We start from the raw sequence: 56,176 nt of genomic DNA, 5'->3' as shown, positions 1-56,176 counted from the left end.
GCGGCGTCGGAACTGGCGCCGGGTAATGGCCATAGCATTCATCTGGGCCACTTCAATGGTGCGGTGTACTACACGGTCGAGAACGATGGATACCGGGTGGTCACGACCTTGGCTTCCGGAGCAGAAGCGCAGCCGATCCGCTTCGTGTCCACACTAGGGCCGGGCGAGCGGGTGATGATCTCCGTACCTCGCGCCCTCAGTCAGCCGTCTGTCGATTTCGAAATCATACGCGATGGCGAAGTCCTGCTCGTGCAGGGGCCTCTCGCCACTCTGATCGACAGCATGGCGACCAGTGCCATATACAAGGAATGACGGATCCTCCTGGCCGGCCCTGGATCGTCGGGGCGGCAGACATGCTTGCAGCAGCGGGCGCGCGGGTTCTGCGCGCGCTGGTGGAAGCATGGCGCTGCAAGCGGTGTTGAGGCAAGGCAATGCGTTCATTGCAGCATCTGGTCCTGCTTGCTCTCGTCGCCCATGGCCTCGCGGTCGCTTCCGGGGGATATTCGCGGAAGTCCGCGGCCGCCGACAAGTTTTACCGGATCGTCGACGGCAAGGTCGATGCGCGGACCTATAACGGCTATCGGCGTGATCAGGCCGGCTGCATTCATTGCCACGGCCCCGACGGAGTCGGCTCGACCTTCGCGTCCTCTCTCGTTGCCCGGCCTTGTGATAAAGAGACGTTCAGCGGGTCGTTCGCAACGGCCAGAGCAGTAGCGGGACCTCGGTCATCAAAGGCTTTGCTAGCGATCCCAATTTTGCGCCCTATATCGACGACATTTACGCCTATCTGCAAGCTCGTGCCGATGGCGCTCTCGGCCGCGGACGGCCGGAAAGGGCGGCGCCGTAGAGCTTTCCCGGCAATCGCAACGGATACGGCGGACCGCTCGATTGAGCCGATTACGCCAATCGGTTCGCATTGCACAAGTTCACCTTTGTCGATACGTCTTGGGTAACAAGGACAGAGGGATATCTGGATGAAGTCGATCAATATTTCTGAAAAGCTGGCGCTCTTCTCAAGTCATTGGGACCCGCACGTCGTGTCCGACTACAACGATAACGATGTCATGGTCGTGAAGTTCAAAGGCGAGTACCCATTTCACAAGCATGACACTACGGACGACTTCTTCTACGTCCTCGAAGGCGAAATGATCATGGATATCGAAGGGCGGCCTTCTCAGGTGGTCAGAGCTGGTGAGCTTTTTGTGGTTCCGAAAGGCATTGTACATCGTCCCCGAGCAGAGGAAGAGGTCAAGGTTCTGCTGATAGAACCAAAGGGTGAGCCCAATTCGGGTGACTCCGACCGAGAACCCGCGCCAAAACCACGCATCTAAGGCAAAATGAACGGCAGAGTAATCCGCAAAACCGACTTGCCGAGCCTCCCTTGCCGCCATGCAGAGTATGCAGCCTTCGTCATTGGTCCGGACGGGCACAACATCGAAGTGGTTTGCCACGAACCCGAGGCCTAACCCTTCCATCGAGGGGAACCGGAAAGCTCGACCCAAATCGCGACGTCATCGATTACCTGAAGTCGATCTGTTCCGTGCTATCAGTAGTGTGACGGTCATCGCAGTGATTGTCCTGTCGATTGAATATTTGCCGGCGTCGCGATTGTCCTTCCTGCCCGCTTTCAGCGGGTCGCCGCCCATTGCTATGCCAGCGCAATCACCGCTTCAATTTCCACCAGCGCCCCCTTCGGCAGTGCGCTGACCTGGTAGCAGGCGCGAGCGGGAAAGGGCGTCTGGAAAAATGTCGCATACTCATTGTTGATGTCAGCGAATTTGGAAAGGTCCGTCAGCAGCACGGTCGTCTTGACGGTCCTCTCGATTCCCGATCCCGCCGCTTTGGCGATGGCGGCGATGTTCTTGAGGCATTGCCTTGCCTGCTCCACAGGATCATTGGAAACGAACTCTCCGGTTGCCGGATCGATCGGGAGCTGACCCGAGACGAAGAGCAGATCACCTACCTTTATTGCCTGGGAAAAGGGGCCAATGGCGCCCGGTGCTTCAGCGGTTGCAATCGCTTCGATCATAAATACCTCCAAATTTGGTTTTCTGGGGATCAGCTGTAGCGGGCGATTGCGAGATCGGCCGCATCGATTTCCGGCTTCCGGCCGCTGACCAGGTCACTGATGAGCCGCGCCGACCCGCAGCTCATCGTCCAGCCCAGCGTGCCATGGCCGGTATTGAGGAAGAGACCGGCGATCCTTGTGGGCCCGATGACCGGCGTCCCGTCCGGCGTCATCGGCCTCAGGCCAGACCAGAACGATGCCTTCCGCACATCACCCCCTGGGAACAGATCGGTTACCGAATGTTCGAGTGTCTGTCGCCGGGCGCCGCAAAGGTCATTTGTGTAGCCCGAAATCTCCGCCATGCCGCCGACCCGGATGCGGTCGCCGAGCCTGGTGATGGCGATCTTGTAGGTCTCGTCCATGACGGTCGATTCCGGTGCACGCGATGGATCGGTGATCGGAATCGTCAGCGAATAGCCCTTCACGGGATAAACCGGCAGTTTGATGCCGAGCGGCTTCAGGAGAAGCGGCGAATAGCTGCCGAGAGCGACGACGACCGCATCGGCGTTCAGCCACCCACCATCGGTGGCAACCCCGCGCACCCGGCTGCCCTCCACGCGCAGGCCCTTGATCTGCGTGCCATAGGCAAAGCGGACGCCAAGCTCTGCGGCCTTCGCGGCGAGCGTGTTGGTGAACTTGAAGCAGTCGCCGGTCTCGTCCTTCGGTGTCAGCAGTCCGCCGACGATCTTTTCGCGGACATGCTTCAGTGCGGGCTCGACCAGAATGCAGCCATTCCGGTCGAGCACCTCGTAAGGAATGCCGTCGGCCGCCAGCGCCTTGACGTCCTTTGCCGAGGCGTCGAGCTGCTGCTGCGTCCGGAAAAGCTGGAGGGTGCCCTGCATGCGCTCGTCATAGGCGATGCCGGTTTCAGCCCGCACTTCCGCGAGAGATGTCCGGCTGTAATCGGCCAGACGCAGCATCCGGCTCTTGTTGACCGCGTAGCGCTCCGCCGTACAATTTCTCAGCATCTGGAACATCCAGGCAAGCATTGCGCGATCGAGTTTGGGGCGCAAGATCAACGGCGCGTGGTCCATGAACAGCCATTTGAGCGCCTTTGCCGGTATCCCGGGCGCTGCCCAGGGCGAGCAATAGCCGAAGGAGACTTCGCCGGCATTGGCGAAGCTGGTTTCGAGAGCGGGACCCTCTTGGCGGTCGACGACGGTGACCTCGTGTCCGGCCTTGGCAAGCTGGTAGGCGCTGGTCACGCCGACCACGCCGGCGCCGAGTACGATGACTTTCATGGTTTCCCTCGATAGGAGCTTTGCTCAGCGATATCGGCGTTCGTAGCGACGGCCGAGGCTGGTCAGGATTTCGTAGGAAATCGTGCCGGCGGCTTCCGCCACGTCTTCCAGTGTCTGATGCGGGCCGAGAACCTCGACGAGGCTGCCAAGCGAAAGCGCGCCTTCGGGCAGCGCCGTGACATCCACCGTGATACTGTCCATCGAAACCCGGCCGACGATCGGCAGGCGAACGCCGTCGTAAAAGACGGCGCCGCGATCGCTCATACTGCGCGGAAGGCCGTCGGCGTAACCGGCTGCGATCGTGGCGAGCCTGGCCTCGGTAGTCGTCACGTACGCGCCGCCGTAGCCAACAGGCGTTCCGGCGGGAACCGCCCTTGTCTGGATAACGGCCACATCGAGCCGCACGACCGCTTCCATGGGATTGGATCTGCCCGCCGTGGGTGCGCCACCGAAAAGGGCTATGCCCGGTCGGGCCAGGACGCCGTGATAGTCGCCGCCGAGGAAAACGCCCCCCGAATTGGCGAGGCAGACATCCAGGTCTGGAAACGCGGCGGCGATACGGCGCATCTCCGCGAGCTGATCGGTATTCTGCCTGTTGTCCGCCTCGTCGGCGCAGGCGAGATGGCTCATGATGAAGAGGATTTCGATGTTCCCGCAGCCCTTGAGTTCGGCTGCGAGCGCAGTTCGTTCCTGCGGCGGGAGGCCCAGACGCGACATGCCGGTGTCGAACTGCAAGACAGCGCGAAGGACGCGCCCGAGCTTTTGCGCCGTCGACGACCATCGCCGGAATTGATCGATGGAGTTGAGCACCGGAATGGCGCCGGCGTCGGCGCATCTCACCTCTGTCCCGGGCTGCAATCCGTTAAGCACGAAGAGTTGCGTGTCGTCCGGCAGGCGCGGTTTGAGCTCGATCGCCTCCGTTAGGTGCGCAACGAAGAAATGCCGGCAACCTTGTGCATACAGGGCTTTGGACACGTACTCGGCACCGAGGCCGTAGGCGTTCGCCTTGACAACGGCCGCGGCCGTTGCGGGTGCGACGGCCGTGGAAAGCTTCTGATAGTTCCGACGCAAGGCGGCAAGATCAATGCTCAGATAGCCGGAAGCCCCCGTGTCAGCGTCAGCTAGTCGATCCTGAGCATGAAAAGTGAACTGGCCCATGTGCAACCTCTCGTCTGCACGGGAACATATTGAAATTTTCGTTGAATTTCCTCACTAGCGTTGATCATGTATTTCAATTTATGATGATTGTTCGAACAAACTTCGAAGAATTGGAAGTTCCTGCATGTCCGCAATCGATGCGATCGACCGTAACATCCTGCGCCTGCTGCGGATCGACGCCCGCATGAGCAATGCTCGCCTGGCCGCGGAAATCGGCCTGTCGCCTTCTGCTTGTTTGCGGCGGATAAAACTGCTCGAGGAAGCCGGCGTCATCCGCGGCTATACGGCATTGGTGGACAGCGGGAGCTCCGAAGACACGATCGCGGTGATCATCAACATCACGCTCGAACGGCAGACGGAGGAACATCTCGACCGTTTCGAAGCCGCCGTGCGAAAGCATCCGGAAATCCGCGAGTGCTTTCTGATGACCGGCGGATCAGACTATCTCTTAAGGGTGGAAGTGGCAGGCGCGGGTGAGTTCGAGCGAATCCACAAGGAAATACTCTCGACGCTGCCAGGTGTGCTGAGAATTCATTCGAGCTTCTCAATCCGCAACGTTCTGGCCACGCGGAGCAAGAAGCGGCGTTGAAGTCGATTTGTCGCGACGCCTTGGAGCGCCGCGCGTCTTTTCAGACGCGCAAAGGTCGCTGCAACTTTTTGAATCTGCGCATCGAGCTTTCGAAAATCGGTTCCGATTCTCGGGCCGATGCGCTAGGTCAGCCGCGCAGTCCGGTCGTGCGCTCGATGAAATCGGCAATTGCCACCGTGTCGTCGAGGTCGAAAACGGGCAGGGGGCTGTCGGCGACGGGGTGATCGGCGGCGATGGCGATGATGTGCGGATCCGTTGGCGCCAGCGGCTCGTGATTGGTCGAACTCAGCCGGCGGGCCTCGATCTTCGGAATCGGTTCGCGCTTGTAGCCCTCGATCAGGACGAGATCGCAGGGGGCAAGCCGCGACAGGATTTCTTCAAAGCCCGGCTCCGGCGCGCCGCGCAATTCATGCATGATGGCAAAGCGGGTCGAGGAGACGATCGTCACCTCATGCGCCCCCGCCTCCCGATGCCGGTAGCTGTCGGTGCCGACCTTGTCGATGTCGAAGTCGTGGTGTGCGTGCTTGACGGTCGACACCCGATAGCCGCGTCGGGTCATTTCGCCGACGAGACGGACCATCAGGCCGGTTTTGCCCGAATTCTTCCAGCCGGCGATGCCGAATATTATGGGTGCATTCATTGCGCGGGATCCTTGATGTGCGCCAGCCATGCTTCCGCTTCCTCGAGTTGCTGCGGCGTGTTGATGTTGAAGAACGGGTCAAGCGGTCCTGCCTGGGTAGCGACCGGTGCGAAATCCACCGCTACCGAAGGATGGCGCGCTATGAAGGCGCGAACGCGCCCCTTCTCGTCGATGCGGATCCAGGCGTCGAGGTCGTCGGCAAGCCCGATGGGCCAGAGGGCGAAGAGCGGATGCATCTCGTCGTACGACCAGGCAACGGCAATCTCGCCGTCAGACGTGACCGCATCCTGGAGTTTCGCCGCCAGCGTGCCCGGAAAGAAGGGCGTGTCGATCGGCACGGTCAGTACGTGACTCGCGTCCGGCGCGGCCTTTGCGGCGTGGCGCATTGCCGTGAGTACCCCGGCAAGCGGGCCGACGAAGCCCGGGATCGTGTCGGCGAGAACGGCCGTATCGCTTGGCAGCAGGATACCCGGTCCGGTGTTGAGGTTGACGGCGATGCTGGCGACCTGCGGCCTCAGCCGGTCGATGACATGGGCGAGCATGGTGCGGCCGCCGAGGGTAACGGTCGCCTTCGGCGTTCCCATACGCGTGGAGCGGCCGCCGGCCAAGACGACGGCGGGCGGGCGAGCAATGGAAGCATCTTCGGCCATCGAAGCGTTCCCTATTCCAGCGGGCTCGTGACGGCGCGCTGAGCGACGGCGGGGCGTCCGCGCAGGCTTTCGCGATAGAAGGTATAGAGACCCGAGCCGACGATAACGGCAACGCCCGCCAGCATCCAGCGGTCCGGCGTCTCGGCAAAGAAAGCGATGCCGATCGTGATCGACCAGAGAAGCCCCGTGTAGCGGAACGGCGCGATAACGGAGATATCGCCCTCGCGCATGGCAAGCACAATCGTCTGGTAGCCGAGCATCAACAGCACGCTGGCCCCGACGATATGAGTGAAGGAGGTCGCCGACACCGGCTGCCAGCCGCCGAGCGGAACGATGAGCGCCGCCCCGACCAGCGTCGTGACGAAGGCGGTGGTGACGGTGATGAAGAGCGAGGGTACTTCGGTTCCGATCCGGCGCGTGCAGAGATCGCGCGTCGCCGTTACGAAGACGCAGGCGACGACCGTCAGCGCCGCAGGGGTAAAACCTTCCGGCCCCGGTCGCAACACGATCAGGACGCCAATAAAACCGGTCGCGATCGCCAGCCAGCGGCGCCATCCGACCGGCTGGCCGAGGAAAAGGGCGGCGCCGAGCGTCACCGCCAGTGGCAGCGCCTGCATGATCGCCGATGCATTGGCCAGCGGTATGAGGCCGAGCGCCGAGATATAGGTCACCGATGCCAACGCTTCCATGGCGATGCGCAGCAGGATCACCGGCCGGAGAATCGTGCGGATCGGGCGCAGCGCGCCGAAGTGGTAGGCGATCGCCAGGGCCATCAGGGTGGTCAGCAGGCCGCGCACGAACATGATCTGGCCGGTATTCATCGCGCCGGTCACCGACTTGATCAATGCGTCGTTACAGGAGAAAGCGGCCATGGCCAGGCACATGAAGATGATGCCGCGGAAATTGGCTGAGGGGTGCATTGCGTAAGACCTTCGGCTGGGGTGCGGGTGCCCGGCGGGACTGGGCGAATCCATCGGCTGCGGCTGCCCGACTGCCTAGCTTTGAATGCCATTTCTTACAAACTCAAGCCTGCCTTTGCGCGGGATCACCCTTCAAATGCACCAAATCGTTTCGTGCCACTACAACGCCGCGCGTTTTTTCAGACGCGCAAAGATCGCTGTAGCTCTTTGAATCTGCGCATCGGCGCGACAATCGGGTCCGATTTTCGGGCCGATGCGCTCGCGCGATACATTCGCGGAATCTTAATTTTCGCCGCCTATCGTCCGGACGATTCCGCAATCCATCGCATGATGCGATCGGTGGGCGACGGTCGGAAAGCCGACCATACCGTGCTGCACTGGGGCCTGGGAGGTGTTCCCGGCGGCAGCCCGTGCCCTCGGCGGCACCATGCATCCGAGCAAAGCATGGTGCTGCGCATGCCAGCCGCGCGGAGATGTCTCTTAATAATGAGAACTGGGGTCCGCAATGTCTGTCATCGATCGCCTTCTGCAGCGCCTGCGCATCGTTACGAAAGTCCTACTTTTCGTCATACCGCTTGTGGCGCTGATCGCCGGGATCGGCCTCGTCGGCTTCTACACCGCTCGCACGCTCAACGGGCACATGACGGTCACGCGTGAAACGATCAACAATCTTTCGGACTTCCAGGCACTCAGAAGCGCCCTGCAGGCTTTCGTTGACAATCCGAGTGCGGAGGGGCGCGACGCGCTTGTGGGTGCGATCGATGAGCAGGAGGCGGGCGTCGGGGCGCTCGAAGGCTTGCTGACGCAGGATGCCGACAAGGCTCAGATAGCCTCGGTCGTGGACCTCGGCGGGCAGATGCGCGCCCAGACGGATAAGCTCTGGGCGGTCGAAGTCGAGCGGGACCGGGTGACGGAATCGCTGGAAGCCGCGCTCGCCGACATGACCAAAAACGGCAATAACGCCTACAAGCAGATCGATATCCTACGTTCGCAATCGGACGAGAAGGAGGCCTTTGCAAAGGCATTGCTGTTCGATGCGGCGGCCTATCAAGGCCTAGCCGAGCGGATCAAGAAATTCCGCCTGCCGGTGACGATGGCGGTCAATCCGGATGCCAAGATCGAGCAGGCGATGAAGCTGCTGCCGCATCTGATGAAGCAGATTGGCCAATCGGAAAGGATTGCCTCCGAGAAGGTCAAGAAGCCGCTCGGCGAGCTCAAGGTGCTGGCCGAGAAGGTTCAGGCAGTTCTTGCCGGGCCGGAAGAAAATGATAAGAAGAAGAACGCGCTCGTGCCCATCCTCAGCAAGTTCTCGAAATACGAGGCCGACTTCGCCAAGGCGGGGGCAGCCAACTCCGAAACAGCCGCCAAGCGCTTCGTCAGCATGGACGGTGACATCGCAAGCCTGAAGACGTTGATCGACCTGATGGGCGAGACGTTTCAGGGGCTGGACCGCACCCGTCTTCACATCAGCGAGTTGCACCGCAAGCTGGAGGCGGCGAAGCGCGACCTCGTCGTCGCCGACCTCGAGGCGGTCCGTCAAACGGCCGATAAGCTGTCGGAGCTCGGTGCAAAGAACGCAACCTTGCGTGATCTGCCGGCAAAGCTCGGTCCGTCGCTCGACAATATCGACAAGGGCACCGCGGCGCTGATCGATGTCGGCGTGCGCTGGCAGGCGGCCAAGAGTGAGGCGGCGGCCCTCGTTGCCGATGCCAGCAGCACGCTGGAAAGCTTCGTCAGCCGTGCCCAGGAAGCCGGCAAGCAGGACAGCCAGCGTTCGGCAACCGTCTCGATCATCGCGATGGTCGCCGGAACGCTGCTGGCGATCATTGGCGGGCTGATGCTCGTCGAGACGCTGCGCGGCCCGTTGAAGCGCGTCACCGAGACGATGACGCGGCTTGCCAATGGCGACCTCGAAGTGGCGATCGAAGGGCGTAACCGCGGCGACGAAATCGGCGACATGGTTCGCTCCGTCGCCGTGTTCCGCGACAATGCGCTTGAGAATGTCCGCCTCGGGCGCGAGGCCGAGGCGGCGCGGACGCTATCTGCCCGGGAAGAGGCTCTCCGCTCAGAGGAGCGCGCGCGCGTCGAAGCCGAGCAGATGCAGGCGCTGAATGCGCTTTCCGACGTGCTATCGCAGCTTGCCGCCGGCAATCTCGAGGAAGGCATGGCGGAGGACCTGCCGGCGGACTACGTGATCATGGCGCGCACCTACAACAACGCCGTCGAAGCCTTGCGCGCGACGCTGATGGATGTCCGTCTCGTCACGGAAGAGATCACCGGCGGGACCGGCAACCTCTCGGCCTCGGCCGACGATCTTGCCCGCCGCACCGAACAGCAGGCCGCAGCCCTCGAGGAAAGCTCGCGGGCGCTGCGGCAGCTCACGGAAATCGTCCGCACCACGGCCGAGAGCGCCCGGCAGACGACCGTCTCCGTCGACGAGACGAATTCCTATGCACAGCATTCCGGCGAAGTCGTCGCCAAGGCGATCGATGCCATGGCGGCGATCAATCGTTCCTCGGAAAAAATCGGAACGATCATCGGGGTGATCGACGAAATTGCGTTCCAGACCAACCTGCTGGCATTGAACGCGGGCGTCGAGGCGGCGCGTGCGGGCGAAGCGGGCCGCGGCTTCGCCGTCGTGGCGCAGGAGGTCCGGGAGCTCGCCCAGCGTTGCGCGAGTGCGGCACGCGAGATCAAGGAGCTGATTTCCGCGAGCTCCGTCCAGGTGCGCAGCGGCGTCGAATTGGTTCAGGAAACCGGCAGCGCACTGTCCGTCATCAACGATCACATTGCGACGATCCACGGCCTCGTCAGCAATATCGAGGCAGCCGCCGCCGACCAATATCGCGGGCTCAACGAGGTCAATACCGCGGTACACGAGGTCGAACTGATAACGCAGCAGAACGCGGCGATGGTCGAGGAGAACACGGCCGAAATCCACGGCCTGCGTCGCCAGGTGGAAGTGCTCAACGAAAAGATCGAGCGCTTCAAGACGGGGACGAGCAATGTGTCCCATGGCGACGGGCGGCATGGCACGACCTACGCAGCGTAGCTGAGCCTTGATTTGCCCCTCACCCTAACCCTCTCCCCGCAGGCGGGGAGAGGGGGTAGCAATATCGGTGGGAAGGAAGGTACCGGCAGGCGGATGAGGTACAACCGACGTCACCCGCCGGTGACGCTCATATGCCGTGCGACGGCCGGGCGGTTGTGCTCGCGGTCAATGATGAAATCGTGGCCCTTCGGTTTGCGGCCGATCGCCTCGTCGATGACCTTCGACAGGTAGGCGTCGTCGTCGGTGGCCCGCAGCGCGGCGCGCAGGTCCGCGGCGTCGTTCTGGCCGAGGCACATATAGAGCGTGCCGGTGCAGGTGAGCCGCACACGATTGCAGCTTTCGCAGAAATTGTGGGTGAGGGGTGTGATCAGGCCGAGCCGGCCGCCGGTCTCCTGCACCTTCACGTAACGGGCCGGGCCACCGGTGCGGTAGGGTACATCCTCCAACGTGAATTGCGTCTCCAGCCGCTCGCGCATCTCGGAAAGCGGCAGGTAATGATCGGTGCGGTCCTCGTCGACCTCGCCCATCGGCATGGTCTCGATCAGCGTCAGGTCCATGCCGCGCCCGTGCGCCCAGCGCATCAGTTCCGGGATCTCGGCGTCGTTGAAGCCCTTCAGCGCCACCGTATTGATCTTGACCTTGAGGCCTGCGGCCTGCGCGGCATCGATGCCTTCCACTACTTTCGCCAGTTCACCCCAGCGCGTGATCCGCCGGAACTTGCCGGCATCGAGAGTATCGAGCGAGACATTGATGCGGCGGACACCGTGATCGGCGAGCTCGGCCGCATGTTTCGCCAGTTGCGAGCCGTTCGTCGTCAGCGTCAATTCGTCGAGCCGGCCGGCCTCGATCTCTCTGCCGAGTTCGCGGACAAGAAACATGATGTTCTTGCGCACCAGCGGCTCGCCGCCGGTGAGCCGCAGCTTGCGCACGCCCTTGGCGATGAAGGCCGAACAGAGCCGGTGAAGCTCCTCGAGCGTCAAGAGGTCCTTTTTCGGCAGGAACGTCATATGTTCCGCCATGCAATAGGTGCAGCGGAAGTCGCAGCGGTCGGTGACGGAGACCCGCAGATAGGTGATCGCGCGGCCGAAGGGGTCGATCATCGGGGCGGTTACGTCGTCGAGCGGTTGCGCGCTGGCGCGCTCTATTCTGGCCGTGTTCAATTCTTTTCTCCCGGAGCCCCCAATGTCGTGAGCAAAAGGGGTCGCGTCAAGGCGGTGGCTGCGCCAAACTCTTTCAAATTCCAGGGACAGCAATCCCCGAAAGATTTCCGTCCGTTCAATTCTGCTTTACTACTGCATGTTTCCCGGAGTCCTAGCCGATGTTCGGAAACGTGCAGCAATTTAGCTACAGCGACCTTTGCGCGTCTGATAAGACGGCGCTGTAGAGCTTTCCTAGCAGAGGACGAGCAGGGAGTAAGGACGATGAGCGACCACTGGCCGACCGAATTGCGCATATCAAAGGACCGCCACCGGCTGACGGTGACATTCGACGACGGGGCCTCCTTCGATCTTTCGGCTGAATTGCTACGCGTGCTTTCGCCCTCGGCCGAAGTGCAGGGGCATGGGCCTGGCCAGCGCGTGACCGTGCCCGGCAAGCGCAATGTGCAAATCATTTCGGTGCAGCCGACAGGGAACTACGCGGTGCGGATCGGCTTCGACGATTTCCACGACACCGGCATCTACACCTGGTCCTATCTGCGTGAGTTGGGCGAGCGAGGCGACGCGCTATTCGGGGCTTACGAGCAGGAGCTTGCCGAAAAGGGCATGTCGCGCGACCAGACCGAGAAGCCGCGCTGATCAGGCGTTACTGCCGGGCTCTGCCAGCGCGCTGTCCTCGTTGAGCAGGAGGGCAATTATCCGTTCCATCGATTCTGCGACCCTGATGCAGTCCTCGATCGGGGCCCCGCGGTGCGAATCGTCGATGAGCGCCGTCTGAATCTCCATCGCCGCTTCCGTCAGTGTCCGTCCGGCTGGCGTCAGGGATAGGCGCAACACGCGCCTGTCCCTGGCGTCGCCGCGGCGTTCGATGAGGCCCCGCTTCTGCAATTGCGGAAGCAGCATGCTCATGTTGGATCGCCCAACCAGCAGCTTGCGGGCGAGCTCCTGCTGGCTGATGCCGTCGAAACGATAGAGGTTCACCAGGATGTCGAGATGCGGCGGCTTGACGTCGAGATGGGCCAGCCGGCGCGTCAGCGTCTGCTGCATCAACTGGCACGCGCGCGCCACGGCGATCCAGCTGCGAAAGCGCGGATGGTCCCAGGGAAAGTGAGCGCGTTCGGTCGTCGCTTGCTTTTTGTTCATCGTTGTACAAATATGTTCAGTGTTGAACGTTTGCGGGGTTTCACTATGGCATCCTTTGCGACCAAGGTCATCCGCCTCTCGTTGAAGGCCGTTTCCGCGGTCTCGCCGGAAAAGGCGGGGAAGATCGCCTTCCGGATATTCTGCCGCACACCGGGCCGCAAGCCGAAGAACGGCAAGGAGAAGGCGCTGTTGATGGCCGCATCGCCGGTCATGGCGCTCTCGCGGAGCGTCACGCTGTCGATCGCGGGCGGCTGGGTCGTCGCGCACCATTTCGGGCGCCCGGCAGGCAGCCGGGGTCCGCGTGTTCTGCTCGTGCATGGCTGGGGATCGCGGAGCGACTATCTCGCAACCTTGATCGACGGCCTGCTTTTCGCCGGCGTGGAAGTGGTGGCCCTCGATTGGCCGGGACACGGCGCCTCGCCCGGTCGCGCGCTGACCATGATCCAGGCGGTGAGGGCGGTCGATGCGGCCTGGCGTCACTTCGACGGTTTCGATGCAGCCATCGGCCATTCCTTCGGCGGAGCCGCGCTTGCCTGCGCCGCGGGAGCGGTAGTGTGCGACGTGCCGCCACACGTACCGGAAAAGCTGGTGCTGATCGGCGCCCCAAGCGAAATGAACTGGCTCGTCAAAGGCTTCGGCCGGATGCTGGCCCTTGCACCGGCCGCGCAGGCGGCCTTCGAATGCATGATCGAACGGCTCTCCGGACGCCGGATCGAAGGCTTCGATGGTGCCAGGATCCTCGGCGCACTGAGGGTGCCGACGCTGGTCGTTCACGCCGAAGACGACAAGGAGGTCCCCGCCTATCACGCCCGCCGTTATGGCGATGCGGGGCCGAGTGTCGACCTGCATTGGGCCAACGGCCTCGGCCATCGCCGCATCCTATCGGCTGAGCCGGTGATCGACAGGGTGACGGCATTTCTCGATGAGGAGAACGAAGTGCATCTCGGCCTGATCGCCTAAGGCTCGGCCAAAAGGACCCGATTTTCGGAAAGCACAATTCGCGGATTCACAGATCCAAAGGGTCCTAAAGGACGCATGGCGCCTTAGTGCGGTCATCCGTCTATCATGCTATGCCAATTGCCGAACCATAAGGGAACGGCGGAGGGAGACATGACGATCGTCAGGACGGCGGAGGAACTGAGGGCACTCTACGGCGAAAGCAGCGAGGCATCGATCGTCAAGGTGACGTCGGCACTCACCGCCGAATACCGGCAGATGATCGAGGCGTCGCCCTTTGCCGCACTGGCGACGGTCGGGCCGGACGGGCTCGATTGCTCGCCGCGCGGCGACGATCGATCCGTCGTTCGCGTCGCAGACGACAGGACCCTGCTGATGCCCGACTGGCGCGGCAACAACCGCATCGATTCCCTTGCGAATATCGTCCGCGATCCGCGGGTGGCGCTGCTGTTTCTCGTTCCGGGTTCGGACACAACCATGCGCATCAACGGCACGGCCGTCGTAAGCGTTGACCCCGAGCTGACGAAATCATTCGAAGTCGACGGCAAGCACCCGCGCAGCGTCGTCGTCGTGACGATCGGCGAGGTCTATTTCCAATGCGCCCGGGCGCTGTTGCGCTCGCAACTGTGGAATCCGGAACGCTTCGCCGATCCCAAGTCGCTGCCGACGCCCGGCGCCCTTCTCAAAGCGGCCAAGGCCGATTTCGACAAGGAGGCCTATGATCGCGAATGGCCCGGTCGTGCGGTGAAGACCATGTGGTAGCCACCACCAGGTGATGCGATAGGCAAGTTTGAGATCGTATTCTCCCGCAACACACTTGGCGAACTACGGCAGCTCATGTGGACTTGCGCACGATAAGGGTGCCCGGCAGGGTCACGGTCTCGGGCTCCAGCCGTCCCGTGATCATCCCGACGATTATCTGAACCATCTCGTGTCGCGGCTGATCATATGTTGTGAGGCTGTAGGCGGACGACCCGCAGAGCTCGTAGTTGTCGAAGCCGACGACGGCCATGTCTTCCGGGACCCGCAAGCCGAAACGGCCGCGGATTTCATCCATCGCTCCGAGCGCCAGAATGTCGTTTTCGCACATCAGGACGTCGACCCGGTCTGCGGCGTCGGTCTGCTCGAGATAGCTGCGGATGGCTTCGGCTCCGGCTTCGGCACTGTATTTCTCAGCCGAGAACACCGAGACGTCATTCACACCCTTATGTTTCCAGAAATCGACGAAATGTTGCCGACGTCTAAGCGCTGTCGACAGGACGGTCGCACCTGTCATGAAGCCCGGACGCCGGTAACCTCTTTCGAAGAGGTGATCGACGATCTCCCGTAGCGCCAGTTCGGCATCACATGTGACTGCCGGCACGCCTTCGATCTGGCTGTCTCTCGCCAGAACGAACATGGGGGGCGTTCCCCGGCCCAATTGCAGATCGCTCAGCGTCTCGCTGCGAAACGCCGTTCCGAACAGGATGACGGCATCGACCTGGCGCTGGTCAGCGTGAAGCAATGCGTGCACATGGTCGAAGTGCGTGTTGATATTGATGAGCACGGCGACCAGCCCCTCGGCCTGCAGTCGTTCGGTCAATTTCTCCAGGAACGGTAATTTCTGAGGATTGGCGAAATCATCGACGAACACAGCCACCTGATGGGTGGAGTTGGTCGCGAGGCTGCGGGCAAGCAGGTTCGGAGTGTAGTTGAGCGCCGCGGCCGCTTCGAGGACTTTGCGTTTGCTTTCCTCCGCGATCGATGCGCCCGGCGTGAAAGCCCGTATGACCGTCCACTTCGAGACACCGGCGGCATCCGCCACTTCCCTCGCTGTCGCCCGCTTGCGCATAGAGCCTCCCTGTGAAATGGAACGGATATTCCATTTTTTGATTCAGGTGAAATGAATGCTTGCTTTTACGCCATTCAAGGATAATATGCACCCGTTTGCACCCGGTAGCAAAACGAAATGCACCCGGTAGCATTCGTTTTTCTCGCTATCCTGTGGAGTGGACGGCGAAGGAGGAGGAACAAATGAAATCCCTATTGAAAAAGCTCGCATTCGGCGCGGTCGTACTCGGCGTCGCCACCTCGGCGGCCGTGAGCGCGAAAGCTCAGGAGCCCACCATCATCGCCGTGACGCACGGACAGGCGTCCGATCCGTTCTGGTCGATCGTGAAGAACGGCATCATGCAGGCCGGCAAGGACAGCAACGTCCAGGTCGATTATCGCGCGCCGGAGACCTTCGACATGGTGGCGATGGCACAGCTCATCGAAGCTGCTGTCAACCAGAACCCCGCGGGCATCGTCATTTCGAACCCGGATCCGGATGCGCTTGGCCCGGCGATCGAGAAGGCAGTCGCCGCCGGCATTCCGGTCATATCAATGAACTCCGGCATCTCCGCAGCCGAAAAACTCGGCATCAAGCTGCATGTCGGACAAGACGAGATGCCGGCTGGTATCAAGGTCGGCGAGAAGTTGAAGTCGCTCGGCCTCAAGCACGTCCTCTGCGTCAACCAGGAAGTTGGTAACGTTGCTCTCGACCAGCGTTGTGCCGGTACGGAACAGGGCTTCGAGGGTGGCAAGGTCACCGTACTGCCGACGAGCTCCGATCCCGCCGAGATCGAATCGAAGATCCAGGCGGCTCTCACCTCCGACCCGTCGATCGATGTCGTACTCGGCCTTTCGGCTCCGCTCGTCGGTGAGCGGGCAGTGGCGGTCGTGGAAAAGATGGGTGTCGGCGACAAGGTGAAGGTCGCCTCCTATGATCTTTCGGCGAGCTTCCTCCAGTCGGTGGCCGACGGCAAGGCGCTGTTCGCGGTCGATCAGCAGCCTTATCTACAGGGATATCTGCCAGTGACGTTCCTGGCGCTCAATGCGCGCTACGGCACGATCCCGGCCGGCAACGTGGCTTCGGGTCCTAGCTTCGTGACCTCCGAGACCGCCGCGCAGGTGATCGAGAAATCCTCGCAGGGCATCCGCTAAGGCGGAGCCTGGTAGCCCCCGTCCCGGACGGGGGCTGCCCCTGTCACCGCGCATTCGGCCGACGCGAGACTTCGGTTCGCAGGCGGTCGTCGCGCGTACGCATGACGACCGAGATCTAAGGAACGAACCATGAGTCTAGCCAACGAACAGAACGGGTCTGCTGTCGGACCCGATGAGCGGCTGAAAAAGGTTTCGACATTGACTGCCATTCTGCGGCGTCCCGAACTCGGCGCTGTGGCCGGTCTAGTGCTCGTGACCATCTTCTTCCTGCTCACCGCCAATCCCGCCATGTTCACGTTGGCGGGTGTGATGAACTTTATGGCCCCGGCTGCCCAACTCGGCATTCTCGCCATCGGCGCAGCCCTTCTGATGATCGGCGGCGAGTTCGACCTTTCGATCGGCTCGATGGTCGCCTTTGCGGGGCTGGTCTTCGGCGCGGCGCTCGTCGTCTGGCAGATGCCGCTCAGCGTCGCCATTCTCGTGGCGCTCGCGTTTGCCGTGTTCATCGGTGTCACCAACGCGCAGCTCACCATGCGCACCGGCCTTCCGTCCTTCATCGTGACGCTGGCCTTCCTTTTCATTCTGCGCGGCCTGACGCTGGTCGGCCTGAAATGGGCAAGCGGTGGCGCGACCCAGCTTCGCGGCATGAAGGAAGCAGTGGCCGGCAGTCCGCTGGCCCCTCTGTTCTCTGGAGACGCCTTCCCCGGACTGTTCACCTGGCTTGCGCAAGCGGAAATTATCGACACCTTTCCAAACGGCGCGCCGAGGGTGTCCGGCATCCCCGTCGAGATCCTGTGGTTCATCGCCATCGCGCTCCTTGCCACCTGGATCCTGTTGAGGACGCGCTTCGGCAACTGGATCTTCGCATCCGGTGGCGATCCGCGCGCAGCGCGGAAGTCAGGCGTGCCGGTGGCGAGGGTCAAGACCACGCTCTTCGTCGTCACCGCTCTTTGCGCCACGCTGGTCGCCATCCTTACCGTGCTCGACGCCGGCTCGACGGACGCCCGTCGCGGCTTTCAAAAAGAGTTCGAGGCAATCATCGCGGCGGTCATCGGCGGCTGCCTGCTGACCGGCGGCTACGGCTCCGCCATTGGGGCGTTCTTCGGATCGATCGTCTTCGGCATGGTGCTGATTGGTCTGACCTACACCTCGATCGACCAGGATTGGTACCTCGTTTTCCTCGGCGGCATGCTGCTGACCGCCGTCGTCTTCAACAACGTCATCCGCAAACGCGTCACGGGAGAACGCTGATGAGCACATCTCAGACGCCCCTCATAGAGGTCAGGAACCTCGTCAAGCATTTCGGCTCCGTCATCGCCCTCAACGGCGTGTCCATGAGCGTCAATCGCAACGAGGTTCTATGCCTGCTTGGCGACAATGGCGCGGGCAAATCGACCCTGATCAACACGCTTGCAGGCGTGCACAAGCCGACCTCGGGCGATTTCCTGGTCGACGGCCAGCCTCAGCTGTTCTCCGGCCCACGCGACGCACTCGATGCCGGCATTGCCACGGTCTATCAGGACCTTGCGATGATCCCGCTGATGTCGGTCACCCGCAACTTCTTCATGGGGCGGGAGCCCTTGATCGGCTTCGGCCCCTTCAAGCGCATGAACATGGATGAGGCCGACAACGTCACGCGTGACGAGATGCACAAGATCGGCATCGATGTCCGCGACCCGCAGCAGGCGGTTGGCACGCTATCGGGCGGCGAACGGCAATGTGTGGCGATCGCCCGTGCGGTTTACTTCGGCGCCAAGGTGTTGATCCTCGACGAACCGACATCGGCGCTCGGCGTCGCCCAGACGTCGATGGTGCTGAAGTATATCAACCAGGTCCGAACCAAGGGCCTCGGCGTGATCTTCATCACCCACAATGTTCGTCACGCCTATGCTGTTGGCAACCGCTTTACGGTGCTCAATCGCGGCAAGACGCTTGGAACCTATGCCAAGCACGAGATCGGTATCGACGAACTGCAGAACCTGATGGCCGGCGGCAAGGAGCTGCAGTCTCTGTCCGAAGAGCTCGGCGGAACGATCTGATCGAAAGCCGTTCGCGTGCATGCCGGTGCGGCGCCTATGCGCCGCGCGCCACCCATCGTCATACCCAAAAATACGGAACACTAACCAATGAGTGCACCCAAGACTTCTCCTTTCCCGCTCGCAGCCTGCGCGGAAATGCTCTGGCGCGATAAGCCGATCGAGTGGCGCACCGCGCGCCTCAAGGAAATGGGTTTCGGGGTCGGTCTCTGGAACTGGCCGGAACACGATCTCAACAAGCTGGAAGCGACCGGCGCGACCTTCACGATCATGAACGGGTATCTGACCGGCCGTCTGACGGACGACGACGGTGCGGCAGAACTTCTGAGGACAGCGCGCAAGACCGCACAGGTTGGAAAACGGCTCGGCGTCCAGCGGCTCAACCTGCATGGCACAGGCTTGGGTGACAGAGGCCTGCCCGTGCAGCCTATCGAAGTCGTCACCGGCGCGATGTGGCTGAAGGCGCGCGATACCCTCTGCCGTGTCGTGGATATGGCTGAGGAGGAAGGCGTCACCTTCACCCTCGAAAACCTCAACCTGCCGGTCGATCACCCCGGCGTACCCTTCGGCCGCGCCGAGGACACGCTGGCGCTGGTCTCAAGCGTCGATCATCCGCGGCTCCGCCTCAATCTCGATCTCTATCATGCCCAGATCGGCGAGGGGAATCTGATCGAACTCTGCCGTAAGTGCCTGCCTTGGATCGGCGAGATCCAGGTGGCCGACGTGCCGGGCCGCCGCGAGCCGGGTACCGGGGAGGTCAACTGGAACGGCATCGCCAAGGCGCTGAATGCCATGGGCTATTCCGGCCCGATCGGCATGGAAGCCTGGGCGGCCGGCGACCCCGAAGCGGCGCTCGAAGCGTTCCGCACCGCATTCACCATCTGACATTTTTCAACCCTGACAGGATCAATACAATGCCCAAGAACAAAGCCGTCAATGTCGGCCTCATTGGTGCCGGCCGCATCGGTTCTTTCCATGGTGAGACCGTCGCACGCCGCCTCGTCGACGCCGAGCTCGTCGCCATTGCCGATCCCGCGCCAGGGGCTGCGGCCGGTCTCGCCGGCAAGCTCGCCGTTGAAAGCTCTTACACGGATGTCGCGGATCTTCTCGCCCACCCGAATCTCGATGCCGTGATCATCGCCACGCCGGCGCGGTTTCATACCAACATTCTCGTGCAGGCCGCCGAAGCCGGCAAAGCGATCTTTTGCGAGAAGCCGATGGCGTTGACCTTGGAGGATGCCGACCGGGCGATCGCGGCGGCACGCTCTGCCGGCGTTCCGCTTCAGGTCGGCTTCAACCGCCGCTGGGATCAGGCCTTTTCGGAAGGACGAGCCGCGATCGATGGCGGAAGGATCGGCACCCCTCAGTTGCTCCGGTCGCTCACCCGCGACCCCGGTCCGTTCGGTGCCGACCCCGCCAAAATCCCGCAGTGGACGATCTTCTACGAAACGCTGATCCACGATTTCGACACGCTGCTTTGGCTGAACCCGAATGCCAAGCCGGTCGAGGTTACGGCCGTTGCCGACGCGTTGGTTCGTCCGGATTTCGCCGACAAGGGCTTCCACGACACGGCGGTCGTCACGATCCGTTTTGACAATGGCTCGATCGCTGTCGCGGAGGCGAACTTCTGCGCCATGTACGGCTACGACATCCGCGGCGAGGTCTTCGGCTCCGGCGGCATGGTGACAATGGGAGACGTCCGTCGTTCCAGCATGAGGCTGTTCGATAAGGACGGCGTGTCGAGCGAGACCTGGCGTCGCGACACCGACCATTTTGTCCACGGTTACACAGCGCAGCTCGCGTCCTTCGTAACCGCCGTTCGTCGCGGCGAGATCACCGAAGGACCGACCGGCATCGATGCGCGCAATGCGCTCAGCATCGCGCTGGCCTGCATTGAGTCTGTCTCACGGAAGGCAGCCATCGCGCTGTAACAAAGGGCGAGGAATGGAGGCGGTCATGAAAACGAGCGAGGTGACAAAACCTCCGACTGACGTCATGGAGCTTAAGGGCATGTTCGCTTCCAGGTCCCTTAGGCTTCCCAAACAACTCGAGCAGGTCGCTCGTCTGGCGCTTGCAAGGCCGGATGTCATCGCCTTCGGCAGCGCTCGTTCGATCGCTGCCGTTTGCTCCGTCTCCCCCACCTCGGTCACGCGCCTTGCTACCGCCCTTGGCTTCGACAGTTTCCAGGATTTCAAGTTGTTCTTTCAACAGCATCTAAGGAGAACTGCGAACTCCGAAACCGGCGGTTGTTTTTGATTTGCTTCGGTATGATTCCGATCTTCATGGCATGTCCTTTCGTGAATGTGGAAGAGACGAGCTCGGTTGCAGGCGGGGCTAGCGAGAGCCTCAAGCGTTTCGCCTCGTTCGACTGTCTTGACTCGCGCGAAACGCATGTTGTCGACGTCAGACCGGCAGCCCGGCCTGTTTCCGCAAGCTCTTGTCGAACGCGGATTCGGGGACGAAACGGCGCAGCAAGCGAACTTGGCCGGCCAGTTTTCCCGCGGTGTAACGTCTTCTCGGCGCCTTGGCCGTTGCCGCTTTGACAACCGTCTCTGCCACGACCTCGGGGGCGTCGCCTGTTTCAACCCACTTCCGCATCTGCACTTCCATGTCAGCGCGCACCGCATCGTAGACGGCAAGGGAACGATCGGGTTTTGTCAGGTTTTCCTCGAAGGTGGTGCGGGTATAGCCGGGCTCGACCAGCGCCACCCGAATTCCGAATGTTCGCAATTCGTGATCGAGCGATTCGGAATAGCCCTCGACGGCGTGCTTGGTCGATGCATAGAGGGCATTATAGGGGGACGGGATCAACCCGAGTACGGAACTGATGTTGATGATCCTGCCTTTGCCCTGACTCCGCATGGTAGGCAACACCGCGTTGGTGACGCGAAGGACGCCGAAGACGTTCACATCGAACAGCGCCTGTGCCTGGGCAGTTGAGGACTCCTCTGCGCCGCCGAGCAGACCAATGCCGGCATTGTTGACGAGCAGGTCGATACGTCCTGCCTCGGCCAGCACCACCTCGACCAATTTCGCCACGGATGCGTCATCGGTCACGTCACAGGTCAGCATGGAGACGCCGTCGGATCTTTCGGGGACCGCGCGACGGCTGGTTCCGAAGACGCGAAAGCCCGCCTTCTGCAAGGCTCTGGCCGTCACGTACCCGATGCCGGTCGATGCCCCAGTGACCAGGGCAACGCCTAGATTGGTCTTGTCCATTGCAGTTACTTCCTTCTTTGTGCTGGATTTCGTGTGGAAATGGCGTAAGCGCTCTCGTTCATGCCGCCGGGCTAAGCTTCAGGCACGGGCGGCAAGCTTGTCTGTCCATCGTCGGAACACGGCGCTGGCGTTGACGCCTCCGAAGCCGAAGCCGTTGGAGATCGCGTAGTCCATCTCCGTTGGCCGGGCCTGGTCCGCAACGAAGTCAATCGCGTCGCCGGCCGGATCAGGAGCGCTCAAATTGAGCGTCGGCGGGGCCGTCTGATCCCTAAGCGCCAGGATCGTGAAAATGGCTTCAAGCCCGCCGGCAGCTCCGAGCAGGTGTCCGGTCGCCGACTTCGTTCCGCTGACGGCCACGCTGGATTCTGCGCCGAATACCCGTTTGATCGCGGCGATTTCTGCCAGGTCGCCGACTGGCGTCGAGGTCGCGTGCGCATTGAGGTGGCGGATCTCGCGCGGCGAAATTCCGGCCTGGGCAATCGCGATCTCCATCGCGCGGCGCGCGCCGTCGCCGTCCTCGGGACCGGAAGTGACGTGGTGGGCGTCGGCTGTCGTGCCGTAGCCGACGAGCTCGGCGAGGGGTTTCGCACCGCGCGCAAGCGCGTGACTCAATGCCTCGATAACCAGGATGCCGGACCCTTCGCCCATGACGAAGCCGTCGCGCAACATGTCGAAGGGCCGCGAGGCCTGATCGGGTGTGTCATTGAACCCCGTCGAAAGAGAGCGTGCCGCGGCAAAACCGCCGAGACTGACGACATTCATGCATGCTTCCGTTCCGCCGCACACCGCGATGTCGGCTTCATTCGCGCGGATGAGACGGGCCGCATCGCCGATCGCCTGAATGCCGGCCGCGCACGCGGTCACCGGTGCGCCGATCGGTCCTTTGAAGCCGTAACGGATGGAGATTTGACCCGCAGCCAGGTTCACCAGGAAAGATGGCACGGTGAACGGTGAAAGACGTCGGACACCGCGCTGATCGACCGTTCGCACCGCTTCAGTGATGGCGGGGAACCCGCCGATGCCCGACGCGATGATCGTCGCGGTTCGGACCCGGTCAGCTTCCGAGACCGGCTTCCATCCCGACTGAGCAAGCGCCTCTTCCGCCGCCGCCAGTGCGAAGAGAATGAATCGATCGACCTTGCGCTGATCCTTTGGAGCAAAGACGGTAATCGGATCGAAACCAGCTTCGGGGTCTTGTTCAAGAGAGGGAACGGTCCCGCCGATCTTCGCCGGCAGGTCCCCCACGACCTCGTCCGGGAGCCGTCGGATGCCCGAACGCCCAGACAAGAGCCGAGACCAGGAAGTCGTCACGTTGGCTCCGAGGGGGCTGACTGCTCCCATGCCTGTGATAACGATACGACGCATGTGATCTCCAACTGTCATTTTTGTGTCATCCGTCTGCACGCCGTGCAGACGCTCGATCGGCTATTGCCGCTTATTCACTTGGCAATAGTCTCGTCCGTGTGATCTCGTGACGTGCCCCAGGCGCGCGGGGACGTGTCCGGGAAGGCATCCTGCAAACGCGTGAGGCAATCACGCCATTGGCGGGAAGTGGACATCTCATGCGCTTCTGGCGGAGGCGGCGATCCGCCGGACTTCGTCGGCTGCTACGTTGAGAAACCGCTCCGCCATCTCTTCATCATTCAGGATACGAGAGATCGTCACGGCACCCACCATCAGCGACAGCATCGCCATGGCCTTGCCAGTGTTTGGGCTTTCCGCCTCCGGCATCAGTTCTTCGAGAATTTGAAGATGCGCTTGGATGCCGTTCTGGAACGGGGCCCTAACCTCCTCGCTTTGTCGTGCCGCATCAGCGCCAAGCGCCACCAAGGGACAACCGTCGCTCTTCTCTTCACGATGTCCCATCGACAGGTAGAGCTCAATCAAGGCCTCCAGGGCGTCGGGACTTGCGGCAGCAACGGCCGACCATCGTCGGGTCGCCTGTTCCATAGCTCGCCTCGATGCCTGTGCCGCAAGATCGTCCTTGGAATCGAACTGCTTGTAGAATCCACCCTGGGTCAGGCCGGCCCCCTTCATCAGATCCTTGAGCCCGATGCCGTCGAAGCCGTGCTCCCGAAAAAGCCGGCTCGCCGCATTGATGACCGCTTCGCGATTTGCCTCCGCCTGGGCGCGACTAACTCTCATGATCGACCTCGTAAATAGATTTCACTTGACATCTATAGCATGGATAGATTTAGATCGCAATCTAAATAAGGCGACGCCCGTCAACAAGGGTCATCTGACATGAAGCGCAAATTTCTTCTCATAGCGATCGGCCTTGTGGCTGCAGCCGGGGGCGCGGCGTCTGCCTTCGTTTTCGAAACGCCAGCACCGGACGTGGAGGTCGCAGATCCCCGCGTCGCGTCGCCACTTGTGAGGGTGGTGGAGGCGACGAGAGCAGAGCGCGCCGAGCGAGCCTTTACAGGTACGATCGCCGCGCGGATTGAGAGCAATCTTGGTTTCCGGGTGCCGGGCAAGATTATTCAGCGCCTCGTCGATATCGGCGAACAGGTGAGGGCGGGGCAGGCGCTGCTGCGGATCGATGAGACCGATCTGCAACTCGCACTCGCGGCCAAGCGCAATGCTGTTGCTGCAGCACGCGCTGTCCTGGTCCAGGCGCGTGCGGACGAGAGGCGCTATGCTGTCCTGGTGAAGAATGGACTGGCGGCAACGCCGCAGCGTTACGAGCAGGCGAAGGCGGCGCTCGACACCGCGACGGCACAGCTTGCCGCCGCGGAAGCGGAAGCGAAGGTCACGGAGAACGAGGCGACCTATTCTGTCCTGGCGGCGGATGCGGATGGAACGGTGGTCGAAACGCTCGGCGAGCCGGGGCAGGTTGTCGCCGCCGGTCAGCCGGTGGTTAGACTTGCCCACGCCGGTCCCCGCGAGGCCGTCGTCGCACTTCCCGAGACGCTCCGGCCGGCGCTCGGCTCGGTGGCCGAGGCCAGCCTGTATGGAGGCGATGAGCGTCGCTACACGGCACATCTGCGGCAGTTATCGGACTCCGCCGATCCCCAGACGCGTACCTACGAGGCCCGCTACGTCCTCGATGGTGAGGCCGCGGCAGCGCCGCTCGGCTCCACGGTTACCATTCGGATTGCAAACCAGGTGAGCCAGCCGGAAGTCCAGGTGCCGCTCGGAGCCGTGCTCGACGATGGTGAGAAGACCGGCGTTTGGGTCTTGGACAGAGCCAGCTCGACCGTGCACTTTCGACCCGTCAAACTTGTCCGCGTGACCAGCGAAACCGCCTTGATCTCCGGATTGAACACTGGCGATTCCATCGTTTCGCTCGGCGCTCATCTCCTGCAGGAAGGCGCTTCAGTCAGAACTGCTCCTGAGGGGAGTAACTGATGATGAACCTCAATCTTTCCGCGATCGCCGTTCGCGAACGGGCTGTCACCCTGTTCTTCATCCTCCTGCTGGTGGCCGCCGGCGCCTACGCCTTCCTCATGCTCGGACGGGCGGAGGATCCGAACTTCACCATCAAGACCATGACGGTCACGACGGCATGGCCAGGCGCGACGGCGCGCGAGATGCAGGACCTCGTCGCCGAACCATTGGAGAAGCGGCTTCAGGAGCTGACCTGGTACGACCGGGTGGAGACGACCACACGGCAAGGTTATGCGTATATGACTGTTACGCTGAAGGACAGCACGCCGCCGTCCGTCGTGCAGGAGGAGTTCTACCAGGCCCGCAAGAAGCTCGGGGATGAAGCGCGCAACCTGCCGTCGGGCGTCTTCGGCCCCTTCATCAACGACGAATATTCGGACGTGAGCTTCGCCCTTTATGCGCTGAAGGCCAAGGGCATGCCGATGCGTGAGTTGGCCAGGCAGGCCGAGGTGATCCGCCAGGACCTCCTGCACGTGCCCGGAGTCAAGAAGATCAACATCCTCGGTGAACGTCCCGAACAGATATTCGTCGAGTTCTCCTACGCCAAACTGGCAACTCTCGGCGTCTCGGCACAGGATATTGTTGCCGCCCTGCAGCGGCAGAACACCGTTACACCGGCGGGCTCGATCGACACAAAGGGGCCGCGGGTCTTCATCCGGGTAGACGGCGACTATGACAGTGTCCAGGCGATCGCCGACACGCCGATCGCGGCTGCGGGGCGGACGCTGAAGCTCTCCGACATCGCCGCGGTCCGCCGCGGCTACCAGGATCCTCCCACCTACCTGATCCGGCGCCAGGGTGAGCCGACCATCATGCTAGCGGCTGTCATGCAGGAGGGCTGGGACGGTCTCGCGCTCGGCAAGGCGCTGGAGGACAGGACCGCAGCCATCGCACAGGCACTGCCGCTCGGAATGACGCTCGACAAGGTGACCGACCAGGCCGTCAACATCACCTCGGCCGTCGACGAATTCATGATGAAGTTCGCCATGGCGCTCGGCGTGGTGCTGGTGGTGAGCCTGCTCAGCCTCGGCTGGCGGGTCGGCATCGTCGTGGCGGCTGCCGTCCCGCTGACGCTTGCGGTCGTCTTCCTCATAATGCTCGAAACCGGCCGGTTCTTCGACCGCATCACGCTCGGCGCCCTCATCCTGGCGCTCGGTCTCCTCGTCGACGACGCCATCATCGCCATCGAGGTGATGGTGGTGAAAATGGAAGAGGGCATGGACCGCATCAAGGCGGCGGCCTATGCGTGGAGCCACACTGCGGCGCCGATGCTGTCGGGAACCCTCGTGACGATCGCCGGCTTCCTGCCGGTGGGCTTCGCGCGCTCGACGGCGGGCGAGTACGCCGGCAACATCTTCTGGGTGGTGGGGTTCGCCCTCATCGTTTCCTGGATAGTCGCGGTGGTGTTCACGCCCTACCTCGGCGTCAAGATGCTGCCCGCGATCAAACCGGTCGAGGGCGGTCACGAGGCGATTTACAACACGCCGAACTATCGGCGTCTGCGACGGCTCATCACCTTTGCGGTGCGCCGCAAGTTTCTGACCTGCGCTGTCGTCGGCATCGCCTTCGCACTTTCCGTGGTCGGCATGGGCGCCATCAAACAGCAGTTCTTCCCGACGTCCGACCGCCCGGAGGTGCTGGTGGAGGTTCGGCTGCCGGCAGGCACCAGCATCGAGACGACGACGGCGGCAGTCGAGAAGCTCGAACAGTGGCTGGACAAGCAGCCCGAGGTCAAGATTGTCACGAGCTATGTCGGTCAGGGCGCTCCCCGCTTCTTCTTCGCGATGGCGCCGGAACTGCCTGATCCCGCCTTCGCCAAGATCGTCGTGCTCACGCCGGACGCGGAGGCGCGCGAGGCTTTGAAGCACCGGCTCCGCGAGGCGATATCCCGCGGGCTTGCGTCTGAGGCTTATGTGCGCGTCACCCAGCTTGTGTTCGGACCCTACACCCCGTTCCCGGTCGAGTTTCGGGTCATGGGACCTGATCCCGCCCAACTGTACAGCATTTCCCAGAAGGCCCTCGACATCATGCGCGGCGTTCCGGACGTGCGCCAGGCCAACCGAGATTGGGGCAATCGCACGCCCGTACTCCGCTTCATCCCGGATCAGGAGCGATTGAACCTCATCGGCCTTTCGCCGGCAGAGGCGGCCCAGCAACTGCAGTTCCTCCTCACCGGCATCCCCGTTACGCAGGTGCGCGAAGACATTCGCAATGTTCCGATCGTCGCACGCAGCGCCGGCGGCGAGCGGCTGGATCCGACGCGTCTGGCGGATTTCTCCTTGATGAGCCGCGACGGCCGCCCGATTCCGCTCGACCAGATCGGCCATTCGGAGATCCATCTGGAAGAGCCGATCCTGAAGCGCCGCGATCGCACGCCGGTCATCACCATCCGCTCGGACATCAATGAGGCGACCCAGCCGCCGGAGGTCTCCAAGCAGATCATGACCGCCCTTCAGCCGCTGATCGCATCGCTTCCCGCCGGCTATCGCATCGAATTGGGCGGATCGATCGAGGAGGCTGTCAAGGCCAATACCGCGCTGGGCAAGGTTTTCCCGGCCATGATTGCCGCGATGCTGATCGTCATCATGCTGCAGGTGCGATCCTTCTCGACGATGGCCATGGTCATGCTGACGGCACCGCTTGGTCTTGTCGGCGTCGTGCCGATGCTGCTCACCTTCAATCAGCCCTTCGGGTTCAACGCCATTCTGGGCCTGATAGGACTGGCTGGCATCCTGATGCGCAATACGCTGATCCTGACCGAACAGATCAAGGAGAACCGTGCTGCCGGCCTTGATGACTATTACGCCGTCATCGAGGCCACGGTGCAACGCACGAGGCCCGTGATCCTGACCGCACTTGCCGCCGTGCTGGCCTTCATTCCCCTCACGCACTCGGTCTTCTGGGGGTCGATGGCCTATACGCTGATCGGCGGCACGGCGGTCGGCACGGTGCTGATCCTGCTCTTCCTTCCAGCGCTTTACGCCGCATGGTTCAGGATCAAGCCGACTGCAGATGCGATCCCTGAGGATCTGACGGAGGAACTGGAAGTGCGCCTACCAATAGCAGCCGAGTAGGGCCGGGTCGTCGGGTGGACACGGTGCAAGGTCTCGCGCGCGGGTCTTGCCGGAACATACCCTGCGGCCGAATGAGCGGCTTCATGTGGGCCCCTTGTTCTCGAGATTTAATACTCGTGCCGATATGTTCTCGGCGATGTCCCGGTCGTGGGTGACCAACAGGACAGCGAGGCCGGTTTCCCTGACGATCTCCTGCAGGCAGGTGATCACCTCTTTCTGGCCGACGGGGTCGAGCCGCGACGTCGCCTCGTCTGCGAAGAGAAAGGCCGGATCGAGCAGCAGGGCGCGCAGCAACGCAAAGCGCTGTAGCTCCCCGCCCGAAACCTGGCTGGGCAGACGATCGAGTAATGTTTTCGGCAGGCGCAAGCGGTCCAGCAACCCCTCGACTGTCGTCCAACGATTGGCATGGAGGCGAACCAGATCGGTGAGCCCCTTGCGAATAGTCTGGTGGGGCGCGAACGCGGCCGGTGGATCCTGATAGAGCTTCTGAAAGCGGAGCCGCGACATTCCCGACTTGCGCTCGACCGTTCCGACATCGGGCGGGATCAGGCCAAGAAGGATATTGCCGACCGTCGTCTTGCCGCAGCCGCTCGGCCCGAAGACCGAGACGATCTCGCCGGCGGCGACCGTGATGTCCAGATCGGAAAACAGGGTCCTGCCATCATAGCGCTTCGCCAGTCCGCGTCCGGCAAGGACGACCTCGCCGGATGCCGTTGGCGCCTGCCGCTCCCATCTTGCGGGCTCGGCGGCGAGCAGCGCCTTGGTATAGGCGTGTTCGGGCGCTTGGAGCAGCTTTTCCGCGGGAGCGTATTCGATCAGCCGGCCGTCGAGCATGACGCCGATCAGGCCGCCGAGTGCCCTGGCGACGGCGACATCATGGGTGATGGTCAGCAGCAGGCGTCCCGCTTCGACCTCCCGTTTCAGGCGTGCCGTCACCGAGTCCCGCAGCGCCGTGTCGAGGCCTTTCGTCGGCTCATCCGCGATCAGAAGCTCACTGTCGGCGGCATGCGCCATCGCGATCGCCGCCCGCTGTCCCATGCCGCCTGACATCTGGAAGGGGTAAAGCGCTTCCGCGTGGGCAAGAGAAACCCCGGCGAGGTTCTCCTTGGCAAGCGCATCGCTCCGCGTGGCATCCTTGTCTTTGACGAAGCGATGTATCTCTGCCACCTGCGGCAGGACGCGCATGGTCGGATCCAGCGCCAGCCACGGCTCCTGCGGCAGCAGGGAAATGCTCCGGCCCCAGCGGCGGCGGCGCTGGGCAGGCGTCTCCGCAAGAAGGTCCGTCCCCTTGAAGACCACGTGCCCCGTCGCACGCAGCCCTGGCGGCAAATTGCCCATGATCGCCTGTGCCACGAGCGACTTGCCCGATCCGCTCTCGCCAAGCAGCGTTAACGGTCGCCCTCTTCCCAGCGCAAGGGACACGTCGGAGACGATGCGGCCCTCCGGCGAATCGATCGACAGGGCGGCGATCGAGAGATCCGGGCTTGCTTGAATGTTCATGGATGATCTCCCTGGGCGAGAAGTTGAAGGCCGAGCACCAGCAGGAAGATCAGCAATGCGCTCAGCAGCATATGCACCGGCGCTTCCGCGTAATACGGCAAGAGCTCCACGATCATGCTGCCGAGTTCAGGGGTGGGAGGTTGCAATCCGACGCTGATGGCACTCAATGTCGACACCGCGATGATGGCCGTCGCCATGGCAAAGGCCGCAAGCGTTCCGATCATCGGTGCGACCACCGGCAGGACGTAGTTGACGAGGATGTAGCGCGAGCCGAAGCCGAGCATCCGCGCCGCCTCGATATGCGGCTGCGCGAGGACGGACTTCGTCGTCGCCTTCGTCACACGATAGAACTCGACCCACAGGGTCAGCGACAGGCCCAGGAACAGCGGAACATAATTGCCGGGCGCGAAGGCCAGCAGCAGGAGCACCAGCATCAGGCCGGGCAGGGCCAGCACAATTGTGGCCGTCAGTTCCAGGAACCGCTCTGTCCAGCCGCCTTTCCAGGCGGCGGCAAGACCGAGCAGAACGCCGGGGACCGCGGCCGCGAGCATGGTCAGTAGGGCGAGGCCGAAGGAAAGACGAGCGCCGTGGGCGAGACGCGCGAGGAGGCTGCGCCCGTAGTGATCGGCTCCGAGCAAGAAATCGCCGCCGATCGGGGCGAGGCTGGCGCTAAAATCCTGCGCCGCAGGGTCGGCAGGAATGAGCATTGGCCCGATGATCGCAAAGCAACCAAGCAGGACGAGGAGCCCGGCGCCAAAGATGCGCCCCGTGGTCAGTCGCCCTTTCGGCCGAGCAAAGGACAGATCGCCGATCGTACTCATGCCGTTCTCCCCACACGCGGATCGAGCCAATGCGTCAGAAGGTCGACAATGGCGGCGATGACGACGAACATCAGTCCCATCACCAGCGCCGTCCCCTGGACCATGGGAATGTCCCGTTCGACAACCGCGTGGACCAGGGCGTGGCCGATGCCCGGATAGGCGAACAGGGATTCCACAACGACAACGCCTTCGACCAGATAGACGGCCTGCAGTCCGATATAGGAGACGACCGGAATGGCGGCGTTGCGAAGTCCATGTCGGCGCACGACAACGGATTCCGAGAGCCCCTTGTGCCGAGCGAAGGCGAAATAGGGTGCCATCGCGACAGCAGCGACCGAGTTGCGCATCACCCGGCTCGACATGGCTGCGAGTCCGAGAGCGAGCGTCAGCGCGGGAAGCAGCATCTCGCGCGGTGAGCCAAAACCGGCCGGAGGCAGCCAGCCGAGCTGCTTCGAAAAAATCAGCATCAGAATGAGGCCAAGCACGAAGGGCGGAATGGCGCGGAAGATCGCCGCACCCGCCAGGCCCAGTCGGTCAACAGCGCCTCCCGGCTTCAGCCCCGCGAAGAGGCCGATGACTGGGCCGATGAGGAGCGATAGCACGAGCGCCGACGCGGCAAGCCATGCGGAAGCGCCGAGTTGCACCTCCAACTCATGAACGACGGGCGAACCGGTGACGAGCGAATGTCCGAGGTCAAGGCGCAGAAGGTCGCCCAGCCATTCTACGAACTGGGCCCCGAGCGGGCGGTCGAGGCCCAGTTCCAGCCTGACCCTTTCTGCCGCTTCTGCAATCCGCGCATCCGGTCCATAGCGACCGGCAGCTATGCGCATGGCCGCGTCACCGGGCAGCACGCGCATGAGGACGAAGCACAGAGTCCCAACCACGATGGCCACCAGCACCGCCTGGAGCAGGCGCGCAAGAAGGAAGTTTCGCATTGCGCTTTCCCCGTTACTCTGCCCAGCGGATGGCCGAGAGGCCGTAATTCACTTCCAGGGGATCGACCTTGACCCCGGTGATCCTCTTGTTCGAGACGATGGCGAGCTCCGACCAGGTGACTGGAATGCTTGGCAGCTCTCGCTGCAGGATCTCCACCGCGCGACTCTGAAGCGGGGCGCGGGCTGCCGTGTCGCTCGTCGCCGCAAGTTGTTCGACGACGCTCTGGATTTCCTTGTTGTCCCAACCCATCGAGCCCCAGTCGCTTCCGCCGGGACCATAATCCTGGAGCAGCGTTCCGACGGGATCCGGCACGATCGAATAGAGCCGCGAGATCAGCCCCATCTCCAGCGTTCCGTCCTGATGGCGCGCCGGAATTTCCGAGCTGTTTCCCACGGAAACCTTTACCTCGATACCCACCTGTCTAAGCTGGGCCTGAAGCGCCGTCGCGATGGGCGGCAGTTCGGGCCAACTGGAATAGGTCAGCAGCGTCACGCTGAACCGCTTGCCGTCTTTTTGCAGAATACCGTCGCTGCCGGCTTCCCAGCCCGCGGCGGCCAGGAGTTCCTGCGCCTTGTCGACGTCCCGCATGAGCGGCTTGACGTCGGGGGAATTCCAGCCCTTCATCGCAGGCGGGAACAACTGGGTTGCGGCAAGATCGGCGTTGCGCAGGATTACCTTGGTGATCCCGGCGCGGTCGATCGCCGCGCTGATCGCCTGGCGCTCCTCAATCTGATCGAAAAATGGCGACGCCGCATTCACCTTGAGAATGCGCGTGCGAGGGATGGTGGCAATCTGCACATCAAGTTTCGGATTTGCCTTCAAACGATCCACCGAGACCGGCAGCATGGAAAAGACCAGATCCGCTTCACCGCTTTCCGCCATCAGCGCTCGGGTCTCGCCTTGTCCCACTGCGAGATAGCTGACTTCCTCAATCTCGGGCTTGCCGCCCCACCACCCGCCGGAGGCCTGTAACTCCAGCCGTGCCGGAGCGGTAAGGCTCTTCACCTTGTAGGGTCCGGATCCAACGATCTGCGTGACTTTACCCCCCGCATCAAATGAGGAAGGCGCCAGCACGATCGTGCTGAAATGCACGAGGTAGGCGGGCAGGGCAGAGAACGGTTTGGTCAGCCGGACCACCACGTCCCGCCCCTCACTGGTGATCTCGGCAAGCGGCGCCTGAGAGAGCACGCCGACACCCGAAAGAGCGCGCTTCAGACTGGCCGCGGCCGTTTCCGCCGTTACGGGCGCGCCGTCATGGAAACGCGCATTCTCACGGAGAGTAAAGCGCCATGTCAGACCGTCGCCGCTGACGCTCCACCGATCCGCAAGGGAGGGAACCAGCTTGCCCTCGTGGTTCACGGTTACAAGAGTTTCGGCGACTTGCAATCGGCTGAAGACATAGCCGGTCTGGGCCGGATCAATGCCGGTAATCTCCCATGGGCCGGCAACCTTGAGCACCTCGGCATGAGCCGCGTTAAGCGTCGCGGCGACGCCGAGTGCAACCGTAGTGAACAGCACGCGCAGTGAGCGCATTCAGACCTCCAAACATTTTTCCGTGACGAAGATGGGTGCAGAGTGCACGTGTCTGTTCCCCCCGATATGTTACGTTATTACGTTCGTCAATTGAAAAGTTACGTAATAACGTTGCAGCCATTGAGACGGCGACACGCAAGAGCTGGCCGATGCAGCTCAGCGATGACCTCTCGCTTCACCTGTGCGATTGGGATCCGCATGACCACGAGGCGGCGCATACTACGGGACAGGCTATCGGCGGCGGCTATTATGCTGCTGTTGCCCGTGGCCGGACCGATCGTCAACGCGGGTCGGTCAGCTTGTCCAGCTCAGTGAGGATCCGGTATGCGGCCTTTACACGCGCCGGTATGGGATAGCTGCGGTTCGCCAGGATGACGATGCCGATTTCCTTTGCGGGGATGAAAGCGGCATAGGCTCCGAAACCGTTCGTCGACCCCGTTTTGTTGATCAGCATATCGCCGCGCGGCGGCAGCGGCGGAGTGAGTTTCGTCGCCTTGTTCGGTTCGAAGGCCATCTGGCGCGAGTTGCCGGCGAGCAGTCGCTCTAGCTCCGTCGGGTAGGGATACATCTCCCATCCGAGCCCCTGAACCATCTCGCCGACCCGGTAGTAGCCGGTGTGCGTGGCGGTGATCGCCCGTTGCAGCGTTCCATCCAGCTTCGCGCCGCCGATGTTTGCTTCGACAAACCGGATCAGGTCGAACGCGGTCGTCTTGATGCCATAGGCCTCCCAATCCAGGACACCGGGTGTCACCCGAACGGGTCTACCATCCCTCGAATAGCCGTGGGCGTAGTCCGCCATCCTGTCTTCAGGAACCCGTATATGGGTGCGCGAGAGGCCAAGCATCGGCACGAGTTCTCCTTCCATGAGATCCTCGAACGGCTTGCCCATGCTTTGTGCCGCCAGATGGCCGAAGAGCCCAATGCTCGGGTTGGAATAGCGACGGTAAGTGCCGGGGGCATATTCGGGATGCCACTTCTTGAAATAGGCGATCACATTCTCGTCCGTGACGCTATTCGGAAATTGCAGCGGCAGGCCGCCGGCTGTGTAAGTGCCGAGATCGAGAAGGCTAATTGCGTCGAAGCTGCTGCCGGCAAGGGCTGGCAGGTATTTGCCGGCAGGATCGGAGAGGGAGAGGCTTCCGCTTTCTTGCGCATAGGCCGCGAGTGTCGCGGTAAAGGTCTTGCTGATAGACCCGATCTCGAAAAGCGTCCGGTCGGTCACGGCCTGACCGCTTTCCTTGGATGCGACCCCATAGTTGAAGACGTACCGCTCTCCCTCGGCGGTGATTGCCACGGCCAGACCTGGAATCTTGTGTTCTGCCATGACGGGCCGGATCGCCTCATCGACGATGCCTTTGAGCGCCTCCCGCGGGTCACGATCGGTCGCGTGGGCGCTTGCGCCGATGAGCACCGCAGCGGCGGCCAGGATTCCGAGCCTCGTAAGGGGAAAGTCTCTCATGGGGAATATCTCCTCGTGCTCATTGTGACTCTCGCAAAGTGGAGCCGGAACAGCACTGAGGTATATGCGGATTACGGCCGTTGCGTGAGCCATTCGCACGGGTACGGCTAGCCTCCGACAGAGCCGTGACGACGCAGGCATCGGCTGATTCGCTGCAATCGAGGAACGGAATGCCGTCCCCGGCCGCCTTCGGAAATGGCTCGTCGAGCTTACGATGGGCTCGATTGGGCGGCTACCGCCGATAGATCAGCCAGTTACGGCCGACATCCTTGCGCATGCCTTCCTCGAAGAGCACCGTCCTGTTGCGGCCGGCGTTCTTGGCGGCGTAGAGGGCGATGTCGGCCTTGTTGTAGAGGTCGACCGGATCGTCCGCGGCCGTTGCCATGCAGACGCCGACGGAGAGAGTGACGGCGCCATAATTGACCCCGGTCTTCGTGTTCTTGAAGGGTGCGCTGGCGAGTATGGTGCGGATCCGGTCCGCGGCCTGAAGGCATTCTTCCTGGGTGCTGTCGCGCAGGATGATCGCGAATTCCTCGCCGCCGGTGCGCGCGACGAAGACGTCCCGGCGGAGGTTTGCGCGGACGACGTTGGCCACGGTGGCAAGGATCTTGTCGCCGACCGGATGGCCGAAACTGTCGTTGATCTTCTTGAAGTGATCGATGTCGGCGAGCAGCAGGCCGGTGAAGTTGCGAACGTGTTCGCTGTTGTAAATGGCCGCGAGGCTGTCGTCGAAGGCGCGGCGATTGGCGAGCCGCGTCAGCGAATCGGTGTTGGCGATGCGCTTGTACTCGTCCAGTTCCTGGCGGATGGCCTCCATCTCGACCGACTTCTGGACGACGCTCTGCACGCGCTCCTTGCCCTGGCTCATCGTATCCGCGGTCGCCTCGCTGAGGATGCCGATCGCGTGACGCAGGATGTCGGCGCTTGCGGCGCTCTTGTTCGTCATGTTGAGATAGGCTTCATCGAGAACTTTGTTGTAGCTCTCGAGCGCGTACTGCTCGTCCTTCAGGAGATTGACAAGCTCGCAAAGCTTGGCGGCCATCGTGCTGTGGGCGCGTTCGATGCCGCGCGAGTGGTGAATGTGGCTGAAGTGCCGGGCGCCGATTTCGTCGAGCTCGTCCTGCGTCGCGCGGCTTCCGAGTGTCGCGAGTTCCTTGGAGAGCTGCGAGTTCGAGCCGAGATAGGCTTCGTAATATAGCTCGTAATTGCGCGGTATAGGCGCCACGCCCATCATGCGCATGGCGTGGGTGATCTGTGCGGCAATATCGGGCGTCGGCGTCCTGTTCGAGGTTGCCGGCATTTGCAAGTCCCCTAAAATAATAGGCTCTAATCGACCGCTATTTTTTAGGGGTAAAAGATTTTCGGAGTGTTAACAATTGCTTTTTTGTACAAATACAAATTGAGTGAATTCCAAATATTCAACGATCTTGCCGCGGCAGGAGCCGGTAAAGCCGGGGAGGCCTCGGCGCCCTACAGCGCCGCGCGTCTTTTCAGACGCGCAAAGGTCGCTGCAACTTTTGAATCCGCGCATCGAGCGTCCCGAATATCCGAACGGATTTTCGGGACGATGCGCCAGATCAGGCGGGGCCAATCATCGATTCCGGACGGACAATCTCGTCGAATTCCTCATTCGTTACGTAACCGCCGCCGACGGCCTCATCGCGGAGCGTCGTGCCGTTCTTATGCGCCGTTTTGGCGATCTTGGCGGCGTTGTCGTAGCCGATCTTCGGCGCGAGTGCGGTGACCAGCATCAGCGAACGGTCGAGGGCCGCCTTGATGTTGTCCTCGCGCGCTTCGATGCCGACGACGCAATTGTCGGTGAAGGAGATGGCTGCGTCGGCGAGCAGTTGCACCGATTGCAGGAAGTTGTAGGCCATCAAGGGATTGTAGACGTTGAGCTCGAAATGGCCCTGGCTGCCGGCGAAGGTGAGCGCGGCATGGTTGCCGAACACCTGGACGCAGACCTGCGTCAGCGCCTCGCACTGGGTCGGATTGACCTTGCCCGGCATGATCGACGAGCCAGGCTCGTTTTCCGGCAGCGACAGTTCGCCGAGGCCGGAGCGGGGGCCGGAGCCGAGGAAACGGATGTCGTTGGCGATCTTGAAGAGGGCGGCGGCGGTCGCATTGATGGCGCCGTGGCTGAAGACCATCGAATCATGCGCGGCCAGCGCCTCGAACTTGTTCGGCGCGGAGGTGAAGGCGATGCCGGTGCTTGCGGCAATCTCCTCCGCCACCTTCTCGGCGAAGCCGACCGGAGCATTGAGGCCGGTGCCGACGGCGGTGCCGCCTTGGGCGAGTTCGCAGAGGCCCGGCAGCGTCATTTCGATCCGCTTGATCGAGGAGGCGACCTGGGCCGCGTAGCCGGAGAATTCCTGGCCGAGGGTGAGCGGCGTTGCGTCCTGCGTATGCGTACGGCCGATCTTGATGATGTGGTCGAAGGCCTTGACCTTCTCCTCGAGCGCCCTGTGCAGGTGCTTGAGAGCCGGCAGGAGGTCATGGATCACGCGCTCGGCGCAGGCGATGTGCATCGCCGTCGGATAGGTGTCGTTCGACGACTGGCTCATGTTGACGTGGTCATTCGGATGCACCGGCTTCTTCGAGCCCATGACGCCGCCGAGCAGCTCGATCGCCCGGTTGGAGATGACCTCGTTGGCATTCATGTTGGACTGGGTGCCGGATCCCGTCTGCCAGACCACGAGCGGGAAATGGTCGTTGAGCTTTCCGTCGATCACTTCCTGCGCCGCCTCGACAATGGCGCCGCCGATCGTCGGGTCGAGTCGGCCGAGGGCCATGTTGGCACGCGCCGCCGCCTGCTTGACGATGCCGAGCGCCCGGACGACGGAAAGTGGCTGCTTTTCCCAGCCGATCTTGAAGTTGCCGAGCGAGCGCTGGGCCTGGGCGCCCCAGTAGCGGTCGTTCGCCACTTCAATGGGACCGAACGTGTCTGTTTCCGTGCGCATGGATGTCATCGTGATACCTGCCTTCGTCCTGCGTTCATGAAGCCGGGGCGAGACCCGATCTGAGCCGATCGTCCTCACCGCTGCATGTCTCCCGAATCGGAGTCGATCTGAGGGACATGCAGCAATCCAAGGCGCTGCAGCGACCTTCGCGGGTCCGAATGAGACGCGTGGCGCGGCAGTGCCGGGCATCTCTCTGCCCCGGCGATGACGGCTTGTAAAGGGGCGGGGCGGGCGCGCAAAGACCTACAATCGTTTGAATTGCTGCGATGCGGCACAGGCTCAGCGGATTCGCTGGAAAGCCGCCGCCTGGCCCCGCTTCTGCGCACTCGCACTTGTGGCGATTCAGTCACATTCACCATCTTCCTTGGGCGACACTCTGCGCCTGCAGGAACAATCCCAGGTAGTGAATGGTTTTATAATTGAAGAAAATCACGGGTTTGTGTCGATTTGTGGGAGTCTTGGATGAGCCTTCACGAAGCGGGCGCTGGCGGGTTTCGGGCCGAGGGGGTGGGGTTCGTTTTCTTTTCATTCACCATCCTTTTCTATAACTCTTCGGGCACGAGGGCGTGGCGAGCATCTGGCAGCGGCCGAATTCGGCGGCAACGCGATACGGGGACTTCTATTCTTATGAACATTTTCAAATCGGCAGTGATAGTTGCGCTCATGAGTGGCTGTGCGATCGCCACCATGGATGTACGGCCCGCGTCGGCGATCACCCTGATGGATCTTATCCGCGGCGGCAAGAAACGCGCAGCGCACGAGCAGGTTCAGCCCGGTCAGCCTGCGCCCGGCTTCGATACAATGCTGCAACAGGAGCAGAGGGCCGTTGCGCCTCCCAAGATATCCGGCCCGCGCTACTACACCTATAAGGCCGAGCCGTTGCGCAGAGTTCAGACGGACCGGCTGGTCGATCCGGTCGTTACCGGCTCGGTGGGAAGCTATGGTCTGCCGCCGATGCTGCGGGTTCCGCTTGCGAATGCGCGGCAGTTTCTCCCCGAGGTCGATGTAAGCGCCCCGGCCGGGGTGGCGAAGGCGATGGAGAGCTTTTACGGCGGACGTTCGGACTTTCTCTGGATCGCCGGCAGCGGCATCAACTCTCGTGCGAAAGCCGCAATTGCCGTCCTCAAGGATGCCGCGAAGGTCGGTCTCGACCCCGCGGATTATGCGGTAGCGGTGCCTGCCGACGCGTTCGACCGCGGCGACATGATCACACGCGAAAAGGATCTGGTGCGTTTCGAGATCGCGATGTCCGCGGCGGTGCTCACCTATGTACAGGATACCGTGCGCGGCCGCATCGACCCGAACAGGATTTCTGGTTATCACGACTTCAAGCGCAAGACGGTCGATCTTGCAGGCTTTCTCGAAAAGCTGGCGACCACGAGCGACGTCGCGGCGCTGATCGAAAGCCAGAATCCGAAGAGCTCGCAATTCCTGGCGCTGAAGCGGGAACTCGAGAGGCTCCGCGCCGAAACGGACGCAACCCCGCGCGTCGAGATCGCGCCAGGGACGCTGCTGAAGCCCGGCGACAGCAACCCGGAACTTGCCAATATCGTCGCCGGCATAAGGCTGAAGGCATCGGAGGCGCTGAAGACGGAGCACGCGGTGGTGCTTGCGAGCTACCAGGGCGCGCCGGAATACACGCCGGAGCTGGTTTCCCTCGTCGAAGCTTTCCAGAAGGAAAAGGGGCTGAAGCCGGATGGCATCGTCGGCCAAGCATCGATTCGCGCCCTGACCGGCGGCGAGACGACGGCGACCAAGATCGACAAGCTCGAGGTCGCGATGGAACAGGCGCGCTGGCTGCCGGACGGCCTCGGCGATCGCTACGTGTTCATCAACCAGCCGGCCTTCATGGCCTACTATACCGAAGGCGGCACGGAGCAGTTCTCCATGCGCGTGGTCGTCGGCTCCAAGGCGAACCAGACCTATTTTTTCCAGGACGAGATTCAGACCGTCGAGGTGAACCCCTATTGGGGCGTTCCGCAGTCGATCATCGTCAATGAGATGCTGCCGAAGCTCAGAAGCGACCCGAGTTACCTCGATCGTATGGGCTATCAGGTCGAGGTCGGCGGACGCGCCGTGCCATCTTCGGCCGTGAACTGGTACGGCTCGACCGCTTCCGTGTCCGTCCGGCAGCCGCCGAGCAGCGACAATGCGCTTGGCGAACTCAAGATCCTCTTCCCGAACTCGCACGCGATCTACATGCATGACACGCCTTCAAAAAGCTTCTTCAAGCGCGACCAGCGGGCGCTGAGCCATGGTTGCGTGCGCCTCTCGGAGCCGCGCCGTATGGCGGCCGCCGTCCTCGGCGTCAGCATGGAGGAGGTCGCGAGCGAGATCGCCAGCGGGCGCAACAAGGCCCTGCCGGTCTCGCAGAAGATCCCGGTCTACGTCTCCTATTTCACGGCATGGCCGAACAAGGAAGGGAAGGTCGAATACTTCAACGACGTCTACGGCCGCGACATGTATATGAACCGCGCATTCGAAGCGACCCGCAAGGCGCGGCACGCCGAAGGCTGAACGAGGTCGCGACTCCGGCCTCTATTTGGGTTTCCGGTCGAGGAGCGTCTCGACAAGGTGCGGCGTAAGTTCGTCGAAATGCTTGATGATGCGGTCCGGCGAGAGGCTCTCGACGGGCACGTCGGAGTAACCGAACGGGACGGCGATTGACGGCACAGCCGCATTCCGCGCGACGAGGATGTCGTTGAGGCTGTCGCCGACCATCACCGCTCGCTCCACGGTGCTGCCGGCATTGGCGACGGTCGAAAGCAGGTGTTCGGCGTGCGGCTTGCGCACCGAGAAGGTGTCGCCACCGGCGATCGCGTCAAAGCGGCCGATCAGGCCGAGGCCCTCGAGAAGGCGTTTCGCCAGCATTTCCGGCTTGTTGGTGCAGACCGCGAGCTTCAGCCCCGCGTCCTGCAGCCGGTCGAGCGCCGCCACAAGGCCCGGATAGGGCAGGGACTCCCCCGGCATCGAGCCGTGGTAGACCTCGACGAACGCCTTCATTTGCCAGGTGAGGTCCTCTTCACTGAGCGCCCTGCCGCGTAGCGCGAAGGTCCGCTCGATCATGGCGCGGGCTCCGTGACCCACGAGGTGCGTGAGGTCGGCGTAAGTAACCGGTTGGATACCTGCCTGTGTGATCACATGGTTGAGGCTGGCGACAAGGTCCGGCGCGGTATCGACGAGCGTGCCATCGAGATCGAAGACGACGAGAGGTGGGGTCAAGGGAAGCCTCGTTCTTGAAATCCTGTCCATTCGGGTAGGCGAAGTCTCCGCGGAATGCAATGGAGACATAGGTCGGCGAACGCCACCGGAATCCGGTGCAGCCCGCGCATTTTGGCTTTTGTTTGCCGCGGCGGGCGTGTAAGTGTCTGGTCGAAATTTGGACGGGAGCCGGTTCGCAGCCGGCTCTGCCGTCGTGGCATCAGAGGAGCGAGTGGCGCATGGACGCCCGCCAGATGAAAATCAAGGCCGCCGAAGCGGCGCTTGCCTATGTGGAAGATGGAATGCGTCTCGGAATCGGGACCGGGTCGACCGCGGAGGAGTTCGTGCGGCTGTTGGCAGAAAAGGTCGCCGGCGGCTTCCGCATCGAGGGCGTGCCGACGTCGGAACGCACGGCGCGGCTGTGCCTCGAACTGGGCGTGCCGCTGAAATCGCTCGACGAGCTGCCGGAGTTGGACCTGACGGTTGACGGCGCCGACGAAGTCGACAGAAAGCTGCGACTGATCAAGGGTGGCGGCGGGGCGCTGCTGCGCGAGAAGATCGTCGCGAGCGCTTCGGAGCGAATGATCGTCATCGCCGACGAATCGAAGGTGGTCGACGTGCTCGGCGCCTTCAAGCTGCCGATCGAGGTCAATCCGTTCGGGCAGTTTGCAACACGGATTGCGATCGAGAAGGTGGCCTCGCGCCTCGGCCTGACGGGCGATATCGTCGTGCGCGCCTCCGGCGACGGACCCTTCATGACCGACGGCGGGCATCTCATTCTGGATGCATCATTTGGCCGTATTCCTGATGCAGAGGCGCTGGCATCGGAGCTGAATGCCATTCCGGGCGTCGTCGAACACGGGCTATTCATCGGAATCGCAACTTTGGCGATCATCGCCGGCCCGTCAGGGGCGCGTGTTCTGACGGCGGCCTGAGCGGGCCGAACCGGTTCGATCGGGCGCCCGCGGGGCGGCGACGAGTGAAGAATTTCCGCGCATGCGGGCCGGGCGGCGGCAATGGCCGGGCGGCATGCGCCAACACAGGAGCATGGATAAAAATGAACAAAATCGCAGGTCTTGCCCGCGCATTCGCAACCGCAGCCGTTCTTCTTTCCGTATCGGTGCCGGCCGTACAGGCCCAGGACGTGACCGAGGATCAGATCAAGGCGGCACGCGCGACGATTGCCGCACTCGGCGTGACCAACAGCTTTGACAATATCCTGCCGAACCTGGCCGAGCGGCTGAAAAACACGCTGATCCAGGCTTCGCCGAACCATCAGGAACTGATCACCGCCACGGTTGACGAGAAGGCGCTTGGGCTTGCGGGACGCCGGTCGGATCTCGAGCGCGAGGCTGCGGCTATCTACGCCAGGACCTTCACCGTCGACGAGCTGAACGCCATCACCGCCTTCTACAGTTCCGACGCCGGCAAGAAGCTCTTGAACGACGGCCCGATCGCGTCGCGCGAGCTGCTGAAGGCCGCCGACATCTGGGCAGCCGGCGTTTCGCGCGATCTCACCAACGAGGCAACCAAGTCGCTCGACGAAAAGATCGGCTCGACGCCCGCTGCAGAGGCACCCGCGCAATAAAGGCCGGCGAGAGGCCGCCTGGCTCAATCGCCTGACAAAGCCCGGAGCGATCCGGGCTTTTCTTTTTTTGCGTCGCAATACTATATCAGGGCGAAGGCGACTCCCGTCGCCCGCCGCATACCGGGCCGAGGTTCGATGACCGCCGGCTTCATCCGATCTTTCGTTGCTTGAGGAGCTTTCCATGACCGCTTTCGACTATGACCTCTTCGTGATCGGTGGTGGTTCCGGCGGCGTGAGAAGCGGTCGACTGGCGGCCTCGCTTGGCAAGAAGGTGGCGATCGCGGAGGAGTTTCGTTATGGCGGCACCTGCGTGATCCGCGGCTGCGTGCCGAAGAAGCTCTACGTCTATGCCTCGCAATATTCGGAGCATTTCGAGGATGCAGCCGGTTTCGGCTGGACCGTGGGCGAACGGCGCTTCGACTGGAAGGCGCTGGTCGCCGCCAAGGAGCAGGAAATCACCCGGCTTGAAGGCCTCTACCGCAAGGGCCTCGCCAATGCTGGTGCGGAAATACTCGACACACGGGCGGAACTGGTGGGGCCACACGAGGTGCGCCTGACCGCAAGCGGCAAGACGGTCACGGCAGAGCGCATAGTGATCGCAGTCGGCGGGCATCCGACGCCCCACGAGGCGTTGCCCGGGCACGAGCTCTGCATCAGCTCGAACGAGGCCTTCGACCTGCCGGAGCTGCCGCAATCGATCCTGATCGCCGGCGGCGGCTATATCGCGGTCGAATTTGCCAATATCTTCCATGGGCTCGGGGTCGAAACGACGCTGATCTATCGCGGCAAGGAAATCCTCTCGCGCTTCGATCACGATCTCAGGCGAGGCCTGCATGCGGCGATGGAGGAGAAGGGCATCCGAATCCTCTGCGAGGACATCATCCAGTCGGTTTCGGTGGGGCCGGACGGCCGGCGCACCGCAAGGACCATGAAGCATGGCGAACTCGTTTCCGACCAGGTGATGCTCGCCCTTGGCCGGGTTCCCAACACGCAAGGCCTCGGGCTGGAAAAGGCCGGCGTCAAGACGAACGAACGGGGCGCCATTATGGTCGACGCCTATTCGCGTACGACGGCGCCCGGCATCTACGCGCTCGGCGATGTCACCGATCGCGTGCAACTGACGCCGGTGGCGATCCATGAGGCGATGTGCTTCATCGAAACTGAGTACAAGGACAACCCGACCTCGCCCGACCACGATCTGATCGCGACCGCCGTTTTCTCGCAGCCGGAGATCGGCACGATCGGATTGACGGAAGAGGAAGCGGCCCGGACCTTCGAGGAGCTCGAGGTCTACCTGGCGGAGTTCCGGCCGATGAAGGCGACCCTTTCGGGGCGCAAGGAAAAGATGATTATGAAGCTGGTGGTCAATGCCACCGATCGCAAGGTCGTGGGCGCGCACATCCTCGGCCATGATGCCGGCGAGATGGCGCAATTGCTGGGGATCTCGCTCAAGGCCGGCTGCACTAAGGATGACTTCGACCGCACCATGGCCGTTCATCCGACGGCGGCGGAAGAACTTGTGACGATGTATCAGCCGACTTATCGCGTGCGAAAGGGCGAAAGGGTCGCGTGAGCCGCTCCTCGCAGGCAGCCCATGTTTTCTGGTAGAATGACTTTGCAAGCCTCATGTTAACGTTTATAAGCCCGCATCCGCCACGTCTCGGCGCGCGGCGGAGGCGGCTGCTTGGATCGGCCGGCTTGCCGATGCGAAAGATGCAATCCGAATTCCGGGGCGGCCTTCAGGGCCGCAAAGGCGAGACGCGGATCCGTTCGCGTCAGATAACAGGTGAGAAATGGCACAGACTTGGACCCCGAACAGCTGGCGGCAGAAACCCATTCAGCAGGTGCCGGACTATCCGGACCTCGCAGTGCTCGAGAGCGTTGAATCGCGCCTCGCGAAATATCCGCCGCTCGTCTTTGCCGGCGAGGCTCGGCGTCTGAAGCATGCCCTTGCCAGTGTCGCGGAGGGCCGCGGTTTCCTTCTGCAGGGCGGTGACTGCGCCGAAAGCTTCGCAGAACACGGCGCCGACACGATCCGTGATTTCTTCCGTGCCTTTCTGCAGATGGCCGTCGTGCTGACCTTCGGCGCGCAGCAGCCGGTCGTCAAGGTCGGTCGCATCGCCGGCCAGTTTGCCAAGCCCCGTTCCTCGTCGGTCGAGAAGCAGGGCGACGTGACGCTGCCGAGCTACCGCGGCGACATCATCAACGGCATCGAGTTCACGGAAGAGGCGCGTGTCCCCAATCCGGAACGGCAGATCATGGCCTATCGCCAGTCCGCCGCGACCCTCAATCTGCTGCGAGCCTTTGCGATGGGCGGCTATGCGAACCTCGAAAACGTGCATCAGTGGATGCTCGGCTTCGTCAAGGACAGTCCGCAGGCCGAACGCTACCGCAAGCTCGCTGACCGGATCTCCGAGACCATGGATTTCATGAAGGCGATCGGCATCACCGCAGAAAACCATCCAAGCCTGCGCGAGACCGACTTCTTCACCAGCCATGAGGCGCTGCTGCTCGGCTATGAGCAGGCGTTGACGCGGGTCGATTCGACCTCGGGCGACTGGTACGCGACCTCCGGCCATATGATCTGGATCGGCGACCGCACGCGCCAGCCGGACCACGCCCATGTCGAATATTGCCGCGGCATCAAGAACCCGCTCGGACTGAAGTGCGGCCCATCACTGACGGCTGACGGTCTCCTGGAACTGATAGACCTCCTGAATCCGGCCAATGAGGCAGGGCGGTTGACGCTGATCTGCCGCTTCGGCCACGACAAGGTTGCAGAGCACATGCCGCGCCTGATCCGGGCCGTCGAGCGCGAGGGCAAGAAGGTCGTCTGGTCCTGCGATCCGATGCACGGCAACACGATCACGCTCAACAACTACAAAACGCGGCCGTTCGAACGGGTCCTTTCGGAAGTCGAGAGCTTCTTCCAGATCCATCGCGCGGAAGGCACCCATCCAGGCGGCATCCATATTGAGATGACGGGCAACGACGTGACCGAATGCACCGGCGGCGCGCGCGCGCTTTCCGGCGACGACCTGGCCGATCGCTATCATACCCATTGCGATCCGCGCCTGAACGCGGACCAGGCGCTCGAACTCGCCTTCCTGCTCGCCGAACGCATGAAGGGCGGTCGCGATGAGAAGAGGATGGTCGTCAACGGCTGACCTACTGCATGTCTCTTAAGTCGACCTCGATTAAGGGACAAAGACATGCAGCACTGCAAACTGCTACAGCGACCTTTGCGCGTCTGATAAGACGCGGCGCTGTATGCAGAATGGTTCAAAATATCTGAACCTTCAGCGCATCTTCTGAATTTGACAGGGCCGGGCCGGCCGATGGAAGCTGGCCCGGCTTTTTGTTGCCATGGAGAGTAGAATGCGGGACAACCACGAAGGCGGCTGCCTTTGCGGCGCGGTACGGTTCAAGACGCGCGGAAAATTGCGGGAGCTGATCTTCTGCCATTGCTCGCAGTGCCGGAGGCAGACGGGGCTCTATTACGCGGCCACCAATGTGCTCGACAGCGACATGGAGCTGGAGGGGGCCGACCAGATCACCTGGTATCGCTCCAGCGGCGAGGCGCAGCGCGGCTTCTGCCGCCATTGCGGATCCGCCCTGTTCTGGAAGGCGGAGGGGCTCGACTACACGTCCATACTGGCCGGAGCATTCGAGAACGCAACCGAACTCGAGCCCGGCTATCACATCTTTTGCGCCGACAAGGGTGACTATTACGAGATTAACGACGATCTCCCGCGCTTTGCCGCAGGTCGCGATTGACGGGGATTGTCTTCCTCAGGGGCGAGAGGCAACCGCCTGATCGAAGGCGCTTGCCAGTGCTTCGAGCTTGATCGCCTGCCAGGACGCGTATTCGTCGATCAGCCGGGCGCTCAGCCAGAAGCGCCCTCGCTGATCATCCTGGCCCTTGCCGATCAGGCCCGCGGCTTCCGCACGCGCGAACAGGCGGCGGACATGCGTGTTCGAAACGAGATAGTGCTCGGCAAGATTGGCGAGGTTGACCTCGATCCAGACCCTGTCTGACTTCGGAGCAAGACTCGCGGGTCGCGTCATCAGATCGTCGAGGATCACGCCGCCTGACTCGGCCCAGACAAACACCCCAACGCCCGCTGGCGGGTCGGTCCAATCCGGATTTGAAAGCAGCTGTCTGGCGGCCAATGGCTGGGCACGTTCGAAGATCGAGCCATCGTCTTCGACCTGTCTTTCCCTGCTACCTCCATCGAGACAGTCGAGCGTGCTCATCTGGCTCTTGAACCAGAGCCGCATGGCACGCTCGCTTGCTTCGGCCGGTTGGAGCGGCCGAGTTCGTCGGGAGTGGCCGCCTGTCGCCCGAATCAGCAGCTTATAGGTGACGAGTTCCGCAAGGAAAGCCGCCGCCGTGTTGCGGCTGGCGCCGCCCGTCTCCTGCATAATTTTCAGGAGCCGCGCGGCGGTAATGCCGGTTTCGGGGTCGTTTGGGTCCCGCTCCAGGTGCAGGGCATAGGAGGCATGGGTGAGCATCCATTTTCGGTGCGACGAAACCAGGCGCGCCATGCGCGGGAAGAGGTCATTCACGGCAATCAGCACGCGAGCACTGGATTGCAGTACCTCGCGATACTGCAGATTCTGCAGCAATGCGTCCGCCGTTAAGGCAGGCACGCTATCGTTGCCTACGTCCCTTCCTGCGATCCGTTGCATCTACTGCGTGTGCCCCTTCACGTGTCGACTGCCCCTGTGATCCAAGTCTCGATGCAACCAGCATGCGAGAAATATTCTAACGTCCAAATGCATCATTTGTTTCCAGACTAAAGTCCGATAGGTGTGCTGCCAAAAGTCCTACGGCTCGCTGAATCTGTCCTTTTGTCATTGTACAAGCACCGGTTGTTGGCAACTGACGCCGGTGACGCGGATATCGGCCTCTCCAACGCGCACGCCCGTAAGGAGGAGCAGATTGTAAAGCAGATCGTCGATGGGGGCCGCGGCGGCACTGAGCGTCTCGGCCAGCGCCTCCCGCACCAGTGTCGGGCTTCCAAGCGAGACAGGGCCCACTTGTATCCGGGTGTCGAGATCGCCGAGCAGCGTCTGCATGGTAGAGGAGAGAATATCCTTCGTGGAGACGCTTTTGACCGTGCGTGAAGCGACCTCGTTGGGGCTGAAGGTGAGGCGGGAAGGCTGCAGATTCTCGGCCGTGATATGGGCGAGGGCATCGATCTTGAGAAGAGCGGTGTCGACGATCCGCGCCGAAGCAACGCGGGGCTCGGCCGAAAAGCTTGCCAGTATGTCCGGGTTAACTTCTCCAAGCGCGAATTCCGCTACGCCCGGCACGGCGTCGACGGCGACGGAGGCATTTTCCGGCGACCCGCCGAGGCAATGTATGTCTGCGAGTTTCGCCTCCGCGTGGGCAAGTTCCACATAAAGCGGGACCTGGAGCATGACGCCGGAGAGGGCTGCAAGACCCTCGATATTGGCCCTGACCGCCACTCGGGTCTGGGCAGTGCGCACCGCAGCGCCGGGTGCCGCGAGCCGGTGGCTGGGCGTTTCCATCGGCGGCTCGCCGATGGAAAGATTGATCTTCGCCGAGGCGATGCCCGGGAGGCCGGCGGTTGCGTCAAATGCGATCTGGTGCTCGCCATTGGTGACGGCCGCGGCGGCGGAGACCAACTGCAGGGCGCTGACGCGCATGGTCCAATCCGAACCGGCGTCGACACGCAGGCTCTTCTTCGGATCGATATTCAGGATATTTGCGAGCGTGATCGTCCGCTTGTCCCCCGCCGTCGCGACCTCGATGCTTTTCAGCGCCGAAGCGGCGGTGCCGCCGAGACCGGAGAGGAGCCGCAGTGAGCCGATGAGCTGCGGCATCGTCAGATTGGCGGTCAGCACGTCTTCATAGGAGCCTGCCGTCAGATTGAGGCGAGTGGCGACGAGCTTAAGAAGCGGCTGAATGTCGATGTCCGCGTCCAGCAGCGCTTCGTAGTCCATCGCCTTTAACGAAATACTCGTTCCGAGCATCTGTCCGAGCACGGCGTTCAGCAGGCCGCCATTGAGGCTTGCAAGGCGCGAGCCCACCGAAAACGCAGCGAACTTGGAGTGTGCGGCGGTGCCCACCACCCCAAGTTCCGGCGGCTTGCTGAACAGGGCCGCCAGATAAAGGTTTCCCTTCTTTTCGATCGTCACCTGGACGGCGTCCGCCGGTGTGGCGTTCCTGATGAAGCGTTGACCGGCCTCGACCGCGGGGTCGGGAACATAGCGGCCACGCTCGAGCGTTGCGACGCCCTTGGCCGCAGCTTCGGCGGTCCAGGGCAGGCGCTCGCCATCCACTGTCATCAGGCCATCGGGTGTCGATACGGCAAAGGCAAGCCCGTTGCTCCTGAAATGGTCCAGGACTGCTTCTTCGGCTGAAGCGATGTCGGCGGCGGCCACGATCGCCGCGAGATCCGCGACGGTCTGCATCTCGCGCCTTTGCAGGGTGAGATAGCCGTAGTCGATCCCAAGGCCCATGGACATGATCACGAGCGGCATGACCAATGCGGCCGAGATGCCGACATTGCCGCTCCTGGATCTGAGAAGGCCTTCACCGGGGCGCGTGGTTGGAGCCATGTCAGATCCCTCCGACGCGGATCGTCGCATAACGCTCGATCGTCGCATCCGGCAAGGCGAAGGTGAAAAGCCCCCAAATGGGGAGATCGCTGGCGTCGTATGTGACCGTGACGGTGAACTGGTTGGTATTGTTGGCGTCGTCTTCGACGCTGACATTCATTCGCGACGTCTTGATGAAGGTCTGATTCATCGTCGAGGATTGGATATAATCTGTCGCCAATTGCTTCCGCTCGGCCTGGGATAGGCCGGCAATCGCCGAGCGTGCAGCATCGGCAGCAATTTGCTGGATGGAGTGCGCGGCGCTGAGATAGATGCCGTAGGCGATCAATGTCAGCACGCACATGAAAAAGAGCGGCGCGACAATCGCGAACTCAATTGCTGCGGCTGCGCGGCGGTCGACAAGCAAGCTCTTGAGAACGGACATGACGGTAGCTCCGAGCGTTCATCATTGCTGGCATTTCAGAATTCCTGCATCTCTAGGGTGCGCCGCATTCGTTAATTTTCCTGCACTGTTTCAACCTATCGCGGTGGTTTTGGAGCAGGCCGGTACGACTACGCCTATTGGTTGCGGCGGCGGAGGCGTTACTTCACCGATGCGGGTCCGCCAAGCACACAGGAAGAGTTGCACAGGAAACCGGTGGAGGGGTGCCGTTCAGTCGTGCCACAGCGGCCTTCGCCGAAAGGACGCACAACGCCGTCAGTGACCTTGACGGGTGGGGCTGTGATGAGGGGCGCGGAGGTTCGCCTCTTATCGAGGGTTACGATCCCGCGCCGAACAGTTCGGCATGCGAGTCGAAGAAGCGTTCGGTGCCGTAGCGCTTGCCGAACATCATGTCGTGCTGAAGGAAACGGTAGTCCCGCAGCCATCGCGGCACCTTCCGCTGGCGTTGCCAGTCTGCGACGTCGGTGCCGTCCTCACGGAGCAGCATGTAGCGGTCGACGACGCGGAACCGCTCGTGCACTTCGCCGAGAAAACCGGTGTAGTAGGGGTGCTCATAGCCCGCCTGCTTCAGGATCGTGTAGGAAAGGAAGGCGGGGCTGATGGCGCCGACGTCCTTCTGCGCTCCGGTCTTGTTCGACCAGACGACAAGCGGCGTTTCGTGGCCGGCCCTCATCTCGTCCTTCGATCCCTTGCGCTCCGCGGTCACATTCTTCATGTAGCCCGTGCTGGTATAGACCGTATGCAGCGGCGGGAGGTGGTCGCCGAAGAGGACGATAATCGTCTCCCGGTCCCGCTTTTCCGCCCACTCCATCAGCATCTTGAGGCTGTCGTCGGCCTCCTTGATGCCCTGCGCATAGGTGGCGAGCACCTGACGGTCCTTCTCCGGCAGATTGCCTTCGACCTCGATCGTGTTCTTCACGTAACGGTTCGGTTCATAGGGGCCGTGGCCTTGCAGCGTCACTGCGAAGAAGAAGAAGGGATCCTGCATGGCGTCCGCCTGGCGGATAATCTCCTTCGTGAGCGCCTCGTCCGAGGCAAACATGCCGCGCTTCTTCATGGTCGGCATGTTGTCCTGGTCGCGGAAGGTGTCGAAGCCGAAGGCCTTGTAGACCGCCGTGCGGTTCCAGAACCAGCCCTGGAAGGGATGGATGGCACGCGCGGCGTAGCCCTCGCCGCGGAAGAAGGTTGCCAGCGACGGGATCGGATTGCGGATATATTGCTGATAGGGGATGCTGCCATAGGGCAGGAATGCGTTGGAGAAGCCGGTCAGCGCTTCGAATTCGACATTGGCGGTCATTCCGCCGAATTCAGGTGAGAAGACGGTGCCCCCCTGCAACGCGCGGACCGTCGGCATCGGATCGGGCTTCAGCGTCACATTCGGCAAAAGGGTCGGATCCCAGAAGGATTCGCTCATCAGTACGATCACGTCCGGCTTGCTGCGATGCGTCGTGCCGGCGGGAAGCGGTTTGACGGGAATCTTGTCGATCGCCTCGGCCATGTAACCGGCCGGCGCACTAACATTGGCCATCGGCAGATTGATCATGAAGGCGAGCGCAAAGCCGTTGTGCCGATAGTTCTCGCTTTGGTCCCACATGATGGGGACCACGCGCAGCCGATCGCGGATCCACGAGAACTGCGTGTAGTCCATGACGTTCCAGAAGGCGATGAGCAGCGGTAACGCAAAGGCCAGCCGGGCCAGGCGTTCGCGCCGCGTCAAGCGCGGGAAGTTGCGCCAGGCATATCGCAAGAGCAGGCCGGTCACGACCATTGCGGCGAGCAGACCAACCACGCAGCCGACCGCGGTCCATGGCCGGTCCTTTACGAGTACCGGCATCAGTTCCATGATCTGCCGGCCGAAGAGAAAGTCGGTCGGGTAGAGCGGATCGGAGAGGAAGACCTGCTTCTGCTGGCTGATGAAGGCCGGGAGTACCGCAAGGGGGGCGACCACCAGCGTGGCCTTATGCTCACGGCCGAAGATGGCGTCGAGCCCAAGCAGGACGAGAAAGAAAACCGCGACCGTCACCCAGGCGGGGCGCGCCGAATCCGCGAAAAAGTCGATCGTGTCGGAGATGGAGTGGCGACCGACGGCTTCGATCGCGAAGACGAGCGTTATCGCCAGGAATAGCGAGAGCAACGCGCTGCGCAGGCCAGCCAGGGTCCGGGCGTGCCGAGCGGCGAAACTCGGCCGCTCGGCGTAGATTTCGGAATCCGTCCCGGTGATGGATTTCATCGTGGCCACAGCCTCTCAAGCTTCACAAAAGTTTCACGTTACTGTCATACTGCCGTCATCTTGAACGGGCGATGAATGGCCGAACCGGTGGAGAGGCTACTGTGTTCCGGTGACTGGAAAGACGGGTGTTGGTGCCTAACGCGCGGATAAAGCTGAATTATTCAGATTATTCCGCGTCTGACCGCGATTGCGTGCGTTCTTTTGTCGCCGGATACGATAGAACGGGGTGTCCACCGGACTCATTTTCTGACGAAACATCGACAGGCCAGCCATGACCACACAGAATGCCGCACCTTCGACGCTACGCATCGCCGTGGCCCAGCTCAACCCGACCGTTGGCGATGTTGCCGGCAATCTCGCCAAGGCACGCGAGGCGCGCGCGGACGCGGCGCGCCAAGGTGCCGACCTTCTGCTGCTGACGGAGCTCTTCGTTTCCGGTTATCCGCCGGAAGACCTGGTCCTGAAGCCGGCATTCCTCAAAGCCTGCGAGCGGGCGGTCGAGACGCTCGCCGAGGAGACCGCTGACGGCGGCCCGGGCGTCATCGTCGGTTTTCCGCGCCAGGCAGCCGGGCGCCGGCACAATTCGGTGGCGGTGCTGGATACCGGCAAGATCATCGCCGTTCGCGACAAGGTGGATCTGCCGAACTACGGCGAATTCGACGAGAAGCGCGTGTTCGACGCCGGCGAAATGCCGGGGCCGGTCAATTTCCGCGGCATACGCATCGGCATCCCGATCTGCGAGGATATCTGGGGCGAGCTCGGCGTTTGCGAGACGCTCGCGGAGAGCGGCGCGGAGATTCTGCTTTCACCGAACGGCTCACCTTATTATCGCGGCAAGGTGGACGTGCGTCATCAGGTCGTGCTGAAGCAGGTAATCGAGACCGGGCTGCCGATGATCTACGCCAACCAGTTCGGCGGCCAGGACGAACTCGTCTTCGACGGTGCGAGCTTCGCCTTTAATGCCGACCGATCGCTCGCCTTCCAGATGAGCCAGTTCGAAGAGGCGGTTTCGATTTCGGAATGGATGAGGGGCTCGGACGGCTGGGTCTCGGCCAACGGGCACCAGTCGCGCCTTCCGGAAAGCGAGGAGACGGATTATCGCGCCTGCATGCTGGGGTTTCGCGACTACGTCAACAAGAACGGCTTCAAGAATGTCGTGCTTGGCCTTTCGGGTGGCATCGATTCGGCGATGTGCGCGGCCCTCGCGGTCGATGCGCTCGGCGAGGAGCGCGTGCGCACCGTCATGCTGCCCTATCGTTATACGTCGGAGGCCTCGCTGACGGATGCCGAAGCCTGCGCCAAGGCGCTCGGCTGCCGCTACGATGTCGTCGCGATCGAAGAGCCGGTCGAGGGTTTTCTCGACGCGCTCTCGGATATGTTCGAGGGCACGGAGCCCGGCATTACCGAGGAGAACCTGCAGAGCCGCACGCGCGGGACGATACTGATGGCGATCTCCAACAAGTTCGGTTCGATGGTGGTGACGACCGGCAACAAGTCGGAAATATCGGTCGGCTACGCCACGCTCTATGGCGACATGAACGGCGGGTTCAATCCGATCAAGGATCTCTACAAGATGCAGGTCTATGCGCTGGCACGCTGGCGCAACGGCACGGTACCGCCCGGCGCGCTCGGCCCTTCCGGCGAAGTCATTCCGCAGAACATCATCGACAAGGCGCCTTCCGCCGAGCTTCGGCCGAACCAGACCGACCAGGACTCGCTGCCGCCCTATCCGGTGCTTGACGACATCCTCGAATGCCTGGTGGAAAAGGAGATGAGCACCGAGGAAATCGTCGCCCGCGGCCACGAGGAGGCGATCGTCCATCGCGTCGAGCACCTGCTCTACATCGCGGAATACAAGCGCCGGCAGTCTGCGCCCGGCGTGAAGATCACCAAGAAGAATTTCGGCCGCGACCGGCGCTATCCCATCACCAATCGCTTCCGCGACAGGGGATAGTTCATGCGTAGTTCGGTGGAGATCTTCGACATCGCGACAGCTGAGACCCGCGTGGTCTGGCAGACGGAACGGCTGGTCGAAGCGCCGAACTGGTCGCCAGACGGGCGCTTCCTGGTCGTCAACGGCCATGGACGGCTCCATCGCATAGGGCTCGACGGGGCGCCCGATCCTGTCGAGATCGATACGGGCATTGCCCGCCAGTGCAATAACGACCACGGCATTTCGCCGGACGGAACGACGCTCGCCATCAGCGACAAGACCGAATTCGGCAAGTCGGCGATCTATCTCCTGCCGATCGAGGGCGGCACGCCGCGGCTCGTGACGCCGAAGCTTCCCTCCTATTGGCACGGTTGGTCGCCCGATGGTCGGACGCTGACCTATTGCGGTATTCGTGACCAGGTTTTCGACATCTATACGATTTCGGTCGAGGGCGGCGAGGAGCGCCGATTGACGTGGGGCGAAGGCCGCAACGACGGGCCGGATTGGTCGCCCGACGGTAAGTGGATCTATTTCAACTCCAGCCGTACGGGCCGCATGCAGATCTGGCGGATCCGGCCAGACGGCAGCGATGTCCAGCGTATCACCGACAGCCCCTATGGCGATTGGTTTCCGCATCCGTCACCCAATGGCAGGCACCTCTTGGTGCTCTCCTATGATGGCGAGGTTTTCGACCACCCGCGCGATCTCCACGTGCGGCTGCGGCTGATGGATCCGGAAGGCGGCGATGCACACGTCCTGTTCCAGCTCTTCGGCGGGCAGGGAACCATGAACGTCCCGAATTGGTCGCCGTCGGGCGATGCCTTCGCCTTCGTCCGCTATCGGCCCGAACGGTAGTGGCATGCCTTGCCTTTCGCAGGCGCCTGTGTCCATATGCGCCCCGTCAGGTGCCCGCATGCGCGGGAGAATCGGGAAGCCGGTGCAATTCCGGAACGTGCCCAACGCTGTGACGGGGACGGCCACGCCAGTCGGCTCTGAGGTTTCTTCAGAGCCTTGCCACTGAATCCAGCGATTCGGGAAGGCGGCGCGGCCGGGCGAACCGGAGTCAGAAGACCGGCCTGGCAAGATAGACCGGCCCCGCGTGGACGGCGGGAGGTTGTGCATTGTTGGGGATCGAACGATGCTGCCTGACCCGAACGGCTGCCTTGTCGCGGCCGGAGCTTTTTCAGCCGACGAGCGTGCCGCCGTCTACCGTGCGATCGAAACGCGCCGCGATGTGCGCGACGAATTTCTCCCCGAGCCGCTGCCCGAACCTCTGATCGCCCGGTTGCTTGCCGCTGCGCATAATGCCCCGTCCGTGGGCTTCATGCAGCCTTGGAACTTCGTTCTCGTGCGCGGGAATGAGACGCGGGAGAAGGCGTGGCATGCCTTTCAGCGCGCCAATGAGGAGGCCGCACGAATGTTCGCGGACGAAGCCCAGGCGAAATATCGCGCACTGAAGCTCGAAGGAATCCGCAAGGCGCCGCTCAGCATCTGCGTGACCTGCGACCGCACGCGCGGCGGCTCGGTCGTCCTCGGGCGCACGCACAATCCACAGATGGATGTCTACTCGACCGTCTGCGCGGTGCAGAATCTCTGGCTCGCCGCGCGCGCCGAGGGAGTCGGCGTCGGCTGGGTCAGCATCTTCCATGAAAGCGAGATCAAGGCGATCCTGGGCATACCGGAGCATATCGAAATCGTCGCCTGGCTATGCCTCGGTTTCGTCGACCGGCTCTATCAGCAGCCGGAACTGGCAGTAAAGGGATGGCGCCAGCGCCTCCCGCTCGAGGAACTGACATTCGAGGAAGGGTGGGGTCTTTCCGCAAGCCTGGATGTGAACCCGAAATAGCGTCTTTTTTCAGAGCGTTGTTTCCAAATTCTCGCGGTCAGTTCGCCTGCTGCGGCTGATAGCTTGGTCCCAAAGGGTTCTTGAGGTCGATCTCGCTTTCTTCCGGCGGCAGGAAGGTCGGGCCGACAATACGTACCTTGTTGCTCTTCGGGTCATAGGGGCGCTCCTTGGCGGGATTAGCGGCGGCGCTTTCAGTCGTCCCGTCAGCCGTCTTCCCCGCCCTGTCGCCCCCGATGGTCACGACAGAGGGGCTGGCTGCCGATAGACTGGTTGCGGGTGCGTTCCCGCGGTTCGTTCCGCCGGCCGCCTTCGGTGGCTTGCAGCCGCAGGCCCCGGGTGCACCGACGTCGCGCGTACGATAGGCAAAGGCCGTCGGCAGCTCGCTATAGGGCCTGCCGGTCGATGCCGAGACCATCTGATCGCTCTCCTCGGTGGCAAGCACGTGATAATAGAGTTCCGTCTCGGTCCCGGGGCACCGTGCGCGGCAGCTCTCGGCATCGCGCGGGAAATCCGCCGGTGAGGCGTTCGACGAAATAGGGAAGAAGGCGCCATCGCAGGTCCTTACGCACATGGTCCGTAAGCCACCGTTCCCGTATCCCTCCATCGGCGAGAAATCCTGGATCCCCGGCTCCTCGAAGAGCAACGGATAATTCTCGCTGTCCGGGGCCAGGTCCCGGAGGATGTTGCGATGGATGTCGGCTTCGGTCGTCGTCGCGAACTCGTCAAGCTCGTCCCAATCGTCGCCGCGCACCGGGATGCAGCCGTTGATCTCCATCGCGGCGACAATGCGCCGGCGCGCGTCTTCGCTGCCGTTCGACACCAGTTGCTGTCGATGCATCTTCAATTCCTGGAGATTGGCCTCCATTCGTGCGATCGTG

50 protein-coding genes, 1 pseudogene and 1 riboswitch (2 of these 52 cut by a window edge) are annotated in these 56,176 nt (G+C 62.4%); of the genes and pseudogenes, 25 read left to right on the top strand and 26 right to left on the bottom strand.

What is annotated here, in order from left to right:
• On the top strand, positions 1–312 hold the 3' portion of the coding sequence (locus tag SJ05684_RS08600) for a hypothetical protein (RefSeq protein ID WP_085939148.1). It extends 57 nt beyond the left edge of the window; only the last 312 of its 369 coding nucleotides appear in the window; the start codon falls outside the window, past its left edge; the stop codon is at positions 310–312.
• A gap of 125 nt (positions 313–437) precedes the next feature.
• On the opposite strand, the gene SJ05684_RS29560 is transcribed toward SJ05684_RS08600, so the two are convergent.
• Entirely contained in the window at positions 438–608 is a 171-nt protein-coding gene (locus tag SJ05684_RS29560; RefSeq protein WP_157212007.1) for a hypothetical protein, read from the bottom strand.
• Between the two features lie 366 nt (positions 609–974).
• Between SJ05684_RS29560 and SJ05684_RS08590 the strand changes: the two genes are divergently transcribed.
• Entirely contained in the window at positions 975–1,331 is a 357-nt protein-coding gene (locus SJ05684_RS08590) for a cupin domain-containing protein (RefSeq protein WP_083846255.1), read from the top strand.
• Positions 1,332–1,379: 48 nt separating this feature from the next.
• Positions 1,380–1,466: pseudogene (locus SJ05684_RS30325) on the top strand (VOC family protein); the annotation flags it as partial.
• Between the two features lie 182 nt (positions 1,467–1,648).
• Here SJ05684_RS30325 and SJ05684_RS08580 read toward each other — a convergent pair.
• The 3 genes from SJ05684_RS08580 to alr are packed head-to-tail and all read right to left on the bottom strand — an operon-like array spanning position 1,649 to position 4,467.
• Positions 1,649–2,029 (bottom strand): Rid family detoxifying hydrolase, encoded by a 381-nt coding sequence (locus SJ05684_RS08580; RefSeq protein WP_034858299.1) that lies wholly within the window; start codon positions 2,027–2,029, stop codon positions 1,649–1,651.
• Between the two features lie 29 nt (positions 2,030–2,058).
• Positions 2,059–3,309 carry a D-amino acid dehydrogenase gene (locus SJ05684_RS08575; RefSeq protein WP_034858296.1) on the bottom strand — a complete coding sequence of 417 codons (1,251 nt, stop codon included), beginning with the start codon at positions 3,307–3,309 and terminating at the stop codon, positions 2,059–2,061.
• A gap of 24 nt (positions 3,310–3,333) precedes the next feature.
• Entirely contained in the window at positions 3,334–4,467 is a 1,134-nt protein-coding gene (gene alr / locus SJ05684_RS08570; protein ID WP_034858294.1) for an alanine racemase, read from the bottom strand.
• Between the two features lie 124 nt (positions 4,468–4,591).
• On the opposite strand from alr, the gene SJ05684_RS08565 reads away from it, so the two are divergent.
• Complete coding sequence (locus tag SJ05684_RS08565) at positions 4,592–5,056, top strand: Lrp/AsnC family transcriptional regulator (RefSeq protein ID WP_034858292.1); 465 nt, start codon at positions 4,592–4,594, stop codon at positions 5,054–5,056.
• A 127-nt stretch (positions 5,057–5,183) separates the two neighbouring features.
• Here the strand turns inward: SJ05684_RS08565 and mobB are convergent, their stop codons facing one another.
• Genes mobB through SJ05684_RS08550 form a run of 3 tightly spaced genes read right to left on the bottom strand, consistent with a single transcriptional unit; the run spans position 5,184 to position 7,266 of the window.
• The gene (gene mobB / locus SJ05684_RS08560) at positions 5,184–5,696 is read right to left on the bottom strand and encodes a molybdopterin-guanine dinucleotide biosynthesis protein B (RefSeq protein ID WP_034858291.1); all 513 of its coding nucleotides are present in this window, start codon (positions 5,694–5,696) and stop codon (positions 5,184–5,186) included.
• Positions 5,693–6,346, bottom strand: coding sequence for a molybdenum cofactor guanylyltransferase MobA (gene mobA, locus SJ05684_RS08555; RefSeq protein WP_034858288.1), 654 nt, complete (start codon positions 6,344–6,346; stop codon positions 5,693–5,695). Before mobA ends, mobB begins: the two co-directional genes overlap by 4 nt.
• Positions 6,347–6,357: 11 nt before the next feature.
• Positions 6,358–7,266 (bottom strand): DMT family transporter, encoded by a 909-nt coding sequence (locus SJ05684_RS08550; RefSeq protein ID WP_034858286.1) that lies wholly within the window; start codon positions 7,264–7,266, stop codon positions 6,358–6,360.
• 505 nt (positions 7,267–7,771) lie between these two features.
• On the opposite strand from SJ05684_RS08550, the gene SJ05684_RS08545 reads away from it, so the two are divergent.
• Positions 7,772–10,318, top strand: coding sequence for a methyl-accepting chemotaxis protein (locus SJ05684_RS08545; RefSeq protein WP_034858284.1), 2,547 nt, complete (start codon positions 7,772–7,774; stop codon positions 10,316–10,318).
• Between the two features lie 110 nt (positions 10,319–10,428).
• On the opposite strand, the gene moaA is transcribed toward SJ05684_RS08545, so the two are convergent.
• A complete protein-coding gene (gene moaA / locus SJ05684_RS08540; protein ID WP_050980161.1) occupies positions 10,429–11,418 on the bottom strand; it encodes a GTP 3',8-cyclase MoaA in 990 nt (329 codons plus the stop codon).
• Positions 11,419–11,739: 321 nt separating this feature from the next.
• Between moaA and SJ05684_RS08535 the strand changes: the two genes are divergently transcribed.
• Complete coding sequence (locus SJ05684_RS08535) at positions 11,740–12,114, top strand: gamma-butyrobetaine hydroxylase family protein (RefSeq protein ID WP_034858281.1); 375 nt, start codon at positions 11,740–11,742, stop codon at positions 12,112–12,114.
• On the opposite strand, the gene SJ05684_RS08530 is transcribed toward SJ05684_RS08535, so the two are convergent.
• Complete coding sequence (locus tag SJ05684_RS08530; RefSeq protein ID WP_034858278.1) at positions 12,115–12,618, bottom strand: MarR family winged helix-turn-helix transcriptional regulator; 504 nt, start codon at positions 12,616–12,618, stop codon at positions 12,115–12,117. It abuts the gene before it with no gap.
• A gap of 45 nt (positions 12,619–12,663) precedes the next feature.
• Here SJ05684_RS08530 and SJ05684_RS08525 point away from each other — a divergent pair, with 45 nt between their 5' ends.
• Both SJ05684_RS08525 and SJ05684_RS08520 read left to right on the top strand, forming a co-directional pair.
• A complete protein-coding gene (locus SJ05684_RS08525; protein WP_034858275.1) occupies positions 12,664–13,578 on the top strand; it encodes an alpha/beta fold hydrolase in 915 nt (304 codons plus the stop codon).
• Between the two features lie 150 nt (positions 13,579–13,728).
• Entirely contained in the window at positions 13,729–14,337 is a 609-nt protein-coding gene (locus tag SJ05684_RS08520; protein ID WP_034858273.1) for a pyridoxamine 5'-phosphate oxidase family protein, read from the top strand.
• A 73-nt stretch (positions 14,338–14,410) separates the two neighbouring features.
• Here SJ05684_RS08520 and SJ05684_RS08515 read toward each other — a convergent pair whose 3' ends face one another.
• Complete coding sequence (locus SJ05684_RS08515) at positions 14,411–15,406, bottom strand: LacI family DNA-binding transcriptional regulator (protein ID WP_095694238.1); 996 nt, start codon at positions 15,404–15,406, stop codon at positions 14,411–14,413.
• Positions 15,407–15,588: 182 nt separating this feature from the next.
• On the opposite strand from SJ05684_RS08515, the gene SJ05684_RS08510 reads away from it, so the two are divergent.
• From SJ05684_RS08510 to SJ05684_RS08485, 6 genes are all read left to right on the top strand, one after another.
• Positions 15,589–16,539 (top strand): sugar ABC transporter substrate-binding protein, encoded by a 951-nt coding sequence (locus tag SJ05684_RS08510; RefSeq protein WP_034857480.1) that lies wholly within the window; start codon positions 15,589–15,591, stop codon positions 16,537–16,539.
• Positions 16,540–16,668: 129 nt separating this feature from the next.
• Positions 16,669–17,790: an ABC transporter permease gene (locus tag SJ05684_RS08505; RefSeq protein WP_034857481.1), complete on the top strand. Its 1,122-nt coding sequence runs from the start codon at positions 16,669–16,671 to the stop codon at positions 17,788–17,790.
• Positions 17,790–18,578, top strand: coding sequence for an ATP-binding cassette domain-containing protein (locus tag SJ05684_RS08500; RefSeq protein WP_034857482.1), 789 nt, complete (start codon positions 17,790–17,792; stop codon positions 18,576–18,578). The genes SJ05684_RS08505 and SJ05684_RS08500 overlap by 1 nt, the downstream gene beginning before the upstream one ends.
• Before the next feature lie 87 nt (positions 18,579–18,665).
• Positions 18,666–19,460 (top strand): hydroxypyruvate isomerase family protein, encoded by a 795-nt coding sequence (locus SJ05684_RS08495; protein WP_034857483.1) that lies wholly within the window; start codon positions 18,666–18,668, stop codon positions 19,458–19,460.
• 29 nt (positions 19,461–19,489) lie between these two features.
• Positions 19,490–20,506, top strand: a complete 1,017-nt coding sequence (locus tag SJ05684_RS08490) for a Gfo/Idh/MocA family oxidoreductase (protein WP_034857484.1) — start codon at positions 19,490–19,492, stop codon at positions 20,504–20,506.
• A 25-nt stretch (positions 20,507–20,531) separates the two neighbouring features.
• Positions 20,532–20,831, top strand: coding sequence for a MurR/RpiR family transcriptional regulator (locus SJ05684_RS08485; RefSeq protein ID WP_034857526.1), 300 nt, complete (start codon positions 20,532–20,534; stop codon positions 20,829–20,831).
• A 147-nt stretch (positions 20,832–20,978) separates the two neighbouring features.
• Here the strand turns inward: SJ05684_RS08485 and SJ05684_RS08480 are convergent, their stop codons facing one another.
• The 3 genes from SJ05684_RS08480 to SJ05684_RS08470 all read right to left on the bottom strand — a co-directional run bounded on the left by SJ05684_RS08480 (position 20,979) and on the right by SJ05684_RS08470 (position 23,939).
• Positions 20,979–21,794 (bottom strand): oxidoreductase, encoded by an 816-nt coding sequence (locus tag SJ05684_RS08480; RefSeq protein WP_034857485.1) that lies wholly within the window; start codon positions 21,792–21,794, stop codon positions 20,979–20,981.
• 78 nt (positions 21,795–21,872) lie between these two features.
• Complete coding sequence (gene fabF, locus SJ05684_RS08475) at positions 21,873–23,159, bottom strand: beta-ketoacyl-ACP synthase II (RefSeq protein ID WP_034857486.1); 1,287 nt, start codon at positions 23,157–23,159, stop codon at positions 21,873–21,875.
• A 195-nt stretch (positions 23,160–23,354) separates the two neighbouring features.
• A complete protein-coding gene (locus tag SJ05684_RS08470) occupies positions 23,355–23,939 on the bottom strand; it encodes a TetR/AcrR family transcriptional regulator (RefSeq protein WP_034857487.1) in 585 nt (194 codons plus the stop codon).
• Positions 23,940–24,038: 99 nt separating this feature from the next.
• On the opposite strand from SJ05684_RS08470, the gene SJ05684_RS08465 reads away from it, so the two are divergent.
• Positions 24,039–25,145: an efflux RND transporter periplasmic adaptor subunit gene (locus tag SJ05684_RS08465; RefSeq protein ID WP_034857488.1), complete on the top strand. Its 1,107-nt coding sequence runs from the start codon at positions 24,039–24,041 to the stop codon at positions 25,143–25,145.
• 2 nt (positions 25,146–25,147) lie between these two features.
• On the top strand, positions 25,148–28,258 hold the full coding sequence (locus SJ05684_RS08460) for an efflux RND transporter permease subunit (protein ID WP_034857527.1): 3,111 nt from the start codon (positions 25,148–25,150) through the stop codon (positions 28,256–28,258).
• A gap of 81 nt (positions 28,259–28,339) precedes the next feature.
• Here SJ05684_RS08460 and SJ05684_RS08455 read toward each other — a convergent pair whose 3' ends face one another.
• From SJ05684_RS08455 to fumC, 7 genes are all read right to left on the bottom strand, one after another.
• The gene (locus SJ05684_RS08455; protein ID WP_034857489.1) at positions 28,340–29,758 is read right to left on the bottom strand and encodes an ABC transporter ATP-binding protein; all 1,419 of its coding nucleotides are present in this window, start codon (positions 29,756–29,758) and stop codon (positions 28,340–28,342) included.
• The gene (locus tag SJ05684_RS08450) at positions 29,755–30,579 is read right to left on the bottom strand and encodes an ABC transporter permease (RefSeq protein WP_034857490.1); all 825 of its coding nucleotides are present in this window, start codon (positions 30,577–30,579) and stop codon (positions 29,755–29,757) included. The genes SJ05684_RS08455 and SJ05684_RS08450 overlap by 4 nt, the downstream gene beginning before the upstream one ends.
• Complete coding sequence (locus SJ05684_RS08445; protein ID WP_034857492.1) at positions 30,576–31,514, bottom strand: ABC transporter permease; 939 nt, start codon at positions 31,512–31,514, stop codon at positions 30,576–30,578. Before SJ05684_RS08445 ends, SJ05684_RS08450 begins: the two co-directional genes overlap by 4 nt.
• A 13-nt stretch (positions 31,515–31,527) precedes the next feature.
• A complete protein-coding gene (locus SJ05684_RS08440) occupies positions 31,528–33,048 on the bottom strand; it encodes an ABC transporter substrate-binding protein (protein ID WP_034857493.1) in 1,521 nt (506 codons plus the stop codon).
• A gap of 280 nt (positions 33,049–33,328) precedes the next feature.
• Entirely contained in the window at positions 33,329–34,507 is a 1,179-nt protein-coding gene (gene ampC / locus SJ05684_RS08435; protein WP_034857495.1) for a class C beta-lactamase, read from the bottom strand.
• Positions 34,508–34,739: 232 nt separating this feature from the next.
• Positions 34,740–35,807 (bottom strand): GGDEF domain-containing protein, encoded by a 1,068-nt coding sequence (locus SJ05684_RS08430; RefSeq protein WP_034857497.1) that lies wholly within the window; start codon positions 35,805–35,807, stop codon positions 34,740–34,742.
• 277 nt (positions 35,808–36,084) lie between these two features.
• Positions 36,085–37,476 carry a class II fumarate hydratase gene (fumC, locus tag SJ05684_RS08425; RefSeq protein WP_034857528.1) on the bottom strand — a complete coding sequence of 464 codons (1,392 nt, stop codon included), beginning with the start codon at positions 37,474–37,476 and terminating at the stop codon, positions 36,085–36,087.
• A 618-nt stretch (positions 37,477–38,094) separates the two neighbouring features.
• Between fumC and SJ05684_RS08420 the strand changes: the two genes are divergently transcribed.
• The gene (locus SJ05684_RS08420; RefSeq protein WP_034857498.1) at positions 38,095–39,984 is read left to right on the top strand and encodes a L,D-transpeptidase family protein; all 1,890 of its coding nucleotides are present in this window, start codon (positions 38,095–38,097) and stop codon (positions 39,982–39,984) included.
• Positions 39,985–40,005: 21 nt separating this feature from the next.
• Here SJ05684_RS08420 and SJ05684_RS08415 read toward each other — a convergent pair whose 3' ends face one another.
• Positions 40,006–40,689, bottom strand: coding sequence for an HAD family hydrolase (locus SJ05684_RS08415; protein ID WP_034857529.1), 684 nt, complete (start codon positions 40,687–40,689; stop codon positions 40,006–40,008).
• Between the two features lie 218 nt (positions 40,690–40,907).
• Here SJ05684_RS08415 and rpiA point away from each other — a divergent pair, with 218 nt between their 5' ends.
• The 5 genes from rpiA (at position 40,908) to SJ05684_RS08390 (ending at position 46,033) form a co-directional block, all read left to right on the top strand.
• The gene (rpiA, locus tag SJ05684_RS08410) at positions 40,908–41,603 is read left to right on the top strand and encodes a ribose-5-phosphate isomerase RpiA (RefSeq protein ID WP_034857499.1); all 696 of its coding nucleotides are present in this window, start codon (positions 40,908–40,910) and stop codon (positions 41,601–41,603) included.
• A gap of 122 nt (positions 41,604–41,725) precedes the next feature.
• Entirely contained in the window at positions 41,726–42,256 is a 531-nt protein-coding gene (locus SJ05684_RS08405; RefSeq protein ID WP_034857500.1) for a DUF2059 domain-containing protein, read from the top strand.
• Between the two features lie 181 nt (positions 42,257–42,437).
• Complete coding sequence (gene gor / locus SJ05684_RS08400) at positions 42,438–43,829, top strand: glutathione-disulfide reductase (RefSeq protein WP_034857502.1); 1,392 nt, start codon at positions 42,438–42,440, stop codon at positions 43,827–43,829.
• 220 nt (positions 43,830–44,049) lie between these two features.
• Positions 44,050–45,423: a class II 3-deoxy-7-phosphoheptulonate synthase gene (locus tag SJ05684_RS08395; protein WP_034857504.1), complete on the top strand. Its 1,374-nt coding sequence runs from the start codon at positions 44,050–44,052 to the stop codon at positions 45,421–45,423.
• Positions 45,424–45,634: 211 nt separating this feature from the next.
• Positions 45,635–46,033: a GFA family protein gene (locus SJ05684_RS08390; protein WP_034857506.1), complete on the top strand. Its 399-nt coding sequence runs from the start codon at positions 45,635–45,637 to the stop codon at positions 46,031–46,033.
• Between the two features lie 15 nt (positions 46,034–46,048).
• Here the strand turns inward: SJ05684_RS08390 and SJ05684_RS08385 are convergent, their stop codons facing one another.
• The 4 genes from SJ05684_RS08385 to SJ05684_RS08370 form a co-directional block, all read right to left on the bottom strand.
• Entirely contained in the window at positions 46,049–46,948 is a 900-nt protein-coding gene (locus SJ05684_RS08385) for a hypothetical protein (protein WP_034857507.1), read from the bottom strand.
• Positions 46,949–47,113: 165 nt separating this feature from the next.
• Positions 47,114–48,847 carry a pilus assembly protein TadG-related protein gene (locus tag SJ05684_RS08380; protein ID WP_034857509.1) on the bottom strand — a complete coding sequence of 578 codons (1,734 nt, stop codon included), beginning with the start codon at positions 48,845–48,847 and terminating at the stop codon, positions 47,114–47,116.
• Position 48,848: 1 nt separating this feature from the next.
• A complete protein-coding gene (locus SJ05684_RS08375) occupies positions 48,849–49,271 on the bottom strand; it encodes a TadE/TadG family type IV pilus assembly protein (protein ID WP_034857510.1) in 423 nt (140 codons plus the stop codon).
• 334 nt (positions 49,272–49,605) lie between these two features.
• Positions 49,606–51,519 carry an LTA synthase family protein gene (locus SJ05684_RS08370; RefSeq protein ID WP_085939127.1) on the bottom strand — a complete coding sequence of 638 codons (1,914 nt, stop codon included), beginning with the start codon at positions 51,517–51,519 and terminating at the stop codon, positions 49,606–49,608.
• 271 nt (positions 51,520–51,790) lie between these two features.
• Between SJ05684_RS08370 and SJ05684_RS08365 the strand changes: the two genes are divergently transcribed.
• The 3 genes from SJ05684_RS08365 (at position 51,791) to bluB (ending at position 55,298) form a co-directional block, all read left to right on the top strand.
• Entirely contained in the window at positions 51,791–53,473 is a 1,683-nt protein-coding gene (locus SJ05684_RS08365; protein WP_034857514.1) for an NAD+ synthase, read from the top strand.
• 3 nt (positions 53,474–53,476) lie between these two features.
• Positions 53,477–54,307, top strand: a complete 831-nt coding sequence (locus SJ05684_RS08360) for a TolB family protein (RefSeq protein WP_034857515.1) — start codon at positions 53,477–53,479, stop codon at positions 54,305–54,307.
• A gap of 31 nt (positions 54,308–54,338) precedes the next feature.
• Positions 54,339–54,546: riboswitch (cobalamin riboswitch) on the top strand.
• A gap of 44 nt (positions 54,547–54,590) precedes the next feature.
• Entirely contained in the window at positions 54,591–55,298 is a 708-nt protein-coding gene (bluB, locus tag SJ05684_RS08355) for a 5,6-dimethylbenzimidazole synthase (RefSeq protein WP_034857516.1), read from the top strand.
• A gap of 37 nt (positions 55,299–55,335) precedes the next feature.
• Here bluB and SJ05684_RS08350 read toward each other — a convergent pair whose 3' ends face one another.
• Positions 55,336–56,176: the 3' portion of a DUF2865 domain-containing protein gene (locus SJ05684_RS08350; protein WP_034857530.1), read on the bottom strand. It continues 305 nt past the right edge of the window; 841 of the gene's 1,146 nt are visible here — the last part of the coding sequence; its start codon lies off the right edge, out of view; it ends in the stop codon at positions 55,336–55,338.

This window comes from Sinorhizobium sojae CCBAU 05684 (assembly GCF_002288525.1).
GTDB classification, from domain to species: domain Bacteria; phylum Pseudomonadota; class Alphaproteobacteria; order Rhizobiales; family Rhizobiaceae; genus Sinorhizobium; species Sinorhizobium sojae.
Note: the sequence above shows the minus strand (reverse complement) of the source record. Positions and strands in the feature narration are given on the sequence as shown.

Excerpts from the sequence above, each read along its gene's own strand:
- SJ05684_RS29560 (WP_157212007.1), bottom strand. The coding sequence starts at position 608 with ATGAATGCAGCCGGCCTGATCACGCCGATAGCCGTTATAGGTCCGCGC.
- SJ05684_RS08590 (WP_083846255.1), top strand. The coding sequence starts at position 975 with ATGAAGTCGATCAATATTTCTGAAAAGCTGGCGCTCTTCTCAAGTCAT.
- SJ05684_RS08580 (WP_034858299.1), bottom strand. The coding sequence starts at position 2,029 with ATGATCGAAGCGATTGCAACCGCTGAAGCACCGGGCGCCATTGGCCCC.
- SJ05684_RS08575 (WP_034858296.1), bottom strand. The coding sequence starts at position 3,309 with ATGAAAGTCATCGTACTCGGCGCCGGCGTGGTCGGCGTGACCAGCGCC.
- alr (WP_034858294.1), bottom strand. The coding sequence starts at position 4,467 with ATGGGCCAGTTCACTTTTCATGCTCAGGATCGACTAGCTGACGCTGAC.
- SJ05684_RS08565 (WP_034858292.1), top strand. The coding sequence starts at position 4,592 with ATGTCCGCAATCGATGCGATCGACCGTAACATCCTGCGCCTGCTGCGG.
- mobB (WP_034858291.1), bottom strand. The coding sequence starts at position 5,696 with ATGAATGCACCCATAATATTCGGCATCGCCGGCTGGAAGAATTCGGGC.
- mobA (WP_034858288.1), bottom strand. The coding sequence starts at position 6,346 with ATGGCCGAAGATGCTTCCATTGCTCGCCCGCCCGCCGTCGTCTTGGCC.
- SJ05684_RS08550 (WP_034858286.1), bottom strand. The coding sequence starts at position 7,266 with ATGCACCCCTCAGCCAATTTCCGCGGCATCATCTTCATGTGCCTGGCC.
- SJ05684_RS08545 (WP_034858284.1), top strand. The coding sequence starts at position 7,772 with ATGTCTGTCATCGATCGCCTTCTGCAGCGCCTGCGCATCGTTACGAAA.
- moaA (WP_050980161.1), bottom strand. The coding sequence starts at position 11,418 with ATGATCGACCCCTTCGGCCGCGCGATCACCTATCTGCGGGTCTCCGTC.
- SJ05684_RS08535 (WP_034858281.1), top strand. The coding sequence starts at position 11,740 with ATGAGCGACCACTGGCCGACCGAATTGCGCATATCAAAGGACCGCCAC.
- SJ05684_RS08530 (WP_034858278.1), bottom strand. The coding sequence starts at position 12,618 with ATGAACAAAAAGCAAGCGACGACCGAACGCGCTCACTTTCCCTGGGAC.
- SJ05684_RS08525 (WP_034858275.1), top strand. The coding sequence starts at position 12,664 with ATGGCATCCTTTGCGACCAAGGTCATCCGCCTCTCGTTGAAGGCCGTT.
- SJ05684_RS08520 (WP_034858273.1), top strand. The coding sequence starts at position 13,729 with ATGACGATCGTCAGGACGGCGGAGGAACTGAGGGCACTCTACGGCGAA.
- SJ05684_RS08515 (WP_095694238.1), bottom strand. The coding sequence starts at position 15,406 with ATGCGCAAGCGGGCGACAGCGAGGGAAGTGGCGGATGCCGCCGGTGTC.
- SJ05684_RS08510 (WP_034857480.1), top strand. The coding sequence starts at position 15,589 with ATGAAATCCCTATTGAAAAAGCTCGCATTCGGCGCGGTCGTACTCGGC.
- SJ05684_RS08505 (WP_034857481.1), top strand. The coding sequence starts at position 16,669 with ATGAGTCTAGCCAACGAACAGAACGGGTCTGCTGTCGGACCCGATGAG.
- SJ05684_RS08500 (WP_034857482.1), top strand. The coding sequence starts at position 17,790 with ATGAGCACATCTCAGACGCCCCTCATAGAGGTCAGGAACCTCGTCAAG.
- SJ05684_RS08495 (WP_034857483.1), top strand. The coding sequence starts at position 18,666 with ATGAGTGCACCCAAGACTTCTCCTTTCCCGCTCGCAGCCTGCGCGGAA.
- SJ05684_RS08490 (WP_034857484.1), top strand. The coding sequence starts at position 19,490 with ATGCCCAAGAACAAAGCCGTCAATGTCGGCCTCATTGGTGCCGGCCGC.
- SJ05684_RS08485 (WP_034857526.1), top strand. The coding sequence starts at position 20,532 with ATGAAAACGAGCGAGGTGACAAAACCTCCGACTGACGTCATGGAGCTT.
- SJ05684_RS08480 (WP_034857485.1), bottom strand. The coding sequence starts at position 21,794 with ATGGACAAGACCAATCTAGGCGTTGCCCTGGTCACTGGGGCATCGACC.
- fabF (WP_034857486.1), bottom strand. The coding sequence starts at position 23,159 with ATGCGTCGTATCGTTATCACAGGCATGGGAGCAGTCAGCCCCCTCGGA.
- SJ05684_RS08470 (WP_034857487.1), bottom strand. The coding sequence starts at position 23,939 with ATGAGAGTTAGTCGCGCCCAGGCGGAGGCAAATCGCGAAGCGGTCATC.
- SJ05684_RS08465 (WP_034857488.1), top strand. The coding sequence starts at position 24,039 with ATGAAGCGCAAATTTCTTCTCATAGCGATCGGCCTTGTGGCTGCAGCC.
- SJ05684_RS08460 (WP_034857527.1), top strand. The coding sequence starts at position 25,148 with ATGAACCTCAATCTTTCCGCGATCGCCGTTCGCGAACGGGCTGTCACC.
- SJ05684_RS08455 (WP_034857489.1), bottom strand. The coding sequence starts at position 29,758 with ATGAACATTCAAGCAAGCCCGGATCTCTCGATCGCCGCCCTGTCGATC.
- SJ05684_RS08450 (WP_034857490.1), bottom strand. The coding sequence starts at position 30,579 with ATGAGTACGATCGGCGATCTGTCCTTTGCTCGGCCGAAAGGGCGACTG.
- SJ05684_RS08445 (WP_034857492.1), bottom strand. The coding sequence starts at position 31,514 with ATGCGAAACTTCCTTCTTGCGCGCCTGCTCCAGGCGGTGCTGGTGGCC.
- SJ05684_RS08440 (WP_034857493.1), bottom strand. The coding sequence starts at position 33,048 with ATGCGCTCACTGCGCGTGCTGTTCACTACGGTTGCACTCGGCGTCGCC.
- ampC (WP_034857495.1), bottom strand. The coding sequence starts at position 34,507 with ATGAGAGACTTTCCCCTTACGAGGCTCGGAATCCTGGCCGCCGCTGCG.
- SJ05684_RS08430 (WP_034857497.1), bottom strand. The coding sequence starts at position 35,807 with ATGCCGGCAACCTCGAACAGGACGCCGACGCCCGATATTGCCGCACAG.
- fumC (WP_034857528.1), bottom strand. The coding sequence starts at position 37,476 with ATGACATCCATGCGCACGGAAACAGACACGTTCGGTCCCATTGAAGTG.
- SJ05684_RS08420 (WP_034857498.1), top strand. The coding sequence starts at position 38,095 with ATGAACATTTTCAAATCGGCAGTGATAGTTGCGCTCATGAGTGGCTGT.
- rpiA (WP_034857499.1), top strand. The coding sequence starts at position 40,908 with ATGGACGCCCGCCAGATGAAAATCAAGGCCGCCGAAGCGGCGCTTGCC.
- SJ05684_RS08405 (WP_034857500.1), top strand. The coding sequence starts at position 41,726 with ATGAACAAAATCGCAGGTCTTGCCCGCGCATTCGCAACCGCAGCCGTT.
- gor (WP_034857502.1), top strand. The coding sequence starts at position 42,438 with ATGACCGCTTTCGACTATGACCTCTTCGTGATCGGTGGTGGTTCCGGC.
- SJ05684_RS08395 (WP_034857504.1), top strand. The coding sequence starts at position 44,050 with ATGGCACAGACTTGGACCCCGAACAGCTGGCGGCAGAAACCCATTCAG.
- SJ05684_RS08390 (WP_034857506.1), top strand. The coding sequence starts at position 45,635 with ATGCGGGACAACCACGAAGGCGGCTGCCTTTGCGGCGCGGTACGGTTC.
- SJ05684_RS08385 (WP_034857507.1), bottom strand. The coding sequence starts at position 46,948 with ATGCAACGGATCGCAGGAAGGGACGTAGGCAACGATAGCGTGCCTGCC.
- SJ05684_RS08380 (WP_034857509.1), bottom strand. The coding sequence starts at position 48,847 with ATGGCTCCAACCACGCGCCCCGGTGAAGGCCTTCTCAGATCCAGGAGC.
- SJ05684_RS08375 (WP_034857510.1), bottom strand. The coding sequence starts at position 49,271 with ATGTCCGTTCTCAAGAGCTTGCTTGTCGACCGCCGCGCAGCCGCAGCA.
- SJ05684_RS08370 (WP_085939127.1), bottom strand. The coding sequence starts at position 51,519 with ATGAAATCCATCACCGGGACGGATTCCGAAATCTACGCCGAGCGGCCG.
- SJ05684_RS08365 (WP_034857514.1), top strand. The coding sequence starts at position 51,791 with ATGACCACACAGAATGCCGCACCTTCGACGCTACGCATCGCCGTGGCC.
- SJ05684_RS08360 (WP_034857515.1), top strand. The coding sequence starts at position 53,477 with ATGCGTAGTTCGGTGGAGATCTTCGACATCGCGACAGCTGAGACCCGC.
- bluB (WP_034857516.1), top strand. The coding sequence starts at position 54,591 with ATGCTGCCTGACCCGAACGGCTGCCTTGTCGCGGCCGGAGCTTTTTCA.